The organism is Streptomyces sp. ISL-43, assembly GCF_018614195.1.
Taxonomy (GTDB): Bacteria; Actinomycetota; Actinomycetes; order Streptomycetales; family Streptomycetaceae; genus Streptomyces.
The window spans coordinates 1-56,153 of the sequence record NZ_JAGGOT010000091.1 but is presented as its reverse complement, the minus strand read 5'-3'; the positions used below and the strand labels follow the sequence as shown (position 1 = coordinate 56,153).

Genomic DNA, 56,153 nt, shown 5'->3' with positions numbered 1-56,153 from the left:
TGCCGTCCGCCCAGACCGACCTCGGCATCTCGGACGGCAACCGCCAGTGGGTCATCACCGCGTACGCGCTGGCCTTCGGCGGACTGCTCCTCTTCGGCGGCCGCATCGCCGACAAATGGGGCCGCAAGAACGCCTTCGTCGTCGGCCTCGCCGGCTTCGCCCTGGCCTCCGCGCTGGGCGGCGCCGCCCAGGGCGAGGCCATGATGCTGGGCGCCCGCGCCCTCCAGGGTGCCTTCGGAGCACTGCTCGCGCCCGCCGCGCTCTCGCTGCTGGCCGTCATGTTCACCGACGCCAAGGAGCGCGCCAAGGCCTTCGGCATCTACGGTGCGATCGCCGGTGGCGGTGGCGCCGTCGGCCTGATCCTCGGCGGCTTCCTCACCGAGTACCTCAACTGGCGCTGGACGTTCTTCGTCAACATCCCGTTCGCGATCGTCGCCGCCGTCGGCGCATGGATGATCATCCGCGAGCCGGCCGGCAGCCGTAACCGCGCGCCGCTCGACATCCCCGGCGTGCTCCTGTCCACGACCGGCCTGGTCGCGCTGGTCTACGGCTTCACCCGCGCCGAGTCGGCCGGCTGGTCGGACAGCCTGACCGTGGGCATGTTCGTCGCCTCCGTGGTGCTGCTCGCCTCGTTCGTCCTGGTCGAGTCCCGCACCGCCTCCCCGCTGCTGCCGCTGCGCGTCCTGCTGGAGCGCAACCGCGGCGGTGTCTACCTCTCGCTGGGCCTCGCCGTCATCTCGATGTTCGGCCTGTTCCTCTTCCTCACCTACTACCTGCAGGTCGTGAAGGGCTTCTCGCCCGTCAAGACCGGCTTCGCCTTCCTCCCGATGATCGTCGGCATGATCGCCGGCTCCACCCAGATCGGCGCCCGCCTGATGACGCGGGTCCCGCCGCGCCTGCTGATGGGCCCCGGCTTCATGGTCGCCGCGAGCGGCATGCTGCTGCTGACGCAGCTGGAGGTCGACTCCTCCTACCCGGCGCTGATCCTGCCGGCGCAGCTGCTGCTGGGCCTCGGCATGGGTACGGCGTTCATGCCCGCCATGTCCCTGGCCACGTACGGGGTGAACCCGGCCGACGCCGGCGTCGCCTCCGCCATGGTCAACACCTCGCAGCAGGTGGGCGGCGCGATCGGCACCGCCCTGCTGAACACGATCGCCGCCTCGGCGACGACCGCGTACCTGACCGACCATGCGGCCGAGGCCGCGGCGGGCGGCCCGGTGGCGCAGCTCGTGCAGGCCAAGGCCATGGTGGAGGGCTACTCCTCGGCGATCTGGTGGGCGGTCGGCATCCTGGTCGTCAGCTCGCTCATCGCCCTGACCCTGATCAACACGGGCCGTCCGGGCGCAGGCGGCCCGGTCGCCGAGGGCGAGGACGCCGACGCCGGCATGAAGGTCCCGGTGATCGCCCACTGACCCGGCCGGGCCCCGGCTCCGGGGTGCGGGAATGACTGATGACCCCGCATCGTTCAAATTTGAACGATGCGGGGTTAGTCTTTTCTTCAGCGGCCCGCCCGAACACCTCTGGAGTCCCGATGACGACCTCCGACCCGACGCGGATGCCGGCGCTGTACCTGAGCCACGGAGCCCCGCCCCTGGCCGACGACCCGCTCTGGCCGGGCGAACTGGCCGCCTGGTCCGCGGACCTGCCCCGCCCCCGGGCGATCCTGATGGTCTCCGCCCACTGGGAGGAGGCCCCGCTCGCCCTCGGCGCCACGGAGCCCGTCCCGCTCGTCTACGACTTCTGGGGCTTCCCCGAGCACTACTACCAGGTCCGCTACGAGGCTCCGGGCGCCCCCGAGCTGGCCGCGGCGGTCCGAAAGCTCCTGAAGGCCCCGGGCACCCCGGTCCAGGACATCCCCGACCGGGGCCTGGACCACGGCGCCTACGTCCCGCTCGTGGAGATGTACCCGCAGGCGGACATCCCGGTGCTCCAGATATCCATGCCGACCCTGGACCCGCGCCGCCTGATGGACATCGGCCGCAAGCTGGCCCCGCTGCGCGACGAAGGCGTCCTGATCGTGGGCAGCGGCTTCTTCACCCACAACCTCGCCGCCCTGCGGCACACCGGCCCGGGCGTCCCCGGCTGGTCCGCGGAGTTCGACGCGTGGGGTCACGAGGCACTGGCCGCCGGCGACGTCGACTCCCTGCTGGACTTCGAGGCCAAGTCCCCGGCCGGCCGCCTGGCCCATCCGCGCACGGAGCACTTCGCACCGCTGTTCGTCACCCTGGGCGCCGCCGAATCCGAGCTCTCCACGGCCTCCACCCCCGTCTCGGGCTTCTGGATGGGCCTCTCGAAGCGGTCCCTGCAGTTTGGCTAGCCACGACGAGGGCCCGGGCGGGCCGGGGCTCCTCTGGTGCCCCAGCGGCTCCGCGTACGCGGCGGAGTCGGTGGTCCTGGCGGTCCGCGACGGGCCCGACGGCCCCCCGGCCTACCTCCCCGCCCCGCGCCCGGCGGCCGAAGCCCTGGCCGGGCTCCCGCCCGGCACCGAGCCGCGCCGCCTGCTGCGCCTGGCCTCCCACTGCGTTCCGCACTGCCTCAACCGCGCGGGCGACACCTGCACCCTGGCCACCCGCCTGACGGCCGCCCCGCCGCCACCGGCCGTGACCCCCCTCCCCGGCTGCCACCTGCGCCCGTCCTGCAAGTGGTGGACCCAGTCGGGCCCCCCGGCCTGCCGCGCCTGCCCCTCGGTCGCCACCCGTCCCGCTCCGCCCCGGTGACCTCCGCTGCTTTGTGGTGGAACGTACTTCTTGTGGGGTATCCGGCGATTCGATCGCCAGTCCAGGCAACCAGAAGCCGCCGGGGACCGTCTGTCGGGGTGGGAGTGCAGCCATGGGCGGCGCTGTTCCGGAGTGGAAACGACCATGTCGAATGTGACGGCGGTCTCACGGGCGTAGTGGTCACGCGGATCCGTGAAGGCCTCCGGATCGGCCTCCATCCCGGGCCTGACCTGCACCTCTTCGAGCTCTGACGGCATCGCTGATCCACCCCGATCGGGGGATGGCGGGGCAGGATACTGCAAGATCTCGAAAAAGAGGGAGCGGCGTGGGAATTCTGTCCCGATTCCAGTCGTTGTTTCCTTCGGAAGCGGGCACTCGGGAGAGTGTCCAGGCAGCCGCACCGCCGCGACCGAATCATCGCAAGGGAGCACGCATGGCAACCCGCGCCGTCGCCCGTCGTCAGTCCACGAGCAGCGCTCGTGCTGGGAGCGGGGAGATCGCAGACCGCGACCTGGTCGGCATGTACCTGGACGAGATCGCGCGTACCCCGCTGCTCGACGCCGCCAAGGAAGTGGAGCTCTCGCAGATCATCGAGGCGGGCGTGTACGCCCAGCAGATCCTCGACGGTGCGATAGAGCGCAAGGGCGAGACGCCCTCCCAGGAGGAGCTGGAGGCCCTGGCCGCCGAAGGCGAGCGGGCCAAGGAAGTCTTCATCCGCTCCAACCTCCGCCTGGTCGTCGCCGTCGCCCGCCGCTACCCGCGCAGCGGTCTGCCGCTCCTCGACCTCATCCAGGAAGGCAATGCCGGCCTGGTGCGCGCGGTCGAGAAGTTCGACTACGCCAAGGGCTTCAAGTTCTCCACGTACGCCACGTGGTGGATCCGCCAGGCCATCACCCGTTCCATCGCCGACCAGTCCCGCACCATCCGCCTCCCCGTCCACCTCGTGGAGGAGCTCGGCCGGATCCGCCGGGTCCAGCGCGAGTTCAACCGGGAGAAGGGCCGCGACCCGGAGCACGCGGAGATCGCCGCCGAGCTGGAGACGACCGAGAAGCGCGTCGGCGACGTCCTGGACTGGGCGCGCGACCCGGTCAGCCTGAACATGGGCGTCGACGAGGACGGCGACACCCAGTTCGGCGACCTGCTGGAGGACACCTCGGCGATCTCTCCCGAGCAGTCCGTGCTCTCGCTGCTGCGCAGCGAGGAGCTGGATGACCTGCTGGGCAAGCTGGACCAGCGCACGGCCTCGATCATCAAGATGCGCTACGGCATCGACGACGGCCGTGAGCGTACGCTGACTGAGGTGGGCAAGCAGCACGGCCTGACCCGTGAGCGGATCCGCCAGATCGAGAAGCACGCCCTGCTGGAACTGAAGCGGATGGCGCGCGACACCGGCTTCGACGCGGTGGCCTGACCGGCCCCGCGAAGCCCCCATACGAGCCCCCGGTGCCTATCCCCCCCAGGCGCCGGGGGCTCCCCCTTGCGGCCCCGCCGCCTCCGTCAGCCGGGAGGCCAGCGCCCGCGCGGCGTCCGCCAGGAAGACCGGCCCGTTCACGGTGAACGCCACCCCCGTCAGCGCCAGCCGCGCCGCCAGCCACTCCGGTGCGTCCGAGGACTCGAACCGCACCCGGACCCCGGACCCGGGCCCCGCCCCCGGCGAAGGCTCCGCGTGCTCCCGCAACCACCCCGGCAACTCCCCGCAGGCCTCCGCGAAGGTGACGTCCACCGCGTACGTCTCCCCGCCCCGCAGCCCCCGCCGCACGAACTCCACCGCGTCCATGGGCAGTTCGCGCCCCGAGAACCGCGCCCCCGTCGCGCTCGGCTCGCTCACCCGGTCCACCCTGAAGGTCCGCCAGTCCTCGCGCTCCATGTCGTAGGCCACGAGGTACCACCGGCTCACGGTGCTGACCAGCCGGTACGGCTCCACCAGCCGCCGCGAGGCCGCCCCGTCCCGCGCGCGGTACGAGAACCGCAGCCGCTCCGGGCCCGCCACCGCCGACGCGATCACCGTCAGCGTCCGCGGGTCCACGCTCCCCCCGTCCCCCCGGGTCACCGCGACCGTCGCCGACTGCAGCGCGTTCACCCGGTGCCGCAGCCGCCCCGGCAGGACCTGCTCCAGCTTCGCGAGGGCTCGTACGGAGGCCTCCTCGACGCCCTCGATCGCGTGCCCGGCCCCCGCCCGCAGTCCCACCGCGATCGCGACGGCCTCCTCGTCGTCCAGAACGAGCGGGGGCATGGCCGCGCCCGCCACCAGCCGGTAGCCGCCCTCCGCGCCGAGCGTGGCCTCCACCGGGTACCCCAGCTCCCGCAACCGGTCGATATCGCGCCGGATGGTCCGGGCGCTCACCCGCAGCCGACCCGCCAGCTCGCTGCCCGGCCATTCGCGCGGGGTCTGGAGCAAAGAGAGCAGGGTGAGCAGCCGGGCCGGGGTGTCGGTCATGGTTTCAAGATTGCCAGCCAAATAGGACACCGCCTGACCTACATGCCGTCTAGGTTTCTCCTCATGAGCACCGAGACGACCCAGTCATCGCCCGAAGGAAAGAACGGGCCCGTACAAGAAGAGCGGACCGAGACCCCCGCAGAGACCAGCTCGACCAGCCCGGCCGATCCGGCCGGCGCCCACGTGGACCGCCGCCGTTGGCTGGCGCTCGCCATCGTGATGACCGCGGCCTTCATGGACCTGGTCGACGTCACGATCGTCAACATCGCGATACCCCGGATGCGCGAGGACCTCGGCGCCTCCACCAGCGCCATCCAGTGGATCACCGCCGGCTACGCCCTCGCCTTCGCCGCCGGCCTGATCACCGGCGGCCGTCTCGGTGACATCTACGGCCGCAAGCGCCTCTTCCTCATCGGCATCTCCGGCTTCACCGCCGCCTCGCTGCTCTGCGGCATCGCGCCCACCCCCGACGTGCTCGTCGCCGCCCGCATCCTCCAGGGCGCCATGGCGGCCATGATGGTCCCGCAGGTGCTCGCGATCATCCACGTCACCTTCCCGCCGCACGAGCGCGGCAAGGTCTTCGGCATGTTCGGCGCGGTCGTCGGCCTCGGCGCCGTCTCCGGTCCGATGCTGGGCGCGCTGCTCACCGAGTGGAACATCCTCGGCCTCGAATGGCGCCCGATCTTCCTGATCAATTTGCCCGTCGGCATCGCCGGCGTGCTCATGGGCCGCAAGTTCATCTCCGAGTCCAAGGCCCCCCGCGCGCTGCGCCTGGACCTGGTCGGCGTCGTGCTCGCCACCCTCGCCCTGGTCATGCTGATCTTCCCGCTCACCCACGGGCGTGAGAACGACTGGCCGCTCTGGGGCTCCGTCTGCATGATCGCCTCGCCCGTGGTCTTCGGCCTCTTCATCGGCTACGAGAAGTACAAGATCCGCAAGGACGGCTCCCCGCTGGTCGAGCTCTCCCTCTTCAAGGTCAAGAGCTTCGCGGGCGGCATCGCCGTCCAGCTGACCTTCGGCATCGCGACCGGCATCTTCTTCCTGGTGTGGACGCTCTACATGCAGATGGGCCTCGGCTGGAGCGCCCTGAAGGCCGGTTCCACCGGCATCCCGTTCTCACTGGCCGTCTCGGCCGCCGCGGGCATGTCCGTACAGAAGCTCGTACCGCGCTTCGGCCGCAAGGTGCTCCAGGGCGGCGCCCTGGTCATGGCCTCGGGCCTGCTCCTCTACATCTGGGAGTCGGACCGCTACGGCATGGAGATCGCCTCCTGGCAGATGGCCGCCCCGCTGATCGTCATGGGCCTGGGCATGGGCCTGATCATCGCGCCGCTGACCGACGTGGTGCTGTCCGAGGTGCCGCGCGAGCACGCCGGCTCGGCGTCGGGCCTGATCAACACCACCGGCCAGATGGGCAACGCGCTCGGTCTCGGTCTGACCTCCGTGGTCTTCTTCGGGGTGATCGACGACGACCTGGTCTTCGGCGCGCCGTACGTCGACGCCTTCCACCACGCGCTGTGGTGGGTCGTGGCCGTCCTGGTCGTGATCTTCGCCGTGATGTTCATGCTGCCGCGCAAGACGCTCCCGATGGAGCAGCGTGAAGGCGGTTCGGAGTACACCGGCGAGCCGGCCCCGGAGAAGGTTCCGGCCGGCTAACGCAGGGTCCTCTCCTCTGACGGGCATGTCCGCTTCTGTTGGCGGGCATGCCCGTTTGTTTTGGTTTCCCACTGGAACGGGCGTACGGTAGGAGAGAACCCACAGAGTCGGGCATCAGTCCGGCTCGAACGGACCTGAACGGACATGCCGAACCCATGTACGCACCGGAGCGCCAGCAGGAGATCATCCGCCTCGCCCGCGAGGCGGGCCGGGTCGACGTCCTGTCCCTCGCCGACCAGTTCCAGGTCACCGCCGAGACCGTGCGCCGCGACCTCAAGGCCCTGGACCGGGCCGGCCTCCTGCGCCGGGTGCACGGCGGTGCCATACCGGCCGGCCGCCTCGACTTCGAGCCCGACCTCACCGAGCGCGAGGCCACCGCCGCCGACGAGAAGGACCGCATCGCGGCCGCCGCCCTCGGCGAGCTCCCCGACGGCGGCAGCATCGTCCTCGACGCCGGCAGCACCGTGGCCCGCCTCGCGGCCGCCGTCCCCCTCGACATCGCGCTCACCGTCGTCACCCACGCGCTGCCCGTCGCCGCCCGGCTCGCCGACCACACCGGCATCGACCTCCACCTCGTCGGCGGCCGGGTCCGCCACCGCACCCGGGCCGCCGTCGACGCGTGGGCGCTGCGCGCGTACGCCGAGATCCGCGCCGACGTCGCCTTCGTCGCGACGAACGGGTTCAGCGCGGACGGCGGTCTGACCACCCCCGACCTCGCCGAGGCCGCCGTCAAACGGGCCGCGATGGCCGCCGCCCGCCGCGTCGTCCTCCTCGCCGACTCCGCGAAGGCGGGCCAGGAGCACTTCGCGTGCTTCGGCTCCTTCGCCGACGTCGACCTGCTCATCACGGACTCGGGGCTCGACCCCGCTCACAAGGCGGCGATCGAGGCCGCCGGTACGGAAGTTGTACTCGTATGATCCTCACGGTCACCCCCAACCCCTCCCTCGACCGGACGTACGAAGTCCCCTCGCTGGACCGCGGTGAGGTACTGCGCGCCACCGGCGACCGGGTAGACCCCGGGGGCAAGGGCGTGAACGTCTCCCGCGCGGTGGCCGCCGCGGGCTTCCGTACGACCGCGGTCCTTCCGCTCGGGGGCGCACCGGGCACGCTGATCGCCGAACTCCTCGGCGCCCAGGGCGTGGACGTCACGGTGGTGTCCATCGCCGGCCAGACCCGCTCCAACATCTCCCTCGCGGAACCGGACGGCACCCTCACCAAGATCAACGCGTCCGGCCCCGAACTGACCGACGGCGAATCGGCGCTCCTCCTGGAGACGGTCCGCACCTGCTCGGGCGGCGCCACCTGGATCGCCTGCTGCGGCAGCCTCCCGCGCGGCCTGCGGCCCGAGTGGTACGCCGAGATCGTCGCCCGCGCCCACGACGCGGGCGCCCGCATCGCCCTCGACACCTCCGGCCCGGCGCTGCTCGCCGCGCTCCCGGCCGGCCCGGACGTCATCAAGCCGAACGCCTCGGAGCTCGCGGCGGCGGTCGGCCGGCCGCTGTCCACCCTCGGCGACGTGGTCAAGGCGGCCGAGGAACTGCGCTCGCTGGGCGCGGGCGCGGTCCTGGCCTCCCTCGGCGCGGACGGCCAGCTCCTGGTCTCCGAAGAGGGCACCTACTACGGCACGGCCCCCGTCGCCACGGTCCGCAGCAACGTCGGCGCGGGCGACGCCTCCCTCGCCGGCTTCCTGATCGCGGGCGGTACGGGGCCTGCGGCCCTCGCCTCGGCCCTGGCCCACGGCGCGGCCGCGGTCCAGCTCCCCGGCAGCGCCATGCCGGCACCTTCCGACCTGCGCCCCGAAGCGGTCCACATCACCCAGGACCTGCCCCTGGACCTCCCCCTGTCCGAACCCGCCACGGTCTGATGCGCGCTTACTCGAGAGGGAGATGGGCGGGGTGTCTTCACCCACAGTCGGGGCCTCTCTGCGAGGCGGTTCACGTCTGATTCACGACGACTTCTTCAGTGAGCCGTCCGGAACACCGGCTCCAGAAGGTCGGGATCGAACTCCCCGCTCCGGGGTCGGCCCTTCGGGATCGGATGCACGATCACTGTGCGCAGCACCGTGGTTGCGGCCTTCCGTCTCTGCCGCATGTCGAAGCCGGCCCACTTCTCCTCGCTGAACCCGGCAAGGAAGTTCAGGGAGACCTGCTCGGCGTAGAAGTTGTTCCGGTCTTCCTGGGACTCGGTGATCTGCCGGTCGTTGTCGTCCTTGAAGTCCAGGTACTCGGCGAGATCAAACACGCCGGACTTGTAGTTCTGTTTGATCTCCGCCCGCTTGGCCAGGAGCCCCTTCAAGGTCTCCTCCCCATACCACTTCTTCTCGGCGGGCTGTATGGCCGCGAACTGGTCCTTGAGTACTTTCACGACAAGGGCCTCTATGGCCTTGTCTGTGAAGTCGGCTCGGCGGCTGACCTTGTTGCACCGGGGATCGCCGCACCGGTACCGGTCCTGCTTGTTCGAGCCGCTTGGGCCGTTGCCTTTCATCTTGGCCAGGCACATGTTGCCTGCCTCATCCACGTGCCCGCATCGGGCGATGTTGGCCAGGAAGAACCGGCGGGTGGCTTCAGCTATCTCCCGGAAGTCCTTCTTGCCCTCGCGCTGGACCTTCTCCCGGAAGCGGCTGGAAGCTGTCTCTCCTCCAGGGTTGAACCACACGCTGCAGCGGTTGACGAGCTTGAGCCACTCCTCGGGCGTGCAGACGGTTTCCCACTTCCCGACGACGGGCTCTCCGGTGTTCGGGTCGGTCACCAACTCGCCGTGGATCATTCGGTACCCGCATAGAGCCGGGTTCGTGAGCATGTACTGAACCGGAGTGGTTGCCCACTTGTTGCCTCTGAGGGTCAGGTATCCGCTGTCGTCCAGGAACGTGACGATGGTTGCCCAGTGCTTCCCGAGGAGTGCAAGCTCGACAGCGTCCCGAAGAACCTTGCACTCTTTGGGGTCCAGCTTTTCGTTGACCTTGCGGCCCGTACGAACGTCGGCACCGAGCCACCCGAACCGGCGCGGGCCTGTCGGCCTGCCCTCCAATGCCAGGTCCCGGACGTTGCGCTTCACACGCCGCTTGACCCGGACGACCTCACGCTCACCCATGGCGGAGGTGAGGAGGCCCCGAAGCGTCTCGGCGTCACTGTCCACGTTGAGAACGGTCTTCGTGTCGGCGACTGCGTAAAGCCCATGCTTGTCCACAGTGAGGGCCCGGTGCAGCTTCAGATAGTCCTCGGGTAGACGCACCACGCGCTCCTCTTCGACGACGAACACCCCTCGAATCGGGTGCCCCTCCTCGACGCGACGGGCCCGGAGATCCCGGACGAGACGCAGAAAGGCTGGTCGCTCGATGTCAGGGTCAGCCGCCGTGATGTGGTTGTCCGTGTACCGGTAGACGATGACGCATCCGATTTGGGCGGCGAACTCGTCGTTGTTGCGGTGCTGCCGGGCGACGCCTGCGGCATCGCGATTGTCGTTGGTGATGCGCGCGTACGAACAGCACGGCGTGCGGCCGTTCAGCCACTCCTCAAAGTTCCGACCGTCGGCGAGTGCCTGATGCAGGTCGGGATGAATGAACCACTTGGACGATGCCTTCACGACTACTAACCTCTCGGACAGGGCAAGTGTCTTGATGGCAATAGTTTTTCAGCTACATGGTCTCCTTGGTTGTCTTTCATCCGGACTGAGGTCGCCGGCTGGACGCCGCTCAGTCCAGATCGCGGGTTCGCTTTCGCCATCGGCGGTCTCGCCCCTCCCAACGAGGGCAGCCTGAAGGGCAAGGCCACCACGTCCCTCGGCGCCTCTTTCATCAGCGAGGGCGCCATCCCGTTCGCCGCGGCCGACCCTTCCCCTACCTTCGGCGGGGAGACCCCATTCGCGTGATCCCGGCCTCCATGGCCGGCGGCGCGGTCACCGGGGCGCTCTCCATGGCCTTCGAGTGCACCCTGCGGGCCCCGCACGGCGGCATCTTCGTGATCCCGCTGATCGGCAATCCGCTGCTCTACCTGATCGCCATCGCGGCCGGTACGGCCACCACCGCCGCTCTGGTCGTCCTCCTCAAGGGCATGCGCAAGCAGGACGAGACCCCGCGGTCCGCGCAGGCGCCGACGGCCGAGACCGCCGACGCCGCGCCCGCGAAGGTCACCGTCGCCGCCTGAGCGGCCCGCTCACCTCACCCGCGCGCGGAGCTCCATGGCTCCGCGCGCGGCTGTTTCGGTCTCGTACACCTCGCACATGTGCCGCCCGTCCGGCGTGGCCGTGTGCTCGACCTCCCACAGGCTGTACTCGCTCCCGTCCAGCAGGACGAAGGAGTGCTCGTACAGGCTGAATCCGGCGTCCCGCCCGTCCGACAGGCACTGCCGGGTGCCGAACGCCTGCGTGATCTGGTGCGCGTACGCCGAGCGCAGCAGCAACGCCACCCCCTCGCCCGGCCGGTCCTCGTTCTCCGCGCGGCGCAGCACCCGGCGGGCGTGGTCAGCGGACTCCTCCACCGTGTACTCGCGGTGCCGCTGGGCCGGGGTCGGGTTCGCGAACAGCGCGCTCAGCACCGCGATGTCGCTCGCCGGCTCCTCCTCGGCCATCGCCTCCGTCAGGTCCCGCGCCACTTCCGAGGGCGTCTCACCGGACAGCCGGGCCACCGCGAGGCAGATCTCCGCCCTGCCGGCGAAGACCTCGTACCGTATGGAGCGGTCGTCCTCCCGGCGGTGCGCCAGCTCCCACAGGGCCACCGAGCCGCCGTCGGCCAGCAGGTAGGTGTGCCGGCGGGTCTCCCGCCACATTCCCGCCGCCGGATTGTGGCGGGTGGTGTAGAGCGAAGAACTGTGGGCGAGCGCCGTACCCAGGCGCTCGACCAAACGGTCCGGCAGGTCGAAGGAGTTGAGGGCGCGGCCCAGGAGTCGCTCGAGGTGCGCCTCGGTTGTCTCGTACGGATCGCTCAAGGTGGGTCTCCAGGCCGTCGCAGCTTGTCACTTCGCGGAAGCTCAACGTAGCCCCTGGGTCTGACATCACGTCCGGGGTTCGGTAAAACGTCCGGGAACCATCGGGGGTTCCCGCCACCCCTTCAGGTCAACCTCCTTGCACATGCGCATGGTTGGATCGGGTATCGGCCACAGGGGCGGGACGATGAGCCGTATGGCAACGAATACCGTGGGCGTGCCCCGCCAGCAAGGGCATGCGCGCAACCACGACGAAGCAAGGCCGCCCGCCGCCCCCCGCGCGCTCGGCTGGCTGCTGGTGCTCACCGGGGCCGCGGGAGTGCTGGCCGCCTGGGTCATCACCCTCGACAAGTTCCTGCTGCTGGAGGATCCGGACTTCAAGCCCGCCTGCAGTCTCAACCCCGTCGTCTCCTGCGGCAGCGTGATGCAGAGCGAGCAGGCGGCGGCCTTCGGCTTCCCGAACCCGATGCTGGGGCTGGTCGCCTACGGGGCGGTCGTGTGCGTCGGCGCGGGCCTGCTGGCCGGCGCCCGCCACCGCGGCTGGTTCTGGCTCGGCCTGAACGCCGGCATGGTCTTCGGCGTCGGATTCTGCTCCTGGCTCATGGCCCAGTCGCTGTACGAGATCAACGCGCTCTGCCTGTGGTGCTGCCTGACCTGGGTGGCCACCCTCGTGATGTTCTGGGCGGTCACCGCGTACACGGTCCGTACGGGGGTCCTCCCCGCGCCCGCACCCGTGCGGGGCTTCTTCGCCGAGTTCGGCTGGGCCCCGCCCGTCCTGCACACCGGTGTGATCGGGATGCTGATCCTGACCCGCTGGTGGGACTTCTGGACCGGCTGAGGGTCCCGGACGGCACGCGAGGGCCCCGGCGGCTGGAAGCTGCCGGGGCCCTCGTTCGTCGCTCCACGGGCGCAAGGTGCCCGGACGGTATGGGGGGGGCGGAGATCAGCTGCCGACGGAGCCGTTGCCCGACAGGACCGGGATGTTGTCCAGGATGTGCGAGAGCGGCTCGTCGCCCTTGGCCTGGGTGGAGTTCTCGGTGCACTGCTGGTTCTGCGGGTTGGACAGGACGTTGATGTCCTGGACACCGATGTTGAGCAGCGCGACCAGCGACTGGGCGTTGACCTTGGCCGGCAGGCCGATGCAGGGCTTGTTCAGGGTGCCCTGGACGACGCTGAGCTGCGGGCTCATCGCACCGGTCGTCTTCTGGTTGCCGTAGATCTGCTGGGCACCGTTTCCGTTGACGGTGTTGATCCCGTTGTCGTTGCCGATGGCCATGGCCGGGGACGCAACAGCAGCGCCCGCGCCGACGGCGGCGGCGGTGACCGCGGCAGCAGTCATGATCTTCTTGAGCATTGTGATCCTTTTGTCGCACGAGTGCCCGCTAGTGGAGCGCCCTGATCAACTGCCCGCAAGGAGGGTTGGTTCTGCTGCTTCACTCAAACGGCCTGCCGGCGGGCGGGTTTTCCCCGGGTGGGGTGAGCCGCCCCCGGACGCGTGCGCGAAGCCCGTACGCAGCCCGTAGCGGGGGTGGGGGGCTCCAAGATCCTGTTGCGTTCCGTAGAACGTGTTCGCACGGTGGGTAAGGAGGCGGATCGCTCGGGTCCGTTTTCGTGCGCGACCACCAGAAGGAACACTCATGCACCGCACCAAGGCCTCCCGCGTCCGCGTCCTCGTCCCGTCGGCCCTGGCGGTCGCCATATTCGCCGGCGCGGTCGCCCCCGCGGGCGCCGCGGAAGGCGCCGCCGAAGGTGCCGGCCGCGCCGCGTCCCGCGTGGCGGCCGCCCAGGAGCAGATCGACGAGAGGGTGGCGGCGGCGGGCCCCGTCGAAGACATCCTCGCGCAGGTCTCCAAGATCCTGGCGGACCTGACCAAGAGCCTGGGCACCCTGCTGCCGGGGGTCACGATCCCCGAGATCAAGCTGCCGACGCTCCCGGCCCTGCCCGCGATCCCGGAGATCCCCAAACTGCCGCTCCCGGGCATTCCGGAGATCCCCGAGATCCCCGAGATCCCCGAGATCCCCGAGATCCCCGATCTCCCGGTCGGGATCCCGGGGCTCCCGGTCGGGATCCCCGATCTCCCGGTCGGGATCCCGGGGCTCCCCGTCTCCGTTCCTGCGGCCCCACCCGCGGGAGCGGTACCGGGCGTACCGGCGGTGCCGGCCGCGCCGGCGGTCCCGCTCCTGCCGCCGGCGGACATGGTCCCCGAGATCCCGGACCTCCTTCCGTAGCGGACCCGGATCCGCACGTGGTGACGACCATTGGGCCGAACAGGTCTGATCGCGTGCGGAACCGTGTCGTCTGGGAGGGTGGAGCGTTTCGCTCGATGTGAGCCTCGGAATCGGGGCAGAACGTCGAAGAGAAGGTGCACTTCCCATGAACACTGCCAAGAAGGCCGCCCTGGTCCTGGCCACCGCTGGTCTCGCCGCGGCCGGTGCCGTCGGCTCCGCCGCCGCCGACTCGACGGCAGAGGGCGCGGCCGTGGGTTCCCCCGGTGTCCTCTCGGGCAACCTGGCCCAGGTCCCGGTCCACATCCCGATCAACGTCTGCGGCAACTCCGTCAACGTGATCGGCGCCCTGAACCCGGCGTTCGGCAACACCTGCGTCAACGACTGACGTCGGACGCACCAACCGACTGTGGGCGCCCCGGCCTTGCCGGTGGCGCCCACAGTCATGTCGGCAGGAGTACGGGGCGTTCCCGTCAGTTGGCGCCGCCGTTGAGCTTCACTCCGCCGAGCAGCGGGGACGCCTGCGTGGCCCCGTTCGCCAGCTTCATTACCTCGCCCGGCGCATCGTTGCGGACCTCGTTGACCTTCCGGACGGTGGTCACGACCTTCTGGACGCTCTCGCCCTGCTCGGCCAGTCCGTTGCCCACCGTCTGCGGGAGCGCCTCCGAGACGGGGTTCACGGCGCCCAGGGTCTCGGTGAGCCCGCTCGTCAGGCTCATGGGGACGGCCGGCGCCTCGGCGGCGAACGCGGGAGTGGCGGCGCCGAGGGCGGCGACGGAGCCGACGACGACAGCGGCGACCTTCGAGAGCTTCATTATCAAGTCCTTTTCCAAGAGGTGGCCAGCAGCGACCGTCGCGCCGCTTTCGTCCTGGCTAACGATTCCCCGCCGCTACGGAAACGCGGAACCGAACACGGCAACGGCCGGAGAATCCGACAAGGGATTCTCCGGCCGATATTTCTTCCGATTACCGGTATTGCCGTCAGGCGATACGGGACCTGCGGTACAGAATTGCGCCGCCCAGGACCAGGGCCGAGGCGAGAGCCGCCGCGGCGCCGGGCGATCCGGCGCCGGTCGCCGCGAGCTGCGGCGCGGTCGCCTGCGCGGGGGCCGGAACCGGCGCCGCTACGGGAGCGGGAGCCGGGGCCGGGGCGGACGGCGGAGCCGGGGTCAGGTGGACCGGAAGGTCACCGGCCGGGGCCGCCGGGGGCTGGTCGGCCGGCGCGGGAGCGGGCGCCGCCGGGTGCTCCACGAACTGGCTGCCGCGCGGCGGCATCGGAGCGGGAGCCTCTTCCACCACGGGCGCCGGGGCGGGGAGCGTGTGCGGCGCCTCCTCCGGTACGGGGGCGGGCCCCGGGGCCGGGAGCGGCTCGGGTGCCTCCTCGACCGGAGCCGGCACGGGCTCCGGGGCCGGAACCGGTGCCGGGAGGGGCTCCGGCGCGGGCGCCTCCTGTACGGGGGCTTCGTGTACGGGTACGGGCTGCGGCTCCGGCGCCGGGTGCTCCGCCTCGGGCTGCGGCTGCGGCTCGGGCTCCGGGGCCGGGGGCGCGTGGTGCGGAGCCGGGGCCGGGGCCGGAGGATGCTCGGCGTGCGGCTCGGGCTGGTGCTGCGGCCTCGGCTCGGGCTTCTCCGGAGCCGGGTGGTCGTCGCACTCCTCCTCGCCGGAGTCGCCGGACTCCCCGAAACCGCCGTGGTGCGGGGCTTCCCCGTAACCGCCGTCGCCGTGCTCCTCGTGCCGCTCCTCGCGTCCGGCGCGCTCCTCACGTTCGGCGTGCTCGTTGAGGTAGCGCTCGAACTCCTCCGCGTGCTCGGGGCTCAGGTAGCGCTCGTAGTCGTACCCGGCGTCGGCGTGGGAGCCGGTCGTGGTGGCGCAGTTGTTGCCCATCGCGGGGTTGAGGGCCGCTCCGGCGTCCGCGGTGTTGCCGCACACGTTCGGGGCGAAGGTGATCGGTGCCGAGACGCTGTTGCCGGCCAGCACACCCGGTGAATGCGAGGCCTCGGCCATGGCCCCGGGGTGCGCGTAGGCCGCGCCCGCCGCGATCGACAGCAGGCTCGACGCCGCGGCCGCGGTGAGCACCCCCTTGCCCAGTACCTGTCGGCTCAGTACCTGTCGCATGGGTCCTTCCCTGTCTACCGGCGCTGCGGCCGGTGCTGAATCGAAGGTGGCCTCGGAGTGCACCGCCGTGCACTCCGAGGCCACCCCGAGGAGGTCTGCCCTTGCGGGCAAGAGCGCTTCGTCAGGCGTTGACGCAGGTGTTGCCGAACGCGGGGTTCAGCAGCGCGATCACGTTGACGGTGTTGCCGCAGACGTTGACCGGGATGTGCACCGGGACCTGGAGCACGTTGCCGGACAGGACGCCGGGCGAGCCCACGGCCTTGCCCTCGGCCACAGAGTCGGCCATGGCGGGGGAGGCGGCACCGGCGGCCATCAGAATGCCGGCGGCCAGCACCACTGCCTTCTTGTACGTCATTTTTCTTCGATTCCTTCCCGCAGAGGTCTATCCGCTGCAGAAATAACAACGAGCGGGTCGGGGAAAAGAAACCGGGGATTTTTCCGGGCCGCTCACCAATTCACTCAGATGCTCGTGCCGCCTGAATTCCGGCCGGATTTCGCCGGGTCTTTTCCGGGGCCCGACATGCGGCGAGGCCGCCGCGACCCGAAGGTGCGGCGGCCTCGTTGGCGCGGTGTGCGGGCTGCTGTCAGCTGCCGGAGGAGACGTTGCCCGACAGGACCGGGATGTTGCTGAGGATGTGCGAGAGAGCCTCGTCGCCCTTGGCCTGGGTGGAGTTCTCGGTGCACTGCTGGTTCTGCGGGCTGGACAGGACCGGGATGTCCTGGACGCCGACGTTGACCAGGGCCAGGATGGACTGGACGTTGGCCTTGGCCGGCAGGGCGATGCAGGGCTTGTTGAAGGAGCCCTGGATGAGCGCCATCTGCGGGCTCATGTTGCCGTAGGTGGCCTGGTTGCCATAGATCTGCGACGCCCCGTTGCCGTTCACGGTGTTGATGCCGTTGTCGTTGCCGATGGCCATGGCCTGCGGGGCCATGGCGGCACCGAGTCCGACGAACGAGGCGGCAACCGCTGCGCCGGCCGCAAACTTCTTGATCATGATGGTCCCTTTTTTGCAGGATTGCCCGGTACTCAAGCACCCGGATCAACGGCCCAACCGCGGTTTGGGTTGCGAGTCTTCACTCGGATGCCGAAGTTTCGGGCCGCACGGTTGACGTCAGGCGTTGACGCAGGTGTTGCCGAATGTCGGGTTCAGCAGGGCGATCACGTTCACGGTGTTGCCGCAGACGTTCACCGGGACGTCGACGGGGACCTGGAGCAGGTTGCCGCTCAGGACGCCGGGGGACTCGCCCGTGAAGCCGTTCGCCGTCGCGCCGTCGCCGCCGTGCGCGGAGGCGAGGCCCGCGCCGCCCATCAGCATCGCGGCGCTCGCGACCGCCATGGTGGTGCCGCGCACCAGCCTCTTCTTCATCTCCGTTTTTCCTTTCGGTTCGAACGATCTCGCAAGCCCATAACGACCCGCCCGGTCCGAGGGTGCGTGCTATCGCCCAAAAGGCCGTACGGGCGAGTCCGGCGTGATTTCCGGCCTGAGTTCTGACAAAGTTCACTCCTGTTTTATCCCCTTGATCGAAATTAGGAGACAGGGTCATGGGTTCCTCCCGCAGAATCCTCGGCACGCTCGGTCTGCTGTCCTGCCTCGCACTTTCGGCGAACGTGCCCGTGGCGGGCGCCGCGCCCCCCGCCGGCAAGGAGGCGCCGCGAGTTCCCTTCACTCAGCGTTACCAGGCCGTGCAGCACGGCGGCCTGGTCCGGGCCTCGAACTCTTCGATCGGCTGCCGCAAGGAGGAGTCCTCGCAGGCCGAGCCGTGCGCCGCCGTCAACAAGGGCGCCGCAGGGGCCAACAGCGACTACGAGATGTTCTACGACGAGGTCGACAAGGACCCGGACACCTACAACTCCACCCGGGCCGAGCTCAAGGTCCCGCAGGCGGCGAAGGTCTCGTACGCCCGGCTGTACTGGGGCGGGAACCTGCGGGTCGGCGAGCAGAAGCCGCCGGAGGACAACGGTCGGGTGCTGGTCGCCGAGCCGGGCGGCGCGTACAAGGAAGTGCTGGCCGACACGGTGATCGGGCATCGCAGTGACGCTGCCGGTGACGCCTACCAGGCCTCCGCCGACGTGACGCCGCTGGTCCGCAAGGGCGGCGCCGGGATGTGGACGGTGGCACAGCTGAACATCGCCATGGGGCACTCGGACATGGGTGCCTGGGGCGGCTGGACGCTGGTGGTGGCCTACGAGCACCCGCAGGAGCCGGTGCGCCGGGTCTCGATCTGGGACGGCTTCGAAGGGCTGGCCGAGGGGGCCGGCGAGGCGGCGGGCGAGACGGTGGAGATCACCGGTCTGGACGCGGGGCCGGGGGCGTCGGGGCGGGCCGGGTTCGTCGCCTACGACGGGGACCGCGGGACGCTCGGGGACTCACTCACGGTGACCGCCGACAGTGGTCGCCGGATCAGTCTCAGTGACGGAGAAAATCCTTTTAATGATGTTATGAATTCCACGATCACGGAATTCGGGCATCACTCGTTCGTGCGACAGCCCGAACATTTGAATAATCTCGGATATGACGCGGACGTGTTCGATCTGAGCCCCGCCCTGTCCGGTGGCGCCCGCAGCCTGACCTTCGGGTTCACGGGCGAAAGTCAGGGTCAATTCCTCGGTGTGCTCTTCGTTCAGACAGACGCGCGCCGCTGAACGCAGGAGACCGCTCCACGTGTCGACACAGCCTTCCTCCCCCACGCCCTCGCCCTCCTCGCCGTCCGCCTCCCCGCCCGGCCGGCCGCCGGCCGTCCTCCACCTCGTGCAGCCCGTCGACGGCGGTGTCGCGCGCGTCGTCGTCGACCTCGTCCGGGCCCAATCCGCCGCCGGACTGCGGACCGTCGTCGGCTGCCCGCGCGGCGGACAGCTCGCCGAAGCCGCCCGCGCCGCCGGGGCCGAGGTGCTCACCTGGCGTGCCGGACGGGCCCCCGGACCGGGGCTCGCCGCCGAAGTGCTGGGCGCGCGCCGCCTGATCGGCCGCGTCCGGCCCGACATCCTGCACGCCCACAGCGCCAAGGCGGGGCTGGCCGGGCGGCTCGCCGTGCGCGGCGCCGTCCCGACCGTCTTCCAGCCCCACGCCTGGTCCTTCGACGCCGTCGGCGGGGCCACCGCCGCGCTCGCGCTGCGCTGGGAGCGCTTCGGGGCCCGTTGGGCCGACCGGGTGCTCTGCGTCAGCGAGGCCGAACGCCGGACCGGCGAGTCCGAGGGGATCGCCGCCCGTTGGTCGGTCATCCGCAACGGCGTCGACCTCGACCACTTCCGCCCCGGCGACCCGGACCCCGCCATGGACAAGGCCCGGGCGCGCGCCGAACTGTCGCTGCCCGCCGCCTTCCTGGGCGACGGGCCGCTCGCCGTCTGCGTAGGCCGGATCTGCCAGCAGAAGGGGCAGGACATCCTGCTGCGGGCCTGGCCGGAGCTGCTCGGAGCCGTCCCCGGCGCCCGCCTCGCGCTGGTCGGCGACGGCCCCGACACGGAACGGCTGCGTCGTACGGCCCCGGCCGCGGTGCACTTCGCCGGGGCCGCCCGCGACATCCGACCGTGGCTTCGGGCCGCCGATCTCGTTGTACTGCCGTCGCGTTGGGAAGGCATGGCGCTCGCCCCGCTCGAAGCCATGGCCTGTGGCCGCCCGGTCCTGGTCTCCGACGTCAGCGGTGCCAGGGAGAGCCTGCCGCCCGGCCAGGGACGGCTGTGCCTGGTGGAGCCGGAGGACCCGAGGGCGCTGGCCAAGGCCCTGGGACGGCTGCTCGCCGAGCCGCGGCTGCTCGCCCAACTCGGTGAGCAGGCCCAGCGGCACGCGCGGATGGACTTCGACGTGCGGCGGACCACGGACGCGGTCACCGGTCTGTACCACGAACTGCTGGGCAGGCCCCGGCCCTTGAACCAGGAGCGCATCAGCCGATGACGATGGACAGCGCACCCGCCCGGCACACCGGGCAGGGCGGCACGGGGCCCGCCGGCGGCAGTACCGCCGCCACCGGCACGAGTACCGGCACGAGTACCGGCACCGCCACTACCGGCACCACCGCCGTCCGCCGTTCCGTGACCGCCATCCACCCGCCGCGCGGGCCCAAGGCCCAGGCCCGCCCGGCCGCCCGGCCGCGCCGGGTCCGCCGCCGGGACGGGGTCGCCCCGCTGCTGACCGCGGACGCCCTGGCCGTCGTGGTGACGACCGCGGCCCTGCCCGGACTGGAGCCGGCGGGCCAGGTGGCCGCGCCCCTGGCCGTACTCCTGGCCGGGCTGCACGCGCAGGCCGGGCTGTACCGGCCGCGGCTCGCCCCCTCCGCGCTCCTCGAACTGCCCGCACTGGCCGGGCGGGGCGCGGTCCTGTGGTGCGGGACCGCCGCCGTCACGGCCGCCGTCGCCCCGCGTGAGGCCCTGAGCTGGGGCGTCCTGCTGAGCGCCGTCTGCCTGCAGGTCGTACTGGCCTGCGCGGGCCGCGGGTTCGTCAACCAGCTCCGCCGCCGCACCCGCGCCCGCCGGCCCGCCTCCGCCCTCGTCGTCGGACCCGGCGCCGGGGCGAGCGCGGTCGCCGCCGCCCTGCACGGGCGTCCCGAGTACGGGCTGCGCCCCGTCGGGCTCGCCGACACCGGGTCCGGCGCGGACGGGTCCGCGGGGGTACCCGTACTCGCCACCCACGAGGACATCCGGCGGGCCGTCATCCAGAACTCGGTCCGGCACGCGGTCTTCACCCGCCCGCCCGAGGCCGACGAGCGCACCGCCTCCCTGGTGCGGCTCTTCCACGACCACGGCTGCCGGCTGTGGCTCGCAGACCCGGCGGGCACCGCCAAGGTCACCGGCATGCGCGTCGCCGAGCCCGCCGACCAGCTGTGGGGCTACGCCGTCCAGCCGCTGCTGCCGCGCCCGGCCCGCCCGCTGGAGCGGTACGCGAAGCGCGCCATCGACTCCCTGCTGGCCTCGCTCGCGCTGCTCGCGGCCGCGCCGGTGATGGGCGCCTGCGCGCTCGCCGTACGCGTCTCCGACGGGCCGGGGGTGATCTTCCGCCAGGAGCGGGTCGGCCTGTACGGGCGCCCCTTCACCCTGCTGAAGTTCCGCACCCTGCGCGCCGACGCCCACGAGTCCGCCACCCGGTGGACGGTGGCCGGCGACTGCCGGATGAGCCCGATCGGCTCCTTCCTGCGCAAGTCCTCGCTGGACGAGCTGCCGCAGCTGTGGAACGTAGTACGGGGTGACATGAGCCTGGTCGGTCCGCGCCCCGAACGGCCCTTCTTCGTCGCCAAGTTCAGCAGCGTCCACCCGGGCTACGAGGCCCGCCACCGGATGCCGGTCGGCATCACCGGCCTCGCACAGATCAACGGCCTGCGCGGGGACACCTCCATCGAGGACCGGGCCCGCTTCGACAACCACTACATCGACACCTGGTCGCTGTGGCAGGACCTGTGGATCCTGGCCCGCACCGCGGCCTCCTTCTTCCGCTTCCGGCTGGGGGGCAGCTGAGCATGAGCCTTGCCGCACCGACGTCCTGGGCCCGCCCGGACACCGCCGATCTGCTGCGCCGGCACTGGCCGATGCTGCCGCTCGCCGCGACCGTACTGGCCCTCCTCGCCCCGCTGCCGGCGGGTGACGCGACCGCCTCCGGGAAGGTCGGCCCCGCCGACGCAGCCTCGCTGCTGCTCGTCTTCGTCTGCGGGATCCAGGCCCTTCGGGGCCGGGTGCGGACCCTGACCCCGCTGGCGGTGCTCGTCCTCGGCCTGCCCGCCGTCGGGCTCGCCGTCTCGACCGTGACCGCGGGGGACCCGTACGCGGCCCTGCCCGGCTTCGTGCGCTACCTCCAGGTCTTCGTGCTGGTACCGGCGGCGATCGTGCTGCTGGTGCGCGACGCCGGGGAGTTCCGGCTGGCCGCCGGCTGCTTCGTGGTGCTGGCGCTGGTCCAAGGCGCGGTGGGCGTGGTGCAGTTCGCCACCCACACGGGGGCCTCCTACCAGGGCGAGGACATCCGCGCCGTGGGCACCTTCGGACCCGGCGACGTCATGGGCATGGCCACGGTCGTCGCCTACGGGCTGGTCGTCGCGACGGCCGCGGCGCTCGCGCCGGGACTGCCGGCGCGGGTCCGGCGGGCCTCGGGCGCGGCGGCGCTGGTCCTGATGGTCCCGCTGGTGCTGTCCTTCAGCCGGGGCGCGTGGATCGCGACCTTCGGCGCCGCCGGGCTGGTGATGGCGCTGGCCGGGATCCGGCGGGCCCTGAAGGTGCTGGTCGCCCTGGCCGCCGTGGGAGTGGTGCTCGTGGGCGGGTTCGGCGTCGGCTCCGCGATGGTGGCGGAGCGGCTGACCTCGATCACGCAGGTCTCGGACGCCCCCGACCAGTCGGTGACCGACCGCTACACGATGTGGGCCGCCGCCGGGTCGATGTGGCGCGAGCGGCCCGCGGTGGGCGTGGGGCTCAAGGGCTTCCCGGCCAACCGGGACTCGCACTCCGGGCTGGCCCTGTCCTCGGGCAGCGACACCGCCGGCGCGGGACAGGCGTACATCCGCCAGCCGTTGCTGTCCCCGCACAACATGTACCTGCTGGTGCTCAGCGAGCAGGGGCTGATCGGGCTGATCGCGCTGGCGGGCGGCTGGCTGGCGCTGCTGGTGGCGGGCCTGCGCAGGTGCCTCGTCGGGGGCGCCGCGCTGCGCGACTGCGGACTGGTCGCGATCGGGCTGCTCGTCTGGCAGCTGACCGACTTCCTCTACGCGGACATCGGCGGCCCTTCCACCGTCCTGACCGGGGTGATCATCGGCCTGGCCGGCTGGTGGGCGCTGCCCTCCGGCGGCCGGCCGGGGCCGGCGGCCGGGGCTGCGGCCCCTGAGGGTGCGGCCGGCCGGTGACGGATACCACGCCCTGGCGGCGGCCCGCAGTCGCGGCGACCGAGGTCGCCGCGACTGCGGGCCGTCCGCCACACCCGGCCGACGGCTCCGCCGCCGCCCCCGCCGTGCCTGCCGCGACGTCCGGCTCCGCCGCCGGCCGGGCGGCCGGACCCGGCAGGGGCAAGGCGCCGGGCCGGCGCCCCCCGCGAGCGCCGTCGGACGGGAGCGCCCGCCTGGCGAGCGGCAGCGCCGGGAGCGGCCTCGCCAAGGCCGCCGCCGTGACCGCCGGGCTGACCGCCGCCGGGGCGGTCTTCGGGCTGGTCCGGGACCAGACCATCGCGCACCTCTTCGGCGCGGGCCACGACAGCGACGCCTTCCTCATCTCCTGGACCGTCCCCGAGATGGCCTCGACGCTGCTGATCGAGGACGCCATGGCGCTGCTGATGGTGCCCGCGTTCAGCCACGCACTGGCCCGCCGGGCCGCCAGCAGGGCCGGGCTCACCCGCAAGGAGGCCCGCGCGCAGGATCCCGTACGGCTGCTGGTGGGGGCGACGCTGCCCCGGCTCGCGGTGTTCCTGGCCGCCGTCGCGTCCGTGCTCATCGTCGCCGCGCCGCTCGTCGTGGGCGTGCTCGCGCCCGGGCTGCCCGACCCCGGACTCGCCGTCGAATGCACCCGGCTGACCGCACTGACCGTGCTGTCCTTCGGGATCGCCGGCTACTTCAGCGCCGCGCTCAGAGCGCACCGCTCCTTCGTGCCGCCCGCCGCCATCTACGTCTCGTACAACGTGGGCATCATCGGGACCATGGTGGCCCTGCACGCCCTGTGGGGGGTGCGGGCCGCCGCCGCCGGGGTCGCCATCGGCGGAGTGCTGATGGCTCTGGTCCAACTGCCCGCCTTCATCCGCAACGTGGGCTTCGGCCCGACCCGCGCCAAGGGCGCCCCGCGCAGCCAGCGGGACCGGGACCGGCCGACGCTGATCGCCTTCGGGGTCATCGCGCCGGTCATCTTCTTCGCGGTCTTCCGCCAGTCGCAGGTCCTGGTCGAGCGGTTCCTCGCCGCATCCCTGCCTCCCGGCGCCATCTCGCACCTCAACTACGCGCAAAAAGTCGCCCAGATGCCGATGGTGCTGTCCCTGATGATCTGCACCGTCACCTTCCCCGTCGTCGCCCAGGCCATGGCCGGCGGCGAACGGGAGAAGGCCCGGCGGCGCGTCGAACAGGACCTCGCGCTCGCTTCCCTCGCCGTCCTCATGGGCACCGCACTCGTCATCGGGTACGCGCCCCAGATCATCCAAGTGCTCTTCGAACGCGGGGCGTTCACCCACCAGGACACCGAGGCCACCGCCTCCGTCATGCGGGTCTACGGCCTCGGCCTGCTCGGCCACTGCCTCGTCGGGGCGCTGTCCCGGCCCTTCTTCTCGACCGCCCGGCCCATCTGGTTCCCGGCGCTCGCGATGGGCGCCGGGCTCCTCGTCAACATCGTGGCCGGAGCCTTCGCCGTCGGCTGGTGGGGCACCTACGGGATCGCCGCGGCCAACGCCGCCGGCATCTCCACCACCGCCGGGCTGCTGCTCACCGGACTCGGCTCGCGGATCATCGCCATCCAGGTCCGGCGGGTCGCCGTCAGCATCGGCCGGCTCTCGGTCGCAGCCGTCGCTGCCTGCGCCACCGGCTGGATCGCCGGGCCGATGATCCCCGACCCGACGGTCAGCGCCGCACTCGGCTGCCTGCTCGTCCCGGCCATGTTCGGGGCAACCGGCATGGCCATACGGGCACTGGAGATCACCGCCCTGCCCGCCCAGATCGCCCAGCTCACCGCTCACCTCACCTCCCAGCTCACCCAGAGGTTCCGCAATGCCCGCTGACACCGACACGGCTCCCCCCGCCGCGGTGCTCCCCGCCCGCCGCACCACATCGCCGTGGGTCCTGATGTACCACTCCGTCGCCGAGTTCACCGATCCCGCCGAGGACCCGTACGGCATCACCGTCACCCCGAACGCGCTGGAGGCCCAGCTGCTGTGGCTGCGCTCCCGGCGCCTGCGCGGGGTGTCCGTCGGCGAGCTGCTGCGGGCCCGCGCCGCCGGGCAGGGCGCCGGGCTGGTCGGCCTGACCTTCGACGACGGGTACGCCGACTTCCTGACCCGCGCCCTGCCGCTGCTGCGCCGCTACGACTGCACCGCCACGCTCTTCGTGCTCCCCGGGCGGCTCGGCGTCGACAACGTCTGGGACCCGCTCGGCCCCCGCAAGGCCCTGCTCACCGCCGAGGGGATCCGCGAAGTCGCCGCCGCCGGCCAGGAGATCGGCTCGCACGGGCTGCTCCACCAGGACCTCACCGCGGCCCCCGACGACGTACTGCAGCAGGAGCTGCGGGGCAGCCGCGAGCTGATCCGGGAGCTGACCGGGTCGCTGCCCGCCGGGTTCTGCTACCCGTACGGGCACCTCGACGCCCGGGTCGTCGCCGCGACCCGGGACGCCGGGTACGGCTACGCCTGCGCCATCGACCCCGGGCACCTCGCCGGGCCGCACGCGATGCCCCGTACGCACATCAGCCAGGCCGACGGCGGGCCGCGACTGCGGATCAAGCAGCTGCGCCACCAGGTGCGGGAGCTGCGACGGGTGGTGCACTTGTGAGCGCGGACAAGGTGCTGCACATCATCACGGGCCTGGGCGTCGGCGGCGCCGAGCAGCAACTGCGACTGCTGCTACGGCACATGCCGATGCGGTGCGACGTGCTGACGCTGACCAACCCCGGGCCGGTGGCCGAGGGGCTGCGGGCGGACGGGGTCCGGGTCGTGCACCTCGGGATGCGCGGCAACCGGGACCTGGGTGCGCTGCCGAGGATGGTCAAGTTCATCCGGCGCGGCCGGTACGACCTGGTCCACACGCACCTGTACCGGGCCTGCGTGTACGGGCGCATCGCGGCCCGGATGGCGGGCGTGGGCGTGAGCGTGGCCACCGAACACTCCCTGGGAAACGGCGAGATCGAGGGCCGGCCGCTGTCCGGCGGAGTACGGGCGCTGTACCTGGCGAGCGAGCGGCTCGGCGCGGCGACGGTGGCGGTCTCGGACACGGTGGCGGCCCGGCTGGAGGCCTGGGGGGTGCCGGCCGGGCGGGTGCACGTGGTGCCGAACGGGATCGAAGCCGTGCGGTTCCGCTTCGACGAAGGCGTACGGCGGGTCACGCGGGCCCGGACCGGGCTGCCGGAGCGGGCCTTCGTGGTCGGCGGCGTCGGGCGGCTCGTACCGGGCAAGCGGTTCGACGCGCTGGTCCGGGCGGTGGCGGCCCTGCCCGGGGCGCACCTGCTGCTGGCCGGGGACGGCCCCGAGCGGGCGTCGCTGCGGCTGCTCGCCGCGGAGCTGGGGGCGCAGAGCCGGATCCACCTGCTGGGCGAGCGGGACTCGCTGGGCGACAGCACGGACGGCCGGACGCCCGGGATCCCGGCGCTGCTCGCCGCTATGGACGTCTTCGTGTCCCCGTCGCGAGAGGAGGCCTTCGGGCTGGCGGTGGTCGAGGCCCTCGCCGCCGGGCTGCCGGTGCTGCACGTGACGTGCCCGGCGATCGACGACCTGCCGGCGGCGCAGGCGCCGGGGGCGCGGCGGATCGGCACGGGCACGGAGGAACTGGTCGCCGCGCTGCGGGGGCACATGGAGGCGGGCGCCCGCCGGCTGCCGCCGCCCTCGGTGGTGCGGCGCTACGACATCGCGCGGAGCGCGGCGCAGCTGCGTGCCGTCTACGACCTGGCGATGACCACTTCGTCGGCCCGGGACCGCAGGGCGGGGGCGGTGCCGGACGCCGCGGCGCCGTTGCCGGGGGCCGGCCCCCGGACACCCGCGCCCCCGACTCCCCCGGCCACCGCCGGGAAGGGCCCCCGGGCGGGGCTGGACGCGGGCCCCGAGGCCTTCCCGGCTGCCGCCGGACGGGAGCCCGAAGGGGCCGCGCCGGCGACGAGCGCCGCGGGTCGGGCCGGCGACGGCCCGCCGGACGGCGAGACCGGCTGATCCGTCCCCCTGCAGGGGTCCTCGTACGGGGACCGCACCAACCACCCCTCCACCAGGAAAGAGGCACGCACATGGCTGACACCGCCGATCAGAAGAAGTCCACCCACCGGCGCCGGGTACGGCTGCTGCCGCCCCCCGTGTGGTGGCCGCTGCCCGCCGCCGCGCTGCTGGGGCTGGCCGCCGGCGGGGCGTACGGGGTGCTCAAGGCACCCGAGTACGCCGCCACCAGCTACGTCGTCGCGGTACCCGACGACACCACCGAGCCGGCCACCGCGCTGGGCTTCGCCCAGGCCTACGCCCGTATCGCCACCAGCAGCTCCACCCTCGCGTACGCCCAGCCCCGCGCGGGCGTCGGCGTACAGCAGCTGCGCACGCAGGTCCGCGCCGAGACCTCCCCCGAGTCCCCGATGATCGCCATCACCGGGACCGCGAAGAGCGCGGGCGAGGCCGCCGACATCGCGAACGCGGTCGCCGACGCCCTGTCGCTGAGCAGCAACCAGGCCGCCAAGAACACCGGCGTGCAGCTGCTCCTGTTCAACCAGGCCGTCGCACCCTCGGACCCCGCCTCGGCCTCGCCCAAGCTCAGCGGGGCCGTCGGCCTGTGCGCCGGCGGGCTGCTGGGCGGGCTGTGGATGCTGGCCCGGCCCGCGCGGCGCAAGAACGAGGGCGAGGGCGGCGGCGAGGACTCCGGCACCGTCGTCGTCGGCGAGTTCGCCTCGCTCCCCGCGCAGGGCGACCACAGCGAGACCAAGGAGAAGGAGTCCGTGCGATGACGTCGGGCTCCGCCGGGGCTGCCCTGTCGGTCACGCTGTGCCGCGACCCCCGGCAGTTCGCCGCGCTGGAGGAGCCGTGGAACCGGCTCGTCCGCGACTGTCCCACCGCCACCCCGTTCCAGAGCCACGCGTGGCTGCACTCCTGGTGGCTGTCCTACGGCAAGGAAGGCCGGCTGCGGATCGTCCTCGTGCGGCGCGGGGAGGAACTGGTCGGCGCCGCCGCGCTGATGCTCGTACACCGGCCGCTGCCGCTGCTCGTACCGCTCGGCGGGGGCATCACCGACTACTTCGACGTCCTGGTCGCGGCCGACCACGCCGCAGCGGTCGTCCCGGCGCTGGCCCGCGGCCTGCACCGGGCCGCCCGGGGCGCGGTCGTCGACCTGCGCGAGGTACGGCCCGGCGCCGCCGCCGAGGCGGTGTACGCGGCGTGGCCCGGGATCGGCAGCAAGCTGACCGACTCCACCTGCATGGAGCTGCCCGTCCTGCCGTTCGACGAGCTGGTCAAGCGGATGCCGGCCTCGGGCGGGCAGCGGGTGCGGGCCAAGCTCCGCAAGACCGACGCGGCCGGGATCGAGGAGCACGAGGTCACCGAGCAGGAAGTGCCGCGGGCGGTACGGACGCTGCTGCGGCTGCACGAGAAGCAGTGGCGCGGCCGCGGGGTGACCCCCGAGCACCTCAAGCCGCGCTTCGCAGAGCACCTGACGCGGGCCACCCGGCGGATGGTGCGGGCCGGGGAGGGGCGGCTGGCCGAGTTCCGGCTCGACGGGAAGGTGGTGGCCGCCAACCTCACGCTGCTGTCGGGCGCGCTCAGCGGCGGCTACCTCTACGGGGCCGACCCGGACCTGCGCGACCGCAAGGTCGACGTGGCGACACTGCTGCTGCGCTACGAGACCAGCCGCGCGCTCGCCGAAGGCCGCCCGGTGGTGAGCTTCCTGCGCGGCAACGAACCGTACAAGAACCACTGGCGGCCCGAGACGGTCGTCAACCAGCGGTTCCTGCTGGCCAGGAGCGCGCTCGCGCCCCTGCTGCGACTGCACGAGTCGCAGGTGACGGGGCGCGAGCGGGCGGTGGACGTACTGCGGGAGGCGTTGCCGGCCGCCAGGGACTGGCGGGCGCGGCTCAACGAACTGCGGGTCCGATGACCCGACCGCCCCGTCTAGAAGGGCCAGAAGCCGGAGTCCATGCCCCAGTCGATCTTGATGCAGACCGCCTGCTTGCCGACCAGCGTGGAGAGCCACTCGCCGAAGTTGAGCGGCACGCACCACTCGATGCTGTTGACGGGCGCCGGGGTCGGCTTGGGCGGCGGGGACGGCTCGGGCTTCGGCACGACCGGCGACGGTTCCGGGGACGGGACCACCGGGTCGGGCTTGGGAACCAGGGGACTCGGGCTCGGGCTCGCCGGGACCTCCGGGACGACCGGGCTGACCTCGGGGGCCGGGACCAGCGGGCTCGGCTCGACGGGGAGCGGGGCCTCGGGGCTCGGCACCAGCGGGCTGGGGCTCGGGACGACCGGGTCCGGGTCCGGGGCCTCCGGGCTGGGGACGGAGGGTGTCGGGACGTCGGGGCTCGGGACTTCCGGGCTCGGGACTTCCGGGCTCGGGACCAGCGGGCTCGGTGTGACGACCGGCGGCGGCGTGACGACCGGCGTCGGGATCTCCGGTGTGGGGATCTGCGGGGTCGGGACCACCGGCGTGGGCACCACCGGCGTGGGCACCACGGGCGTCGGGATCACCGGAGTCGGGATCACCGGAGTCGGGATCACCGGGCCGGGCTTCTGCGGCGTCAGCGCGTCGCGGAAGACCCTCGCCGACTCCGGGTTCTGCTTGCACTGCCACACGCCGTGCGGGCAGTAGTCGGTGATGGTGTGGTAGAGCGGCTTCTGCTGCTCGATCCACTTCAGCATGCGCCGCACGTACTCCGGGTTGTCCCCGTTGCGGAACAGGCCCCACTCCGGGTACGAGATCTCCTTGCCGTGTGCCTTCGCGAAGTCGACGTGCTGCTGGAGCCCGTACGGCTGGGAGATCTGGTCGTCGAAGGTCCGGCCGGGAGCCTGGTCGTACGAATCCATCCCGACGATGTCGACCACGTCGTCGCCCGGGTAGCACTTGGTCCAGCCGATCGCGTCCGTGCCGCGGTTCGGCGTGAAATCGAACTTGAACTCCTGGCCGGGGACGGAGCGCATCGTGTTGACGACGCGCCTCCAGTACACCTTCCAGTTCTCCGGGTCGGGCCCGCAGCGGTGGGTGTACGTGACGCCGTTCATCTCCCAGCCGAGCACGATCACCGTGTCCGGGACGCCCAGTGCCACGAGTCGCTCGGCGAGCTTCTTGAAGTGCCCGTCGTACTCGCCGTCCGCGCCCGCCCGGATGAGCCGGGCCACCTGGTAGTCGGGGACGCGGGCCTCGTTGCGCTCCTGCATGGGCACGTTGAGGACGAACAGCCGGTCGTCCCGCTCCTGGCGCCATTCGGCCCAGTCCTGCAGGAAGTCGACCTTGCCCTCGATGCCGGCCCACTGGTCACCCGGCAGATAGGTGTGCCCGACCCGGATCTCCTTGCCGCCCAGCCAGCGCGACAGGAACGGGATCCGGGCCACTCCCCGCGGCCCGTAGTCGAGATAGGCGCCCACGGCGATGTCGGCGGCCTCCTCCTCAGGGGCCGCGAGGGCGGCGCCGGTGGCGAGCAGTCCGGCCGTCACCGTGCCGATGCAGGTGCTCGCCAGTCGGCGGCGTGGTCTGGGCATGGCGTCTCCCGAGCTTTCCTGAATCGGTGTGCTTACCAAAGACGTTAGACATCAGATCTGACGAATGGCCTGTCCGGGGATCTCCTCCTAGGCCATTCGCAGGTGCGCACACTCCTTGCTTGGTCCGACTAGGTGAAAGACACCGCTTCCATGTACGCGCATCCCAGCCAAGTGCCCGCAGTTCTGCTCAGACTCGATCGGAATCCGTTCCACCACGGAACCCTCGGCGCCGTCAGATCCCTTGGGCGGGAGGGCGTGGAGGTCCATGCCGTCGTCGAGGCCGGGGGAGGTCCCATGGGGCGTTCGCGCTATTTGCGTGCCGTGCATCCCGGGCCGTCCGGCGGGCTCGACCCCGAGGCGCCCGAAGCGCTGCTGGAGTGCCTGACCGGGGTCTCCGAGCGGATCGGGCGCCCGGCGGTGCTCATCGCGATGGACGATCTGAGCGCGATCGCGGTGTCGCGGGTCGCGCCGATGCTGACGGACCGTTTCCGGATTCCCCATCAGCCCGACAACCTGCCCGCGCGGGTCGCGGACAAGGCCGAGCTGTCCCGGCTGTGCGCCCGGTGGGACGTCCCGCATCCGGAGACCGTGATCCCGGCGAGCGGGGCCGAGGCGGCGGAGGTCGCCTGGCGGCTGGGCCTGCCGGTGATCGCCAAGTGGAGCCGGCCGTGGCTGCTGCCTTCCGGCTCGGGCCTGCGCAGCACCACTCTGGTCCACGCGGCCACCGAAGCGCGGCGGCTGTACGAGCGCTCGGCGGAGGCGGGGAGCCGGCTGCTGCTCCAGCGGTTCCTGCCGGCCGGGCCGGACACCGACTGGTTCTTCCACGGAGCGTTCGCCCGGGGCGGTCACCCGCTGATCACCGGTTCGGGGCGCAAGGAGCTGTCCTGGCCGGTCCGGACGGGACTGACGGCGGTCGGGCGGTGGCTGCCGGACCCGGCGGTGGAGGAGGCCGGGCTGCGCCTCGCCGAACGGCTCGGCTACCAGGGGATCCTGGACCTGGACTTCCGCCGGGACGAGCGGGGCGTCTTCCGGCTGGTGGACTTCAACCCCCGGCCGGGGGCGCAGTTCCGGCTCTTCACGGACGCGGGCGGCCTGGACGTGGTCCGGGCGATGTACCTGGACCTGACGGGCCAACGGGTCCCGGAGCCGTCCGGCGGCCCGGGCCGGGTCTTCGTGGCGGAGAACTACGCCCTCCTCGCGGCGCTGCGCGGCGGATGGCGGCTTCGGCGGCGGTCCGCCGAGACCGCGCCGGCCGCGCCCACCGCCCCCACCGCCCCCACCGTGCCCCCGGCGCCTCGGGAGGCCGCCCGCCGGCAGGTCGGCGGCCCGGCGGCTGCAGGCCGGCCGGTGCTGCCGGCCGGACGCGGCGGCCCCGCCGGGGCCGCGCGGCCGGTCGTACCCGGGGGACGCAAGGCGGAAGCCGGGCCCGGGCCGGTGCGCGCCGAGGTCCCGGGGCCCGTACGGGTGGCACCGCGGGTGGAGCGGGGTCGCGTGGAGGCGGCCTGGTTCGCCGCCGACGACCCGCTGCCCTTCCTGGCGATGCTCGCCGCGTTCCTGGTCCGGGGAGCGGGGAAGGCCGGGCGGATGCTGCGCGGTGTCCCCGAACACGGCCGCCGCAGGGCGCGCGCGGTGGTCCGCGCCCCGCGCCAGCGCAGCCGCGACCTGCCCGCGGCGCCCGCCTCCCGGCCCGCCCCGCCGGAGGCGCCGGCCGAGCCGGACGAATTGGTGACCCGGTGAGCTCCTGACCCGGTGACGGGCCCGGGACGCGGGCGTTGGTGGACGAACCATGGGACTGGAAGGACAGCGTGACGCGGATGGACGATCTCGTGGTGGTCGGAGCGGGGCCGTACGGGCTCTCGATCGCCGCCCACGCGGCCGGTGCGGGACTCGGGGTACGGGTGCTCGGGCGGCCCATGGCCTCGTGGCGGGATCACATGCCCGACGGCATGTACCTGAAGTCGGAGCCGTGGTCCTCCAACCTGTCCGCGCCCGGCGGGCGGTACACGCTGGCCGAGTACTGCGCGGACCGCGGCATCGCCGCCGAACACGGAACTCCGCTGCCCATCGGGACGTTCAGCTCCTACGGGCTCTGGTTCGCCCGGCACGCCGCACCCCCCGTGGAGGAGGCGACCGTCACCGAAGTCACGCCGCAGGGCGAGGGATTCAGGATCCGCACAGCCGAGGGGCCACCCCTGCTCGCCCGGACCGTCGCGCTGGCCGTGGGCGTCATGCCGTTCGTCCGGTACCCCGACGCGCTTCGGGAGCTGCCCGCGGCCCACTACTCGCACAGCAGCGGCCACCGCGACCTGACCCGCTTCGCCGGCCGCGAGGTCGCCGTGCTCGGCGCCGGGCAGGCGGCCCTGGAGACCGCCGCCCTGCTCGCGGAGAACGGGGCCCGGCCCTGCCTCGTCGCCCGGCGCGCCCGGCTGAACTGGAACAGCGTGCCGCAGCCGCTGCGGCGGCCCCCGCTGCGGGCCCTGCGCGACCCGCACAGTGGCCTGGGTACCGGCTGGCGCAGCTGGGCCTGGTCGGAGCTGCCCTGGGCGGTGCGCCGGCTGCCCGCGCCGACTCGGGAGCGGATCGCGGCGACCGCGCTGGGCCCGGCCGGAGCCTGGTGGCTGCGGGAGCGCTTCGAGCGGCGGGTCCCGGTCCTGCTCGGGCACCGGCTGCACCGGGCGGCCGCGGCCGGTGAGCGGACCCGGCTCGGGCTGAGCACCGCCGCCGGGGAGTCCGTCGTACTGGACACCGCGCACGTGATCGCGGCGACCGGGTTCACCCCGGACCTGGCCCGGCTGGAGCTGCTCGACGCGGGGCTGCGGGCCGCGCTGGTCACCGTGGGAGAGGGCTCGACGCCGGAGCTGAGTTCCGGATTCGAGTCCTCGTGGCCCGGGCTGTTCTTCGCGGGGCTGTTGACGGCTCCCTCATTCGGCCCTTCCATGCGATTCGTACACGGCGCCGGCTTCACGGCGGGGAGACTGGTCTCAGGCGTCCGCAAGCGGCTGGGCGCCGCCGGCCCGCGGTCGGGTTCCCCCCGTGCGTCGCGGGCCGACCGGGCTCCGGCGGCCGGGCACAGAGCGTGAGAGGGGTCCGCGATGAGCGCTGAGCGAGCACAGGGCGGGCGCGGCTGGGTGAGGATTCCCGCCAGCCGTGCGGAACAGCCCGCCACGGCGAGGGCGGCGCCCGCGCATCCGAGCGCCCCGTACCCGCAGGACTCGTTCCCGCAGGGCTCGTTCCCGCAGGGCTCGTTCCCGCAGGCTCCGTACCCGCAGGCTCCGTACCCGCAGGACTCGTACCCGAACGCCCCGTACGACCCCTCGACGATCTACCTCTCGCTCGTCAAACGCTGGCGGGAGGCCGGTCGCACTCTTCCGGGGCATCCTGACGAGGAGTGGGAGCGGCTCATTTCCCAGCCGTGCTGGCCCGGCCGTTAGGTGGTGTGAGTCTCGTGGCAGCGGCGGAGCGACGCGACAAGAGGCCGGAGAGCCCCGCGAGCCCTCTCACCGGACCCGGTGAGCGGCTCGCGCTCAACGGCATGGGCAGCTTCGAGTGGGACCTCACCGCCGGGACGCTGGTGCTGGACGAGGCCGGGATGACGGTATTCGACCTGGATCCGGAAGGATTCGACCAGACCCCCGAGGGGCTGGGGCTGCGGATCCCGGCCGACGACAGCGCGCGGCTCGCGGACGCCGTCCTGGCGGCGCTGGAGGGCGGGCAGGAGACGTACGGCCAGTACTTCACGGTGCGGCGGCGCGACGGCCGCGACCAGTGGACGCACACCCAGGGCCGGGTGGTCCGGGACGGGGAGGGGCAGCCCGTACGGATCCTCGGCATCGTCCGGGACGCGACGGCCGAGCTCGCCCACCTCACGGTGCTGCGGAAGCTGGAGTCGGCGCGCGCCCAGCAGGCCACCATCGTCCAGCGGACCACCGAGGCCCTGTCGCGGGCGGTGACGGTCGACGACGTGACGGCCGCCCTGACGGGCGCGGGCGCGCTGGAGCGGCTCGGCGCGGAGGGCCTGGCCCTCGGCCTGGTCGAGGGCGGCACCATCAAGATCATCGCGCTGAGCGGGGAGTCCCTGGAGATACTCAGCGAGCGCAAGTTCACCCGGCTGGACGGCTCGCTGCCGCTGTCGCGTGCGGTGATCACCAGGAAGGCACGTTTCGTCACCTCGCTCGCCGAGCTCTCGGAGGAGTTCCCGCTCCTCTCCGACTACCTGAACCACATCCGCTATGACGCGGCCGCCTACCTGCCGCTGATCGCGCAGGCCAAGGCCATCGGCGGGCTCGTGCTGTTCTACCGGCGGCGCACCGAGTTCAGCCCCGAGGAGCAGAACCTGTGCCTCGGCCTGGCCGGCATCGTCGCCCAGTCGCTGCAGCGGGCGCTCCTCTTCGACCAGGAGCGGGAGTTCGCCACCGGCCTGCAGGCGATGATGCTGCCGCGCCGCATCCCCGAGATCACCGGCGGGGAGATCGCCGTGCGCTACCACTCCGCCTGGAGCGGGCGCGAGGTCGGCGGCGACTGGTACGACGTGATCGCGCTGCCCCGCGACCGCGTCGGCATCGTGGTGGGCGACGTACAGGGCCACGACACGCACGCGGCCGCCATCATGGGCCAGCTCCGCATCGCGCTGCGGGCGTACGCGGGCGAGGGACATTCGCCGTCGACCGTCCTGGCGCGCGCCTCGCGCTTCCTCGCCGAGCTGGACACCGAACGGTTCGCGACCTGCATGTACGCGCAAGTGGACCTGGAGACCGGCGGGGTACGGGCGGTCCGCGCGGGCCACCTCGGCCCGCTGATCCGGCACACGGACGGGCGAACGGGCTGGCCCAACGTGCGCGGCGGCCTGCCGCTCGGGCTGGCCACGCTCTTCGAGCGGGAGGAGTTCCCCGAGACCCGCCTCGACCTGGTCCCCGGGGAGACGCTCGTGCTGTGCACCGACGGCCTGGTGGAGGAGCCCGGCACCGCCATCACCCAGGGCATGGAGGCCCTCGCCCACGCGGTCCGCAGCGGCCCGCAGGAGGCCGGGGCGCTCGCCGACCACCTCTCCGACCGGCTGTGGGAGCGCTGGGGCTCCGGCGACGACGTGGCCCTGCTGGTCCTGCGCCGGGCCCCCGACCCGGGCACCCACCGGGCCCCGCGCATCCACCAGTACGTCCACCAGGCGGACCCCGAGGGGCTCTCGGAGGCCCGCTACGCCCTGCGGCAGGCGCTGCGCGACTGGGGCATGCCGGAGCTCGCCGACGACGTGGAGCTGGCGGCGGGAGAACTGCTGGTCAACGCCCTGCTGCACACGGACGGCGGGGCGGTGCTGACGATGGAGGTGCTGCCGGAGCCGGTCCGGCGGATCCGGCTCTGGGTCAAGGACCGCTCCAGCGTGTGGCCGCGCAGGCGCACCCCGGGGGAGTCGGCGACGACCGGGCGCGGCCTGCTGCTGGTGGACGCGCTGGCCACGCACTGGGGGGTGGAGTCCCGGGGCGACGGCAAGGCGGTGTGGTGCGAGTTCGACGCGGCGGGCAGCGCGGCACGGAACGCACCGTGACCGGTGCGTCACGTCGAGTTGTGGGACTCCCGGCACGGGGCGATGATGCGGCCATGAAACGGACTTCGCGGATTTCGCCGTGCGCCGCCTGAGCAAGCGTGCGGTGACGGGTGTCCTGGCGCTGCTGCTGTTCGCCGCCGGGGTGCCCAAGGCGGTGGACTGGACGACCGGGCGCCCCCACTCGGACCCGGGGTGCCGGACGGTGGCCTTCATGTCGATGACGGCCGTGGCACCCGAGTGCCGCTGACCGTGCTCCGGGTGCGGGTGCGGGTGCGGGTGCCGGCGTGCTGTCCGGCGCCGAGGCCCGGGCGGTGGCCGGCCCCGAGCGCCCGGTCCCGGTAGCGGCGGCTACCGGACGGGCGGGCGCGTGACACGGGACCGTTGTCGCTCAGCGCTCCCCGTGGACCTCGACGTCCTGCGTGTCCTGGGCGACGGTGTCCACCGACCGCGGCATCAGGTTCCCCGAGAGGTGAATCTCCTGGAGCTCCCCGGTGACCGTCGCGCGGCCCGGGTGCACGCCCGCGAGGAAGCCCGGCGCGTGGGCCACCCACCGGCGCTCCGTGCCGTCGCAGACGACCTCCTCCGCGCCGATGCTGAGGTGGGTGCCGTCCTGTACGACGGTCGCCTTGATCTGCATCGCCCCCATGGGTGACGCCTGCTCGCAGTGGTAGGTGCCGGAGAGGGTGACGGCGCCGTCCTCGGCGATGTGAGCGTCTTCATTCACGGAAATGCCTTGGTCGAAAACGGTGGCCCCGGCCGGGACGGTGAATACCGCGGTGGCGGCCAGTGCGGAGAGGATTGCCAGTGCCATTCGGCGGGCGGGCGTGCGCATTCTTCCTCCAGATGGATCCGGTTGGCGGGAACCGCCGGAACGCATTGTGCTGGCATATGGGGGGCAATGCGTTCCGTGCGCTCGTGTCGGTGTGTGCAATTGCCCGCTCGGGCGCGTGAGACTGGCCGGAATACGTCCCCGAAGATCCCCGAAGGGATCCCGCATGCGTCGCTCCGCACCCGCTTCCGCACTCGCCGCCGCCGTCGTCCTCCCGCTCCTGCTGTTCGGTGCCACGGCCTGTTCCGGCGCCCCTGAGGGGGCCGCGCTCGCCCCCGCCGCGGTGCCCGCCGTACCGGTGGACGACGGCGCGCCGGGCGCTGGGGACGATCCAGGGCCGGAGCGGGAGGGGGTGGGGCGGACGGCGTCGAAGGATGCCCATGTGGGTGACTCCGTACGGGTCAAGGGCCGGGAGTTCGGCCGCCACCTCCAGGTGGTCCTCAATGCCTACGTCGACCCCGCGGTCTCCGTGGAGAAGAACTTCGCCCCGGCGGCCGGCAAGCGCTGGGTGGCCGCCTCGATGTCGTTCGTCAACGTCGGCGGGGCCTCGTACGGGGCCCTCGGGCGCATGTGGGCGCTCGACGGCGCGGGGCAGCGCCACGCGGTGGTGCCCACCGGTGAGCTCACGACCGGCAAACCGCTCGTCTTCGATTCGCTCGCGGTCGGTGAGCGGGCCGAAGGATGGGTGGTGTTCGAAATTCCGGAAAACACCCGCATCGTGCGGCTCCAGTACCAGGACGCGAACATGCAGGCGAATTCCGGAGGTGGATTCTGGGCGGTCTAGCCCAGCTGGGTGAAACGCCGTCAAGGAGCCGGGGGTCGGACCACTAAGGTGCGGCGCATGACTTCTACCCAAGCCGAAATCGACCGCTCCAAGCTCGGTACCCTTTCGGTGCTCGCGTGGATCGGCGACCCCGAAGAGGCGCACGACATTCCCTACCTCCTCGCCTACATCCTCGGGGACGGCCCCGACGGACCGGCGGCGAGCGAGGCGGCGGCCCGCGGGCTGCTGGAGGAGATCGGGCTGCCCATCGGCGACGTGGTGATGGACGGCGTTCGCAACCCGGCCGCCTTCCCGGTGCAGATCCTCCTGGAGGGCAACCAGATCGCGCTGACCCTGCCGGGCATGAACGCGAAGTGCATCGCCCCGCCGGAGTGGGTCAAGGCGGCGGACGACAGCGGCCAGGCGTACTTCCTCTTCGCCACGCGCGCCTGGCCCGAGGCGGCCCCCGGCCTGCCCGTCGCGCCGGAGACGCTGCAGGCGTTCGCGGGCGACGAGTCGGTGCTCACCGGCAGCGCCCACGCCGTCCTCGCGGTGCGGCGCCTGCAGAAGTAGCGCCCGCGTCCGCGCCCCCCGTCCGCGTACAGGGGGCCCCGCGCCGGCCGCCGGGCTCCCAGCCTGCCCGGTGGCCGGTCCGCCTTCCGGCGCGGTCTTTCGGGACCGTGCCGGAAGACCGCGCCTGCGAGCCGTTCCGCGGCGCCGTCCTGCGGGCGGGCTACGCGGGCCGTTCGAAGGCGAAGCGCAGCGAGCGGACCCGGTTGTCGAAGCTGGACCCCGCGAGATCGGGCAGGCCGACCGCGCGCAGGCCGACCGGGCGGGTCAGCAGCTCGCGGAAGAGCGCCTTCATCTCCACCCGGGCCAGGTGCGCGCCCAGGCAGAAGTGCGGTCCGCCGCCGCCGAACCCTAGGTGGGGATTGGGGGAGCGGGTGATGTCGAAGGCGTCCGGGTCGGGGAAGAGCGCCTCGTCGCGGTTGGCGGAGGCGTAGTACAGCACCACCTTGTCGCCGGGGGTGAACAGGTGCCCGCCCAAGGTGTGTTCGGCGACGACCGTCCGGCGGAACTGGATGATCGGCGTGGAGTGGCGGATCATCTCGTCGACCGCCCCGTCCGCGTGCGCCTCGAAGTCCCCGAGCAGCAGGTCGCGTTGGTCGGGGTTGTCGGTGAGCAGGGTCAGGCCGTGCGTGATGGCGTTGCGGGTCGTCTCCACCCCCGCCACCATCAACAGGGAGAAGAAGGCGCCGAGTTGTCTGGCTCCGAGCGCCTGGCCGTCCACGTTCGCGCAGACCAGCGCCGAGATCAGGTCGTCGGTGGGGTTCTTGCGCCGCTCCCGTCCGATGCCCGCCACCATCCGCTGCATCCGGGCCAGGGCCCGCAGTCCGCGCCCGGGCATCCGCAGCCGGGCCGTCAGGCGCCGCTCCACGCCGATGTTCTCGGAGGCGTGGTTGACGCGGTCGGCGATCTCGGCGCGGTAGCGCTCCGGGATCCCCATCATGTTGCAGATGACCTCCAGGGGCAGCCGGGAGGCAACCGCCGAGACGAACTCGTCCGGCCGCTCCGCCAGTACGTCGTCCACGATGCGGGCCGCCACCGCGTGGATGTCCGCCTCCGCCGCCGCCAGCAGGCGGGGCGTGAAGGCCCGCTGCACGATCTTGCGCAGCTGGGCGTGGTCCGCCCCGTCCAGGTTGACCATCGAGTCCCCGAACAGCGCCCGCACCCACCCGGCCGGCTCGGGCGTGGTCACCCCGGGCGCGCTGGCGAACACCTTGGGGAGCCGGCTCGCCTCCTGCACGTCCGCGTGCCGTACGAGGGCCCAGTGCCCGGTCCCTTCGGGGACGAACACGGGGGAGTCGAGGGCCCGCAGGCGGGCGAACGCGGCCAGGCGGTGGGCGGGGGGCGCTTGCCAGAAGGCCGGGTCGGCGAGTTCCTTGCCGGGGTCGGCGCCCGTGCCGTGCCGTTGTGCCGGGAGTGTCATGGCCTGCCTCCAGTTGCGACGCGTCGTCCTGTGTTGGAGAACGGTGGGGGCGGCGCGGGAGTGACGGTTCGGCGCGGCGCCGTTGCCGGGGCTCCGCCCCGGACCCCGCGCCTCAAACGCCGGCGGGGTCGGAATGTGCGGCGGGCCGGGTCATTCGGCGGGGCGGCCGCGTACCGACAGGGTGATGCCGACCGCGACGGTCGCCGCCGCGAGCAGGCCCGCGTACAGGACGGCGTACGGGCCCGCCCAGGTGCAGGCGAGCACCGCGAGGGCGGAGACCGGCAGGGTCAGCTGCTGGGCGAGACCCCGCTTGAAGTGGCGGGAGTGCAGCAGCCAGACCATCAGCAGGAAGAGCGCGGCCGGGACGGTGACGGCGGCGTTCGCGGCGACCTGTGAGATGTGTGCCTTGCCGACCGCGTGCTCGACCGAGACCTCGATGCCCGCGCCGATCGCCGCCCCCGAGGCGAAGATCAGCAGGTGCCCGTAACCCCAGGGGATCGCCTCCCGGTTGGAGGTCAGCCGCTCGTGCATCGGCGCCGCGAAGTAGATCCACCACGCGGCGAAGACGATCAGCAGCCCGCCGGCGGCGATGGGCAGCAGCTCGCCCAGGGCCTCGTGCTCGTCGATCGCCGACTTCACGGCCACCGTGCTAGCCGCGATCGTCTCGCCCAGCACGATGATCGTGAACAGGCCGTACCGCTCCACGATGTGGTGGGCGTGCCACGGCGTCTGGTGCCCGCGCTCGGCCAGCACCGGGACCAGCAGTTCCGCCATGGCCACGAGCAGGAACAGCCAGCGCTTGGAGCCGTCCGGCGCGAACAGCAGCGCCACCCAGCCGGCCTGGCACAGGACCAGTCCCACCGCGTACTTCAGCGCCGCTGCGCGGGCCTCACCGCTCTCGCCGGCGGCCGCCCGCAGCCACTGGGCGGTGAGCGCCACGCGCATGATCAGGTAGCCGATGACGGCCACCGTCCAGTCGTTCTCGTCGAAGGCCTGGCTCACGCCCGCCGCGTAGACGAGTACGCCGGAGATCTGGATGAGCGTGGCGATCCGGTACGGCACGTCGTCGACGTCGTAGGCGGAGGCGAACCACGTGAAGTTCATCCACGCCCACCACACGCCGAAGAAGACGAAGAAGTAGCCGATCACACCCGTGAGGGGATGGCCCTCGGCGAGCGCGTGCACGAGGCGCGCCCCGGCCTGCGCCACCGCGACGACGAAGCAGAGGTCGAAGAAGAGCTCCAGCGGGGTCGCGGCGCGGTGGCCCTCGTCCCGGCTGCGGGCGGACATGGGTACGTAAGCCAGAGCCATGCCGTCCAGGACAGCAGTCCTACGGGCTTCAACAGGCGAGGCGCGCGGCCCTCAGTGCCCGTGTGCCCCGGGCGGACTCGTACCGCCGAAGGACGAGCCGGGCCAGGAGCGGATGGTCGGCCAGCGGCTCCGAGACCGTCCAGGCGGCCGAACCGTTCAGGGCGTGCGTGAAGCGTCCCGGGGCCAGCAGGTGCGCGGCCACCGCGATCCGGCGGTACCCGGCGGCCCGGAGGGAGGCCAGCGCCTCGGGGACGGTCGGACCGGCCGAGGTGAGGTAGGCGGGGACCACCGGGACGGGGTCGGGGCCGTCGTACTCCAGCAGGGCGGCCAGCTGGGAGGCGCAGGCCCGGGTGCCGGCGTTCCCGCCGGGGCGGGAGGAGCCCGCGCCGGCCACGATCACCGCGTCGGCCCGGGTGTGGGGGCCGCGGCTGCGCTCGGCCTCGCGCAGGCGGCCGAGCAGGGCGAGCGCGACGTCGCGCTCGCCGCTGAGGCCTTCGGTGAGCACGCAGCCGGTGCCCTCCAGGACGGCGGGGATGTCGACGCGGCGGTGGTAGCCGTCGCCCAGGAGCAGCGGGACGACCACCGAACGAGGGTGTTCCCGTACGGCCTCGGCCAGCGAGGGGCGCTGCACGTCGAGGTGGCCGACGAGCGCGTGCACCCCGCTGAGGGCCTCGATCGCGGCGGTCAGGCGGTCGGTGGTCGCGGCGGCGGCCGGTGCGGCGCTTCCGTGGACGGCGAGTACGAGCATGTGGCCTGCCTCCCTGATCCCACCCGGGTGCCCCCTCCCACGCTAGGCGCGGCGGTGGCCGCGCGGACCCCGGCAAGGGCCTGCGCCGCAGGTCGGAGGTCCTGTGGCGAAGAGGTCGCCGTCCCCGTCCCCAGGGGGACCCGACTTCGAGGGCCAGCAGTTGAAACCCCTTCGTGCCGCGGTGCTCGACGCCGAACTGGCCGCGGCGGGCATCGAGAAGCCGCGCGGGCTGTGCGAGCACTTCGCCCTGACCCGGGCGGAGATCTACGAGAAGATCCGCACCGAGCGCATCCGCGGCTTCAGCGAGCTGCTGGAGGCTTACGGCGAGGGCGGCGAGGGCTGCGCCGTCTGCAGGCCCGTCGTCGCGAACGTGCTCGGCACCCTCGCCCCCGACCTCGGCATCGGGCACATCCTGGCCGGCGAGCAGGCGGCCCTGCAGGACTCCAACGACCTCTTCCTCGCCAACCTCCAGAAGGACGGCACCTATTCGGTCGTCCCGCGCGTCGCGGGCGGCGAGATCACGGCCGAGCAGGTCATCGCGCTCGGCGAGGCGGCCCGGGACTACGGCCTCTACACGAAGATCACCGGTGCGCAGCGGATCGGGCTCTTCGGCGTCCGCAAGGAACAGCTGCCCGACATCTGGCGGCGGCTCGGCGGCGCCGGATTCGAGTCCGGGCAGGCGTACGGGAAGTCCCTGCGCGCGGTGAAGTCCTGTGTGGGCGCCCGCTTCTGCCGCTTCGGCCAGGGCGACTCGATCCAGCTCGCCATGGACCTGGAGCTGCGCTACCGGGGTCTGCGCACCCCGCACAAGTTCAAGGGTGGGGTCTCCGGGTGCCTGCGCGAGTGCGCGGAGGCGCGGGGCAAGGACATCGGCGTCATCGCCACCGCCAACGGCTGGACTCTGTACGTCAGCGGCAACGGCGGCGCGACCCCGCGCCACGCCGACCTGCTGGCCTCGGACCTGAGCACGGCCGAACTCTTCGCGCTGACCGACCGGTTCCTCATGTACTACATCCGCACCGGTGAGCGCCTGGAGCGCACGTCGGCCTGGATGGAGCGGCTCGGCGGGAGCACGGCCGGGCCGGAGCACCTCAGGGAGGTCCTGATCGAGGACTCGCTCGGCATCTGCGCGGAGCTGGAGGCGCAGATGGAACGCCACGTGAGCGCCTACGAGGACGAGTGGGCCGCGGTCCTGGAGGACCCGGTGGCGCTGGAACGCTTCGGGACCGTGGACTTCGGGACCGTGGACTTCGGCACCGTGGACCTCGGGACGGCGTCGCGGGCGGCGGCGGACGCGCTGGAGCCGGGCCGCGGGCGTACGGCGGTGCTCGCGGACGGCACGCGGGCCGCGGTCTTCAAGGACCGCGCGGGCGAGGTCTACGCCGTCGGCAACCGGGATCCCTTCTCGGGCGCCGACGTCATCGCCAACGGCATCATGGGCTCGCGCGCCGGGGTGCCCGTCGTGGCCTCGCCGATGCACAAGCAGGAGTTCGACCTGCGCACCGGCGTCTGCCTGGACGACCCCGAGGTGTCCCTGCCGCTGGTGGAGCTCCGGCCGTAGGGCCCTCCGGGCGCATTTCCAACGCACTGTGGGCGACGGGACCTTGTCCCGTCGCCCACAGTGCGTTGGCCTCTGACCTGCGGGGCGACGGAAGCGGAACCTGAAGAGGTCAGGAGCATCAGCAGAAGATCCCAACGTTCAGGACACGCCATGAGTTCCGCCAAGCAGGACGTGCGCCCGCCAAGCGGGCGCGTACAGGCGCCCGATCCGGCGCAATACCGCCCGGGCCGCACGATCACGGAGTGGACGCCGGAGGACCCGTCCTTCTGGCAGTCCACCGGCAAGAAGGTCGCCACCCGCAACCTGTGGATCGCGGTGCCGGCCCTGCTGGTGGCCTTCGTGGTCTGGCAGGTCTGGAGCATCACGGCGACCAACCTCAAGGACGTCGGTTTCGACTTCTCCCAGTCGCAGCTGTTCTGGCTGACGGCCGTCCCCGGCATCACGGGCGGCACAGCCCGCATCCTCTACACCTTCATCGGCCCGATGATCGGCCAGCGCCGCTTCACGGCGATCTCCACCGTCGTGCTGATCGTGCCGCTGCTGTGGCTGGGCTTCGCGGTGCAGAACCCGGACACCCCCTACGGCACGATGATCGCCATCGCCGCGCTCTGTGGCATCGGCGGCGCGAACTTCTCCTCCTCGCTGGCCAACATCGGCTTCTTCTACCCGAAGCAGGAGAAGGGCTCCGCGACCGGCATCAACGGCGGCCTGGGCAACCTGGGCGTCTCGGTGGTCCAGCTCCTCACGCCGATCCTGATCACCTCCTCGGTCCTGGCGATCGGCGCGGGCCGGCAGAAGGCGAACGGCTCGGAGATCTACCTCCAGAACGCCGCCTTCGTCTGGGTCCCGGTCCTGATCGTGCTCGCGGCCGTCGCCTGGTTCGGCCAGAACGACCTGAAGGTCGCCTCCACCCCCTTCAGCCAGCAGAAGGTCATCTTCAAGCGCAAGCACAACTGGGTGATGACCTGGCTCTACGTCGGCACCTTCGGCTCCTTCATCGGCTTCGCCGCGGCGCTGCCGCTGCTGATCAAGACCACCTTTCCGGCGTACTCCGTGGCCACCTACGCCTGGATGGGCCCGGCGCTCGGCGCGCTGGCCCGCTGGGCCGGCGGCTGGATCGCCGACAAGTTCGGCGGTGCGCGGGTGACGATCCTGTCCTTCGTGGGCATGGGCGCGTCGATCATCGGCGTGATCACCTTCCTGCCGGCCGGCTCCGACACCGGCTCCTTCTACGGCTTCTTCTTCTGCTTCCTGTCGGCGTTCTTCTTCTCGGGCATCGGCAACGGCTCGACCTTCCGCCAGATCCCGGTCATCTTCCGCGGCCGGCACCTCACGGGCCTGACGGAGGGCACCCCGCAGTACGCGAAGGCGCTCAAGCAGGCCGAGATCGAGTCGGGCGCGGTGACCGGCTTCACCGCGGCCATCGCCGCCTACGGCTTCTTCTTCATCCCGGCGATGTTCGCCAACTTCGCCGTGACCAGCGCGATGTGGGGCTTCGTCGCCTTCTACGCCAGCTGCGTCGTCGTGGCCTGGTGGTTCTACGCCCGCCCCGGCGCCGAGGCGCCCAGCTAGCCGGTAGCTCCGGGCGAATCTTGTGAATGTCTTCACAAGCGCACGATGGACCTCTGACCTGCTCGAAATACCAAGTCAGTGGGGGTGGGTGACCCTTGGGGCCGGCGGCCATGGGACTTTCGGGCCCCAGCTCAGGACCAACGCGGCGCCAAATGATCGATCAAAAGGCGTGCAATGGATACAAGCAATGAGGCGACTCGGAAGGTGCGGGCGATGACTGCCACCCCTGCGGAAACCACGAAGAACGGCGAGGCCCGGAAGGGCTTCAAGGGCGGTCTGTGGCGTGATGCCATCGACGTCCGCGACTTCATCCAGCAGAACTACACGCCGTACGAGGGTGACGACGCCTTCCTCGCCGGTCCCACCGAGCGCACCACGGCCGTGTGGAAGGCGATCACGGACAAGTTCCCCGAGGAGCGCGAGAAGGGTGTCTACGACGTCGCGTACGACATCCCGTCGTCGATCACCGCCCACGCCCCCGGTTACATCGACCGCGACAAGGACCTGATCGTCGGCCTCCAGACGGACGCCCCGCTCAAGCGCGCGATCATGCCCTACGGCGGCTGGCGCATGGTCGCCGGCGCCCTGGAGACCTACGGCTACCCGGTCTCCGACGACCTGGAGAAGGTCTTCACGGAGTACCGCAAGACCCACAACGCCGGTGTCTTCGACGCCTACACCCCCGACATCCGCGCCGCCCGCAAGGCCGGCATCGTGACCGGCCTGCCCGACGCGTACGGCCGCGGCCGCATCATCGGCGACTACCGCCGCGTGGCTCTCTACGGCGTCGACCGCCTCATCGCCTTCAAGAAGGAGGAGAAGGAGGAGATCAACTCCCTGCCCGCGGGAAGGCGTTCACTGGAGGAGACGATCCGCCTGCGCGAGGAGCTCTCCGAGCAGATCCGCGCCCTCGCCGAGCTCAAGGCGATGGCCGCCTCCTACGGGCACGACATCTCCGGCCCGGCCGAGACTGGGCGGGAGGCCATCCAGTGGCTGTACTTCGCGTACCTGGCCGCCGTGAAGGAGCAGAACGGCGCGGCCATGTCGCTCGGCCGCACCTCCACCTTCATCGACGTCTACCTCCAGCGCGACATCGAGGCCGGCCTCCTCACCGAGGAGCAGGCTCAGGAGCTGGTCGACGACTTCATCATCAAGCTCCGCATCGTCCGCTTCCTGCGCACCCCGGAGTACGACGAGCTCTTCTCGGGCGACCCCACCTGGGTCACCGAGTCGATCGCGGGCATGGGCGAGGACGGCCGTCCGCTGGTCACCAAGACCTCCTTCCGCTACCTCCACACCCTCTACAACCTCGGCCCCGCCCCCGAGCCGAACATGACGGTCTTCTGGTCGCCGCAGCTGCCGCAGGGCTTCAAGGAGTTCTGTGCCCGGGTCTCGATCGACACCTCCTCCGTGCAGTACGAGTCGGACGAGCTGATGCGCCCGCGCTTCGGCGACGACACCGCCATCGCCTGCTGCGTCTCGGCGATGCCGGTCGGCAAGCAGATGCAGTACTTCGGCGCCCGGGTGAACGTCGCCAAGACCCTGCTCTACGGGATCAACGGCGGCCGTGATGAGAAGTCCGGCGCCCAGGTCGGCCCGTCCACCGGTGCGATCACCTCCGAGGTGCTCGACTACGACGAGGTCATGGCCAAGTTCGACGAGCAGATGGAGTGGCTCGCCGACACCTACGTCCACGCCCTGAACGTCATCCACTACATGCACGACAAGTACGCCTACGAGCGCATCGAGATGGCGCTCCACGACCGCGACGTGCGCCGCACCATGGCCTGCGGCATCGCCGGCCTCTCGGTCGCAGCCGACTCGCTGTCCGCCATCAAGTACGCCAAGGTCACCGCCGTGCGCGACGAGACCGGCCTCGTCACCGACTACACCATCGAGGGCGACTACCCGGCCTTCGGCAACAACGACGACCGGGTCGACTCGATCGCCGTCTGGCTCGTCGAGGAGTTCATGAGGAAGGTGCGCAAGCACCCGACCTACCGCGACGCCGAGCACACCCAGTCGGTGCTGACCATCACCTCCAACGTCGTCTACGGCAAGAAGACCGGCAACACGCCGGACGGCCGCCGCGCCGGCGAGCCGTTCTCCCCGGGCGCCAACCCGATGAACGGCCGCGACACCCACGGCTACGTCACCTCGGCGCTGTCGGTCGCGAAGCTCCCGTACGAGGACGCCGAGGACGGCATCTCGCTGACCAACACCGTCACCCCCGACGGCCTGGGCCGCACCTCCGAGGAGCGGATCAAGAACCTGGCGGGCGTCCTCGACGGCTACATGGCGGTCGACGGCTTCCACATGAACGTGAACGTGCTCAACCGCGACACGCTCATGGACGCCATGGAGCACCCGGAGAAGTACCCGCAGCTGACCATCCGCGTCAGCGGTTACGCGGTGAACTTCGTCCGCCTCACGCGCGCCCAACAGCTCGACGTGCTGAACCGCACCTTCCACGGCTCTCTCTGACCCCTTCGGAGAGACCCACGAACCGCGCGGCCCGGGGCCGGCCCTCACCCGGCCCCGGGACCGCGCGTCACCAGATCAGCCCGCGGAATCCGGAAGCTGGAGCGCCCGCCATGACCGTCCTCTTCGGTACGAGCCTTCCCGTCGGCCACGCCAACGCGATCAGCGTCAGCGCCGGCCGGACGCCCGCCGCCGCCGCGACCCAGCGGCCGAGCGAGGGCACGGTGCATTCCTGGGACCTGTCCACCGGGGTCGACGGCCCCGGGACCCGGTTCGTCACCTTCCTGTCCGGCTGCCCGCTGACCTGCCTCTACTGCCACAACCCCGACACCATGCGGATGCGCAACGGCAAGCGCACCTCGGCGGACGACGTCATCGCCGAGGCCCGCAAGTACACCAAGTTCATCTCCGCCTCCGGGGGCGGGGCCACCATCTCCGGAGGCGAGCCGCTGCTCCAGCCCGTCTTCGCGGGCGAGCTGCTGCACCGGATGAAGAACGACCTCGGGCTGCACACCGCCCTGGACACCTCCGGCTTCCTCGGGGCCCGCGCCACCGACGCGCTGCTGCGCGATGTGGACCTGGTGCTGCTGGACATCAAGTCCTGGGACCGCGATACGTACAAGAAGGTGACCGGCCGCCCGCTCCAGCCGACCCTGGACTTCGCCCGCCGCCTCGCCGGCCTCGGCAAGGAGGTGCACCTGCGCTTCGTGCTGGTGCCCGGGCTGACCGACGCCAGGGAGAACGTCGAGGGCGTCGCCGCCTTCGCGGGAACCCTCGGCAACGTCTCGCGGGTCGACGTACTGCCCTTCCACAAGCTGGGTGAGAGCAAGTGGGAGGCGCTCGACATGAAGTTCACCCTCCACGACACGCCGTCGCCGACCGCCGCGCAGGTCGAGGAGGCGAAGGCGGTGTTCGCCGCGCAGGGGCTGAACGCGGTCTGAGCCGCCGGGGCTGCCGGCGCCGGTTGAGCCGTCGGGGCCGCTCGGGGCCGCTCGGGGCCGCTCGGGCCGTCACCCGTACGGCGCACCGATGAACTAGGCGTAACGGGCCGAATCGGTACAGACCACCTAGCGTGGTGCTGTGTCCGAGCCCTCAGATGTCATCGACGCCGCGCCGCCTCCACCGGCGCCCGAGACCTCGCCGCCGGCCGGGCGGTCCGTCACCGCACGGGCCACCCTGGCCGGCACCGTCGTCTCGCTCCTCCTCATCATCGCGATCGTGCTCGGCAGCCGGCTGCTGCGGGACTTCGACTCCGCCCTGCTGCCGTACGCCGTCGCCACCGTCTTCCTGGCGTTCGGCGTGGCCTACCGCTACACGGTGTGGGTCTCGGCCCCCGGCGCGCGCCGCCTCTTCAAGAAGGGCTTCGGCAGCTTCTTCTCGGCCGACAACTTCCGCAAGGCACCCACCGCCCTGCCGAAGATGATCGCCACCTACCTCGGCTTCCAGAAGTTCCTCGGCGCCCGCTCCCGCTCCCGCTGGATCGCCCACCAGCTCATCTTCTGGGGCTGCATCCTCGCCGCGGCGATCACCTTCCCGCTGACCTGGGGCTGGTTCACCTTCACCGGGGACAGTGCGACCGGGCCCGGATACGAGATGCGGATCTGGGGCATCAAGGTCCTCGGCTTCGACTCCCTCAACATCCTGGGCTGGCTGATGTTCCACGGCCTGGACATCGCCGCCGTGCTCGTCATCCCAGGCGCCTCGTACTTCCTGTGGCGGCGGATGAAGGACCGCGGGGCCATGACCGGCCAGCGCTTCGCCTACGATCTGCTGCCGCTGATCTGCCTGATCGTGATCTCGGTGACCGGTCTGCTGCTGACCTTCTCCTCGATCTTCCTGCACGGCGGCGGATACGAGTTCCTCGCGATCCTGCACATGGTGTCGGTGGTGTTCACCCTCATCTACATCCCGTTCGGGAAGTTCTTCCACATCGTCCAGCGCCCGGCCGCCGTCGGCATGCAGCTCTTCAAGTACACGGCCCGCCAGGACGACCAGATCTTCGTCTGCAAGCGCTGCGCCGAACCCATCGACACCGCCCCCTACGTGGAGAACCTGCGCGGCACGATGAAGGACCTGAAGCTCGACTTCGACGCCTGGGCCGAGTACTGCCCGCGCTGCAAGCGCGTCCTGCGAGGCAGCGCCTACCTGACCCACGTCAAGAAGGGCTTCAAGTGACCGCGACGGACCCCGCCAAGGCCGCGTCGCGGCCCGTAGCCGTATCCATCGACCCCTCCATCGCCCCGCCCGGCACCCGCAACTTCCGCGACGCCGGCGGCATCCCCGCCGACAAATGGCACGCCGACCAGAACGGCGAGACCCTCGTCCCCACCCACTGCTGCTTCTGCGGCGTGCAGTGCGGGATGTACCTGCGCGTCGACAAGGGCGGCAAGGTCTTCGGCGTCGAGCCGCGCAACCACGACATCAACCGGATGCGGCTGTGCCCCAAGGGCATCAACGCCTACCAGCAGGTCAACCACCCCGACCGGCTGACCGCGCCGCTGATGCGGCGCTCGCGCGACGAGGAGTTCAAGGAGGTCTCCTGGGACGAGGCCCTCGACCACACCGTCGCCGAGGTACGCCGCATCCAGGATGCCCACGGCAACGACGCCTTCGGGCTGCTCGGCGGGGCCAGCCTCTACTCCGAGAAGACCTACCTGGTGGGCAAGTTCGGCCGGGTCGCCCTCAAGACCCGGCACGTCGACTACAACGGCCGCCTGTGCATGGTCAGCGCCGCCGGCGCCAACAAGCTCGCCTTCGGCATCGACCGGGCCGCCAACCCCTTCTCCGACATCCTCCTCACCGACTGCCTGCTGATCGCCGGGTCGAACGTGGGGGAGTGCTTCCCCGTGATGACCCAGTACGTCTGGGGCGCCCGGGACCGGGGGGCCTCGCTGATCGTGATCGACCCGCGCGAGACAGCCATCGCGCGCACCGCCGACGTCCACGTCGCCCTCAAGCCGGGCACCGACTCCGCCTTCTTCAACGCCGTGCTCCACGTGATCGTCGACGAGGGCCTGACCGACGAGGCGTACCTCGCCGCCCACACCACCGGCTGGGACGAGGTCAAGAAGACCGTCAAGGACTATCCGCCCGCCCGGTCCGCGGAGATCTGCGGCGTCCCCGCCTCGCAGATCGTCCAGGTCGCCCGGATGTTCGCCGGCGCGGACAAGGCCATGGCCTTCCACGCGCGCGGGGTCGAGCACCACTCGCAGGGCGTCGAGAACTGCCTGTCCATCATCAACATGTGCGTGGCCACCGGAAATCTCGGCAAGCCCGGCGCCGGCTACGGCACCATCACCGGCCAGGGCAACGGGCAGGGCGGCCGCGAGCACGGTCAGAAGGCCGACCTCCTGCCCGGTGGCCGCTCCATCATGAACGAGGAGCACCGCCGCCAGATCTGCCGGATCTGGGGTATCGAGGAGTCCGAACTCCCGCCCGCCGGCACCTCCATGATGGAGATGGTCTGGCAGATGCAGCGCAGTGAGATCCGCGGCCTGATCGGCATCTGCAACAACCCCTTCGTCTCGCTCCCCAACTACGGGGCGGTCAAAGAGGGCTACGACACCCTAGAGTTCCACGCGCAGTTCGACTTCTTCCTCTCCGAGACCGCGAACAACGCGCACGTGGTCTTCCCCGTCACCGTCTGGGCCGAGGACGAGGGCGTCATGGCCAACACGGAGGCCCGCGTCGTCAAGCACAACAAGGCGCAGGAGCCGCCCGCCGGGGTCCGCACCGACACCTGGGTGATGTGCGAGCTCGCCCGCCGCCTCGGCGTCGGCGACAAGTTCGACTTCGCCGGCTCCCGGGAGGTGTTCGAGGAACTGCGCGTCGCCTCCGCCGGCACGGTCAACGACTACTACGGCATCACCTACGAACGCCTGGAGGAGACCGGCGGCATCATGTGGCCGTGCCCCTCCACCGACCACCCGGGCACACCCCGCCTGTTCGAGGGCGGCCGGACCTTCCACCCCGACGGGAAGGTCCACATGCAGGTCGTCGAGTGGCACGCGCCGATGGACCCGTACTCCGAGGAGTACCCCCTCTCCCTCACCACCGGCCGCACCGTCGCGCACTTCCTCTCCGGCAACCAGACCCGCCGTCTGGGCGCGCTCGTCGAGCAGACCCCCCGGCCCTGGGTGGAGGTCCACCCCTCGCACGGCTTCCGCAACGGTGATCCGGTGCGGGTGGTCACCCGCCGGGGCAGCGAGGTGTTCCCGGCGTTGGTCACCGAGGCCATCCGCCCGGACACCGTCTTCATCCCGTACCACTGGCCCGTCCCGACGGCTGCGAACGCCCTGACCATCGACGCGCTCGACCCCCGCTCGAAGATCCCCGAGTACAAGGTCTGCGCGGCCCGGATCGAGGCCGCCGAGCGGGTCGACGAGGTCCCGGCGCCGCCCACCGCACCGGGCCGCGAGGCCTATCCGGAGACCCAGGTCTCCCGCACCGACCCCCTGCCCCCCACGTCCCCGCAGGGCCGTGGCACGTCGGAGAGGAGCTGACCCGCCATGATGGGCCGCACGATCTTCATCGACCCGGGTCGCTGCATCGGCTGCCAGGCCTGTGTCTCGGCCTGCCGCGAGTGCGACTCGCACCGCGGCAAATCGATGATCCACCTGGACTACACCGACCCCGGCATGTCCGTCGCCTCCCTGCCGAGCGTCTGCATGCACTGCGAGGACCCGGTCGCGCCCTGCGCCGAGGTCTGTCCCGCCGACGCGATCCTGGTGACCGCCGACGGAGTGGTCCAGCAGGCCGACACCACCCGCTGCATCGGGTGTTCCAACTGCGTCAACGCCTGCCCCTTCGGCGTCCCGAAGATCGACCTCCAGGCGAAGCTGCAGATGAAGTGCAACCTCTGCTACGACCGCACCGCCTATGGCCTCGCCCCCATGTGCGCGACCGTCTGCCCGACCGGCGCCCTCTTCTACGGAACCCTCGAAGAGCTCCAGGCGGAGCGCCCCGGAGTTCAGGTCGCCGACTCCTTCGTCTTCGGCGACGTCGTCGTCCAGACCGGCGTGGCCATGGTCGTCCCCGCCGACAAGGTCCAGTGGCCCGTCCCGGGCGGCCTGCCCGTCGTCGAGATCAACGGAGTGGATGTCCGATGAGCGTCACCGAACAGCCTCCTCCGCACCCGGGCCCGGGCCCGGACGACGGCGCGGCCGACGACGCCGCCGTCGAGCAGCTGCGCGACCGGATCAGCGCCGACTCCCTCACCACCCGGCGCGACTACCTCCGGATCGTCGCCACCGTCTCCGGCGGCCTGGCCATCGGCGGTGTCGGAGTCGCCGCCGGCATCCTGCACCGGCACGGCGACAGCGAGGCCCTGCCGGCGCCCAAGAAGGTCGCCGACGAGCTCGTACCCGGCCGGTCCGTCGCCTTCCGCTTCCCCGGCGAGGACGACCGGGCCCTGGCCGTGCGGCTCGCGGACGGCTCCCTCGTGGGCTACTCCGCCGTCTGCACCCACCTGGCCTGCGGTGTCCTGTGGCGCGAGGACCGGGGGGCCGACGGCGAGCTGTACTGCCCCTGCCACGAGGGGGTCTTCGACGCCCGCACCGGCGAGGTGACGGCCGGCCCCCCGCCGCGCCCGCTGCCCAGGATCTTCCTGACCGAGCAGGCCGACGGCAGCGTCTGGGCCGTCGCCACCGCCCGGTCGGGAGAGCCGGCCAAGGAAGCGCTCTGCCGGCAGTTCAGCGACACCCACCCGGAGGAGGCCGCCAGCGTGGGCTGCCCCGGTACGGGCCGCCCCGCAGCCCCCGAACGGAGGCCCACGTGAGTGAGACGCCGCTGCCCCCCCGCCCGGAGTACCACCCGGGCAGTGCCGAGCCCCGGCTCAACCGCCCGGTGCGCGAGCGGTACCCCCAGATCCGCTCCACCAGCGGGTACGGGGACCCCCGGATCCGGCACACGGGCCCGGGTCCCGGAGCCGGCACCGAGCAGGAGCCCGAGCGCTCCTCGAGGCTCAACGCGCGGCTGGCCCTGGCGCTCACGGTCGTGATCGGCCAGCTCTGGGCGCTCACCGTGACCGTCAACGAGTGGATGAAGGGAAACACCGGCACGGCCTGGTGGGGAGCGGGATTCCTGATCCTCTCCTTCCTCGCCGTGATCGGACTGTGGCTCCTCGACCCGAAGGACCGATGACCATGTCGATACCCACGCCGACTCCGTCGGTGCCCCGCAGTCACCGGGCGGAGACCTACAAGCCCGGCGCCACCATCGCCGACTGGCGGCCCGAGGACGAGAGTTTCTGGCAGGCCACCGGCCGCCGTGTCGCCCAGCGCAACCTCTGGGTCTCGATCCCCGCCCTGATGCTCGGCTTCGTGGTCTGGCAGGTCTGGTCGGTGACCGTGGTCAAGCTCAACGACGTCGGCTTCGGCTTCTCGAAGTCGCAGCTGTTCTGGCTGACCGCCATCCCTGGGATCACCGGCGGCACCTTCCGGATCCTGTACACCTTCATCGGGCCGATCTTCGGCGAGCGGAAGTTCACCGCTTTCAGCACGATCATCCTGATCGCGCCGATGCTGTGGCTGGGCTTCGCGCTCCAGGACACCGGCACCCCGTACTGGGAGCTGGCGCTGATCGCGGCCGTCTGCGGCATCGGCGGCGCGAACTTCGCCTCCTCCATGGCCAACATCGGCTTCTTCTTCCCGAAGCGGGAGAAGGGCAGTGCCAACGGCCTCAACGGCGGCCTCGGCAACCTCGGCGTGAGCGTGGTCCAGCTGATCGCCCCGCTGGTCGTCACGGCGGCCGTGCTGGGCGCTCCGGCGGGCGGCCCGCAGCACGACGCGAAGGAGAACACCGACATCTGGCTGCAGAACGGCGCCTTCCTGTGGGTGCCGCTGCTGGTCATCATGGCCCTGCTCGCGTGGTTCTTGATGAACGACCTCAAGGTGGCCGCGGCCCCCTTCAGTCAGCAGAAGATCATCTTCAAGCGCAAGCACAACTGGCTGATGACCTGGCTCTACGTCGGCACCTTCGGGTCCTTCATCGGGTTCGCCGCCGGCCTGCCGCTGCTGATCAAGAACAACTTCGAGGCGCAGGGCTACCAGGCCACCACCTATGCCTGGATGGGCCCCTTCGTCGGCGCGATCATGCGCTGGGGAGGCGGCTGGCTCTCCGACAAGATCGGCGGGGCCAGGGTCACGATGCTGTCCTTCGTCGGCATGGCCGCCGCCCTGGTCGTGGTGATCTTCGCGCTGCCCCACAGCGGCGACAGCGGCAGCTTCTGGGCCTTCTTCATCGGCTTCCTGGTCGCCTTCGCCTTCTCCGGCCTGGGCAACGGCTCGACCTTCCGGCAGATTCCGGTGATCTTCCGGGACCAGCACATGAAGGAGGCCGAGGGCAGGGGTCCCGAGGCGCAGGCCGCGGCGCTGAAGCAGTCGGAGATGGAGGCGGGAGCCGTCACCGGCTTCTCCTCGGCCATCGCGGCCTACGGCTTCTTCTTCATCCCCGCGATGTTCGCGGCCATGGCCGTCACCAACGCGCTGTGGATGTTCATCGGCTTCTACGCCACCTGCCTGGTGGTGTGCTGGTGGTTCTACGCCCGCAAGGGCGCCGAGGCTCCCAGCTGATCGGGGCCGGTGGCGGGGGCGGCCGTACCCTGGAGGCATGAGCGACGCCCCCGCCACCGATCCGCAGGACCCGAAGGACGCACAGGACCCGCGGGGTCCGCAGGCCGCGAAGCCCGCCGCGCGGCCCAGGCCGAAGCCGCGGCTGGTCTTCGACGACCCGCTGGACCAGCAGTCCTCGGACGACACCGACCGGGGCTGGGGCGAACGGCCGCCCGCCGGCGGAAGCGCGGCCGACCTGGCCCGCTTCCTCGACGAGAAGCCGCCGCACCACGTCTGAGCCGGGGGACCGGCTAGAGCCGGGGCCCTGAGGCGCCGGAGTTCACGCCGTTGCCTCCCGCGCCGCGCTGGGCGATCAGCTCGTCGCGGATCTCCTTGAGGACTACCAGCTCGGTGATCTCCATGGTCTCCTGGACGCCTTCCTTCGCCCTGCGGCGCTGCTCCATCTTGGCCAGGTACTTGGCCATCGGCAGGACCATCAGGAAGTAGACGACCGCGGCGGTGATCAGGAAGCTGAGCGTCGCGTTCAACACCGAGCCCCACATGATGTTGACGCCGGTGGGCTCGCCCTTCGCGTCGATGCCGCAAGGGTCCTTCAGGCACGAGGAGTAGACGTCCAGGTTCTTCGTCCCGATGGCGCCGACCAGCGGGCCGATGATGCCCTTCACCACGGAGTTCACGATGTTCGTGAACGCGGCACCGATCACCACGGCGACCGCCAGGTCGACCACGTTGCCGCGCATCAGGAAGGCCTTGAAGCCCGCCAGAACGCTCTCCTTCTTCTGCTTGCTCACTACCGAGCCTTTCTTCGTATCTACCGAACATGGAGCCAACGGTTCCGAAAGCTACGGCAGTCCGGGCCAGGAGTGTCCAATCGCCCCCCACCTCGCGGTGACTTGACTGCGCGTCTCTGCGATTCAACACAACGTCACCGCCAGTCGGGATACCGTGCCCGCCCCCACGAGAGACCGCGCGGTTTCCCGGGGCACGGACAGGACCACCAGGGCCCCGCCGTCCCCGACACCCTTCTCCGGCTCCGGCACTTCGGCAACCAGGGCCCCCGCCGCCACCACCCGGGGCGGCCCGCCGCGCTCCGCCGCGACCACGTCCACCCGGTCGCCGGGCCGCAGCAGGCGCACCGTCGCCGCGTCCGCAATGCGCACCGGCGCCGACACCAGCCGCACCGCCGCCGGGGGCGCCGCTCCCCGCGAGTCCCGCGTCTCGGGCGGCGCGGAGCCCCGCGAGGCCTGTGCCTCGGTCCCGCCCACCGCCAGTACGGCCGCCGCGACGGCCAGCCCGGCCGCGGCGCCGCGCCGCCGGCGCCGCACGGCCCTGCGCAGGCGGTCCCCGCCCCGCCCCACGCGCAGCGGGGGAAAGTGGGGAACGGGGCGCGCGGGGGGACACGTAGCGGAGGGGGAGCGG

Annotated in this window: 52 protein-coding genes and 2 pseudogenes (1 of these 54 running past the window's edge); 38 read left to right on the top strand and 16 right to left on the bottom strand. The window is 71.8% G+C overall.

Features of this window, described 5'->3' with window-relative positions; all coding sequences use genetic code 11:
• The 4 genes from J7F03_RS37660 to J7F03_RS37645 form a co-directional block, all read left to right on the top strand.
• Positions 1 to 1,412: the 3' portion of an MFS transporter gene (locus J7F03_RS37660; protein WP_214957617.1), read on the top strand. The gene continues 127 nt to the left of window position 1, outside the view; only the last 1,412 of its 1,539 coding nucleotides appear in the window; its start codon lies beyond the left edge, outside the window; it ends in the stop codon at positions 1,410 to 1,412.
• Between the two features lie 119 nt (positions 1,413 to 1,531).
• Entirely contained in the window at positions 1,532 to 2,317 is a 786-nt protein-coding gene (locus J7F03_RS37655) for a dioxygenase (protein ID WP_214957615.1), read from the top strand.
• Positions 2,310 to 2,717 (top strand): hypothetical protein, encoded by a 408-nt coding sequence (locus J7F03_RS37650; RefSeq protein ID WP_214957613.1) that lies wholly within the window; start codon positions 2,310 to 2,312, stop codon positions 2,715 to 2,717. The genes J7F03_RS37655 and J7F03_RS37650 overlap by 8 nt, the downstream gene beginning before the upstream one ends.
• Before the next feature lie 433 nt (positions 2,718 to 3,150).
• The gene (locus tag J7F03_RS37645; protein ID WP_214957610.1) at positions 3,151 to 4,128 is read left to right on the top strand and encodes an RNA polymerase sigma factor RpoD/SigA; all 978 of its coding nucleotides are present in this window, start codon (positions 3,151 to 3,153) and stop codon (positions 4,126 to 4,128) included.
• A gap of 36 nt (positions 4,129 to 4,164) precedes the next feature.
• Here the strand turns inward: J7F03_RS37645 and J7F03_RS37640 are convergent, their stop codons facing one another.
• Entirely contained in the window at positions 4,165 to 5,154 is a 990-nt protein-coding gene (locus J7F03_RS37640) for a YafY family protein (protein ID WP_214957608.1), read from the bottom strand.
• Between the two features lie 63 nt (positions 5,155 to 5,217).
• Here J7F03_RS37640 and J7F03_RS37635 point away from each other — a divergent pair, with 63 nt between their 5' ends.
• The 3 genes from J7F03_RS37635 (at position 5,218) to pfkB (ending at position 8,671) form a co-directional block, all read left to right on the top strand.
• Positions 5,218 to 6,807 carry an MFS transporter gene (locus J7F03_RS37635; protein WP_214957605.1) on the top strand — a complete coding sequence of 530 codons (1,590 nt, stop codon included), beginning with the start codon at positions 5,218 to 5,220 and terminating at the stop codon, positions 6,805 to 6,807.
• 155 nt (positions 6,808 to 6,962) lie between these two features.
• Entirely contained in the window at positions 6,963 to 7,724 is a 762-nt protein-coding gene (locus J7F03_RS37630; RefSeq protein WP_214957603.1) for a DeoR/GlpR family DNA-binding transcription regulator, read from the top strand.
• A complete protein-coding gene (gene pfkB / locus J7F03_RS37625; RefSeq protein WP_214957601.1) occupies positions 7,721 to 8,671 on the top strand; it encodes a 1-phosphofructokinase in 951 nt (316 codons plus the stop codon). The genes J7F03_RS37630 and pfkB overlap by 4 nt, the downstream gene beginning before the upstream one ends.
• Positions 8,672 to 8,766: 95 nt before the next feature.
• On the opposite strand, the gene J7F03_RS37620 is transcribed toward pfkB, so the two are convergent.
• On the bottom strand, positions 8,767 to 10,389 hold the full coding sequence (locus J7F03_RS37620; RefSeq protein ID WP_214957599.1) for a recombinase family protein: 1,623 nt from the start codon (positions 10,387 to 10,389) through the stop codon (positions 8,767 to 8,769).
• 126 nt (positions 10,390 to 10,515) lie between these two features.
• Here J7F03_RS37620 and J7F03_RS37615 point away from each other — a divergent pair.
• A pseudogene (locus J7F03_RS37615) lies at positions 10,516 to 10,949 on the top strand (PTS lactose transporter subunit IIC); the annotation flags it as partial.
• A gap of 9 nt (positions 10,950 to 10,958) precedes the next feature.
• On the opposite strand, the gene J7F03_RS37610 reads toward J7F03_RS37615, so the two are convergent.
• Positions 10,959 to 11,729, bottom strand: coding sequence for a DUF6227 family protein (locus J7F03_RS37610; RefSeq protein ID WP_214957597.1), 771 nt, complete (start codon positions 11,727 to 11,729; stop codon positions 10,959 to 10,961).
• Positions 11,730 to 11,922: 193 nt separating this feature from the next.
• Between J7F03_RS37610 and J7F03_RS37605 the strand changes: the two genes are divergently transcribed.
• Positions 11,923 to 12,564, top strand: coding sequence for a vitamin K epoxide reductase family protein (locus tag J7F03_RS37605; protein ID WP_214957594.1), 642 nt, complete (start codon positions 11,923 to 11,925; stop codon positions 12,562 to 12,564).
• 105 nt (positions 12,565 to 12,669) lie between these two features.
• Here J7F03_RS37605 and J7F03_RS37600 read toward each other — a convergent pair whose 3' ends face one another.
• Entirely contained in the window at positions 12,670 to 13,080 is a 411-nt protein-coding gene (locus J7F03_RS37600; RefSeq protein ID WP_214957592.1) for a rodlin, read from the bottom strand.
• Between the two features lie 283 nt (positions 13,081 to 13,363).
• Here J7F03_RS37600 and J7F03_RS37595 point away from each other — a divergent pair, with 283 nt between their 5' ends.
• Both J7F03_RS37595 and J7F03_RS37590 read left to right on the top strand, forming a co-directional pair.
• Positions 13,364 to 13,954 (top strand): hypothetical protein, encoded by a 591-nt coding sequence (locus tag J7F03_RS37595; RefSeq protein ID WP_214957590.1) that lies wholly within the window; start codon positions 13,364 to 13,366, stop codon positions 13,952 to 13,954.
• A gap of 145 nt (positions 13,955 to 14,099) precedes the next feature.
• The gene (locus tag J7F03_RS37590; RefSeq protein ID WP_214957588.1) at positions 14,100 to 14,339 is read left to right on the top strand and encodes a chaplin; all 240 of its coding nucleotides are present in this window, start codon (positions 14,100 to 14,102) and stop codon (positions 14,337 to 14,339) included.
• An 85-nt stretch (positions 14,340 to 14,424) separates the two neighbouring features.
• Here J7F03_RS37590 and J7F03_RS37585 read toward each other — a convergent pair whose 3' ends face one another.
• The 5 genes from J7F03_RS37585 to J7F03_RS37565 all read right to left on the bottom strand — a co-directional run bounded on the left by J7F03_RS37585 (position 14,425) and on the right by J7F03_RS37565 (position 17,433).
• On the bottom strand, positions 14,425 to 14,766 hold the full coding sequence (locus tag J7F03_RS37585) for a hypothetical protein (protein WP_214957585.1): 342 nt from the start codon (positions 14,764 to 14,766) through the stop codon (positions 14,425 to 14,427).
• Between the two features lie 166 nt (positions 14,767 to 14,932).
• On the bottom strand, positions 14,933 to 16,066 hold the full coding sequence (locus J7F03_RS37580) for a chaplin family protein (RefSeq protein WP_214957583.1): 1,134 nt from the start codon (positions 16,064 to 16,066) through the stop codon (positions 14,933 to 14,935).
• Positions 16,067 to 16,187: 121 nt separating this feature from the next.
• A complete protein-coding gene (locus tag J7F03_RS37575) occupies positions 16,188 to 16,421 on the bottom strand; it encodes a chaplin (protein WP_214957580.1) in 234 nt (77 codons plus the stop codon).
• A 229-nt stretch (positions 16,422 to 16,650) separates the two neighbouring features.
• Entirely contained in the window at positions 16,651 to 17,061 is a 411-nt protein-coding gene (locus J7F03_RS37570) for a rodlin (protein WP_214957578.1), read from the bottom strand.
• A gap of 117 nt (positions 17,062 to 17,178) precedes the next feature.
• The gene (locus tag J7F03_RS37565) at positions 17,179 to 17,433 is read right to left on the bottom strand and encodes a chaplin (RefSeq protein WP_214957576.1); all 255 of its coding nucleotides are present in this window, start codon (positions 17,431 to 17,433) and stop codon (positions 17,179 to 17,181) included.
• Between the two features lie 176 nt (positions 17,434 to 17,609).
• On the opposite strand from J7F03_RS37565, the gene J7F03_RS37560 reads away from it, so the two are divergent.
• The 9 genes from J7F03_RS37560 to J7F03_RS37520 all read left to right on the top strand — a co-directional run bounded on the left by J7F03_RS37560 (position 17,610) and on the right by J7F03_RS37520 (position 28,771).
• Entirely contained in the window at positions 17,610 to 18,710 is a 1,101-nt protein-coding gene (locus J7F03_RS37560; RefSeq protein WP_251073079.1) for a DUF3344 domain-containing protein, read from the top strand.
• Positions 18,711 to 18,729: 19 nt separating this feature from the next.
• Positions 18,730 to 19,956: a glycosyltransferase gene (locus J7F03_RS37555; protein ID WP_308380125.1), complete on the top strand. Its 1,227-nt coding sequence runs from the start codon at positions 18,730 to 18,732 to the stop codon at positions 19,954 to 19,956.
• Between the two features lie 2 nt (positions 19,957 to 19,958).
• A complete protein-coding gene (locus tag J7F03_RS37550; protein WP_251073086.1) occupies positions 19,959 to 21,509 on the top strand; it encodes an exopolysaccharide biosynthesis polyprenyl glycosylphosphotransferase in 1,551 nt (516 codons plus the stop codon).
• Between the two features lie 2 nt (positions 21,510 to 21,511).
• The gene (locus J7F03_RS37545) at positions 21,512 to 22,879 is read left to right on the top strand and encodes an O-antigen ligase (protein WP_251073078.1); all 1,368 of its coding nucleotides are present in this window, start codon (positions 21,512 to 21,514) and stop codon (positions 22,877 to 22,879) included.
• A complete protein-coding gene (gene murJ, locus J7F03_RS37540; RefSeq protein ID WP_308380124.1) occupies positions 22,876 to 24,723 on the top strand; it encodes a lipid II flippase MurJ in 1,848 nt (615 codons plus the stop codon). The genes J7F03_RS37545 and murJ overlap by 4 nt, the downstream gene beginning before the upstream one ends.
• Positions 24,713 to 25,489 (top strand): polysaccharide deacetylase family protein, encoded by a 777-nt coding sequence (locus J7F03_RS37535; protein ID WP_214957572.1) that lies wholly within the window; start codon positions 24,713 to 24,715, stop codon positions 25,487 to 25,489. Before murJ ends, J7F03_RS37535 begins: the two co-directional genes overlap by 11 nt.
• On the top strand, positions 25,486 to 26,856 hold the full coding sequence (locus J7F03_RS37530) for a glycosyltransferase (protein WP_308380122.1): 1,371 nt from the start codon (positions 25,486 to 25,488) through the stop codon (positions 26,854 to 26,856). Before J7F03_RS37535 ends, J7F03_RS37530 begins: the two co-directional genes overlap by 4 nt.
• Positions 26,857 to 26,927: 71 nt before the next feature.
• Positions 26,928 to 27,629 carry a lipopolysaccharide biosynthesis protein gene (locus J7F03_RS37525; RefSeq protein ID WP_214957570.1) on the top strand — a complete coding sequence of 234 codons (702 nt, stop codon included), beginning with the start codon at positions 26,928 to 26,930 and terminating at the stop codon, positions 27,627 to 27,629.
• Positions 27,626 to 28,771, top strand: a complete 1,146-nt coding sequence (locus J7F03_RS37520) for a GNAT family N-acetyltransferase (RefSeq protein WP_214957569.1) — start codon at positions 27,626 to 27,628, stop codon at positions 28,769 to 28,771. Before J7F03_RS37525 ends, J7F03_RS37520 begins: the two co-directional genes overlap by 4 nt.
• A gap of 14 nt (positions 28,772 to 28,785) precedes the next feature.
• Here J7F03_RS37520 and J7F03_RS37515 read toward each other — a convergent pair whose 3' ends face one another.
• The gene (locus J7F03_RS37515) at positions 28,786 to 30,369 is read right to left on the bottom strand and encodes a glycoside hydrolase family 26 protein (RefSeq protein WP_214957568.1); all 1,584 of its coding nucleotides are present in this window, start codon (positions 30,367 to 30,369) and stop codon (positions 28,786 to 28,788) included.
• 294 nt (positions 30,370 to 30,663) lie between these two features.
• Between J7F03_RS37515 and J7F03_RS37510 the strand changes: the two genes are divergently transcribed.
• The 5 genes from J7F03_RS37510 to J7F03_RS37490 all read left to right on the top strand — a co-directional run bounded on the left by J7F03_RS37510 (position 30,664) and on the right by J7F03_RS37490 (position 36,155).
• Complete coding sequence (locus J7F03_RS37510) at positions 30,664 to 32,106, top strand: ATP-grasp domain-containing protein (RefSeq protein WP_308380121.1); 1,443 nt, start codon at positions 30,664 to 30,666, stop codon at positions 32,104 to 32,106.
• Between the two features lie 77 nt (positions 32,107 to 32,183).
• Positions 32,184 to 33,449 (top strand): NAD(P)-binding domain-containing protein, encoded by a 1,266-nt coding sequence (locus J7F03_RS37505; protein WP_214957566.1) that lies wholly within the window; start codon positions 32,184 to 32,186, stop codon positions 33,447 to 33,449.
• Between the two features lie 12 nt (positions 33,450 to 33,461).
• Positions 33,462 to 33,800, top strand: coding sequence for a hypothetical protein (locus tag J7F03_RS37500; RefSeq protein ID WP_214957565.1), 339 nt, complete (start codon positions 33,462 to 33,464; stop codon positions 33,798 to 33,800).
• 14 nt (positions 33,801 to 33,814) lie between these two features.
• Positions 33,815 to 35,908: a SpoIIE family protein phosphatase gene (locus J7F03_RS37495; protein ID WP_214957636.1), complete on the top strand. Its 2,094-nt coding sequence runs from the start codon at positions 33,815 to 33,817 to the stop codon at positions 35,906 to 35,908.
• 79 nt (positions 35,909 to 35,987) lie between these two features.
• A complete protein-coding gene (locus tag J7F03_RS37490) occupies positions 35,988 to 36,155 on the top strand; it encodes a hypothetical protein (RefSeq protein ID WP_214957563.1) in 168 nt (55 codons plus the stop codon).
• A 141-nt stretch (positions 36,156 to 36,296) separates the two neighbouring features.
• Here the strand turns inward: J7F03_RS37490 and J7F03_RS37485 are convergent, their stop codons facing one another.
• Positions 36,297 to 36,632: a DUF6299 family protein gene (locus J7F03_RS37485; protein ID WP_214957561.1), complete on the bottom strand. Its 336-nt coding sequence runs from the start codon at positions 36,630 to 36,632 to the stop codon at positions 36,297 to 36,299.
• A gap of 271 nt (positions 36,633 to 36,903) precedes the next feature.
• On the opposite strand from J7F03_RS37485, the gene J7F03_RS37480 reads away from it, so the two are divergent.
• Positions 36,904 to 37,521, top strand: coding sequence for a DUF4352 domain-containing protein (locus J7F03_RS37480; RefSeq protein ID WP_214957559.1), 618 nt, complete (start codon positions 36,904 to 36,906; stop codon positions 37,519 to 37,521).
• A 57-nt stretch (positions 37,522 to 37,578) separates the two neighbouring features.
• Complete coding sequence (locus J7F03_RS37475) at positions 37,579 to 38,073, top strand: DUF5949 family protein (protein ID WP_214957557.1); 495 nt, start codon at positions 37,579 to 37,581, stop codon at positions 38,071 to 38,073.
• A gap of 160 nt (positions 38,074 to 38,233) precedes the next feature.
• On the opposite strand, the gene J7F03_RS37470 is transcribed toward J7F03_RS37475, so the two are convergent.
• The 3 genes from J7F03_RS37470 to J7F03_RS37460 form a co-directional block, all read right to left on the bottom strand.
• Positions 38,234 to 39,490: a cytochrome P450 gene (locus tag J7F03_RS37470; protein WP_214957554.1), complete on the bottom strand. Its 1,257-nt coding sequence runs from the start codon at positions 39,488 to 39,490 to the stop codon at positions 38,234 to 38,236.
• A 150-nt stretch (positions 39,491 to 39,640) separates the two neighbouring features.
• Positions 39,641 to 40,801, bottom strand: coding sequence for a low temperature requirement protein A (locus J7F03_RS37465; protein ID WP_214957552.1), 1,161 nt, complete (start codon positions 40,799 to 40,801; stop codon positions 39,641 to 39,643).
• A gap of 28 nt (positions 40,802 to 40,829) precedes the next feature.
• The gene (locus J7F03_RS37460; RefSeq protein ID WP_214957551.1) at positions 40,830 to 41,549 is read right to left on the bottom strand and encodes a sirohydrochlorin chelatase; all 720 of its coding nucleotides are present in this window, start codon (positions 41,547 to 41,549) and stop codon (positions 40,830 to 40,832) included.
• Between the two features lie 181 nt (positions 41,550 to 41,730).
• Here J7F03_RS37460 and J7F03_RS37455 point away from each other — a divergent pair.
• From J7F03_RS37455 to J7F03_RS37405, 11 genes and pseudogenes are all read left to right on the top strand, one after another.
• Positions 41,731 to 43,110 (top strand): annotated as a pseudogene (locus J7F03_RS37455) (nitrite reductase (NAD(P)H) small subunit); the annotation flags it as partial.
• Between the two features lie 150 nt (positions 43,111 to 43,260).
• Entirely contained in the window at positions 43,261 to 44,682 is a 1,422-nt protein-coding gene (locus tag J7F03_RS37450; protein WP_251073076.1) for an MFS transporter, read from the top strand.
• Between the two features lie 213 nt (positions 44,683 to 44,895).
• Positions 44,896 to 47,166: a formate C-acetyltransferase gene (gene pflB / locus J7F03_RS37445; protein WP_214957546.1), complete on the top strand. Its 2,271-nt coding sequence runs from the start codon at positions 44,896 to 44,898 to the stop codon at positions 47,164 to 47,166.
• Positions 47,167 to 47,276: 110 nt separating this feature from the next.
• Positions 47,277 to 48,104 carry a pyruvate formate-lyase-activating protein gene (gene pflA, locus J7F03_RS37440; protein ID WP_214957544.1) on the top strand — a complete coding sequence of 276 codons (828 nt, stop codon included), beginning with the start codon at positions 47,277 to 47,279 and terminating at the stop codon, positions 48,102 to 48,104.
• A 139-nt stretch (positions 48,105 to 48,243) separates the two neighbouring features.
• Positions 48,244 to 49,338, top strand: coding sequence for an MFS transporter (locus J7F03_RS37435; protein ID WP_214957542.1), 1,095 nt, complete (start codon positions 48,244 to 48,246; stop codon positions 49,336 to 49,338).
• The gene (locus J7F03_RS37430; protein ID WP_214957540.1) at positions 49,335 to 51,665 is read left to right on the top strand and encodes a molybdopterin oxidoreductase family protein; all 2,331 of its coding nucleotides are present in this window, start codon (positions 49,335 to 49,337) and stop codon (positions 51,663 to 51,665) included. Before J7F03_RS37435 ends, J7F03_RS37430 begins: the two co-directional genes overlap by 4 nt.
• Before the next feature lie 6 nt (positions 51,666 to 51,671).
• Complete coding sequence (locus J7F03_RS37425; protein WP_214957538.1) at positions 51,672 to 52,271, top strand: 4Fe-4S dicluster domain-containing protein; 600 nt, start codon at positions 51,672 to 51,674, stop codon at positions 52,269 to 52,271.
• Positions 52,268 to 52,939: a ubiquinol-cytochrome c reductase iron-sulfur subunit gene (locus tag J7F03_RS37420; RefSeq protein WP_214957535.1), complete on the top strand. Its 672-nt coding sequence runs from the start codon at positions 52,268 to 52,270 to the stop codon at positions 52,937 to 52,939. The genes J7F03_RS37425 and J7F03_RS37420 overlap by 4 nt, the downstream gene beginning before the upstream one ends.
• Positions 52,936 to 53,304 (top strand): DUF6755 family protein, encoded by a 369-nt coding sequence (locus J7F03_RS37415; protein ID WP_214957533.1) that lies wholly within the window; start codon positions 52,936 to 52,938, stop codon positions 53,302 to 53,304. Before J7F03_RS37420 ends, J7F03_RS37415 begins: the two co-directional genes overlap by 4 nt.
• Positions 53,305 to 53,306: 2 nt before the next feature.
• Positions 53,307 to 54,734: a NarK family nitrate/nitrite MFS transporter gene (locus J7F03_RS37410; RefSeq protein WP_251073075.1), complete on the top strand. Its 1,428-nt coding sequence runs from the start codon at positions 53,307 to 53,309 to the stop codon at positions 54,732 to 54,734.
• Between the two features lie 37 nt (positions 54,735 to 54,771).
• A complete protein-coding gene (locus tag J7F03_RS37405) occupies positions 54,772 to 55,011 on the top strand; it encodes a hypothetical protein (protein ID WP_214957531.1) in 240 nt (79 codons plus the stop codon).
• A 13-nt stretch (positions 55,012 to 55,024) separates the two neighbouring features.
• Here the strand turns inward: J7F03_RS37405 and mscL are convergent, their stop codons facing one another.
• Both mscL and J7F03_RS37395 read right to left on the bottom strand, forming a co-directional pair.
• Positions 55,025 to 55,525, bottom strand: coding sequence for a large conductance mechanosensitive channel protein MscL (gene mscL, locus J7F03_RS37400; protein ID WP_214957529.1), 501 nt, complete (start codon positions 55,523 to 55,525; stop codon positions 55,025 to 55,027).
• Between the two features lie 123 nt (positions 55,526 to 55,648).
• Positions 55,649 to 56,153: hypothetical protein (locus J7F03_RS37395; protein WP_308380120.1), on the bottom strand; the 505-nt coding region annotated here is incomplete at its 5' end.

What these genes read in the sequence shown, in the direction of transcription:
- J7F03_RS37645 (WP_214957610.1), top strand. Translation starts at nt 3,151, where the DNA reads ATGGCAACCCGCGCCGTCGCCCGTCGTCAGTCCACGAGCAGCGCTCGT.
- pflA (WP_214957544.1), top strand. Translation starts at nt 47,277, where the DNA reads ATGACCGTCCTCTTCGGTACGAGCCTTCCCGTCGGCCACGCCAACGCG.
- J7F03_RS37410 (WP_251073075.1), top strand. Translation starts at nt 53,307, where the DNA reads ATGTCGATACCCACGCCGACTCCGTCGGTGCCCCGCAGTCACCGGGCG.
- J7F03_RS37510 (WP_308380121.1), top strand. Translation starts at nt 30,664, where the DNA reads ATGGGGCGTTCGCGCTATTTGCGTGCCGTGCATCCCGGGCCGTCCGGC.
- J7F03_RS37575 (WP_214957580.1), bottom strand. Translation starts at nt 16,421, where the DNA reads ATGACGTACAAGAAGGCAGTGGTGCTGGCCGCCGGCATTCTGATGGCC.
- J7F03_RS37465 (WP_214957552.1), bottom strand. Translation starts at nt 40,801, where the DNA reads ATGGCTCTGGCTTACGTACCCATGTCCGCCCGCAGCCGGGACGAGGGC.
- J7F03_RS37520 (WP_214957569.1), top strand. Translation starts at nt 27,626, where the DNA reads ATGACGTCGGGCTCCGCCGGGGCTGCCCTGTCGGTCACGCTGTGCCGC.
- J7F03_RS37545 (WP_251073078.1), top strand. Translation starts at nt 21,512, where the DNA reads ATGAGCCTTGCCGCACCGACGTCCTGGGCCCGCCCGGACACCGCCGAT.
- J7F03_RS37515 (WP_214957568.1), bottom strand. Translation starts at nt 30,369, where the DNA reads ATGCCCAGACCACGCCGCCGACTGGCGAGCACCTGCATCGGCACGGTG.
- J7F03_RS37475 (WP_214957557.1), top strand. Translation starts at nt 37,579, where the DNA reads ATGACTTCTACCCAAGCCGAAATCGACCGCTCCAAGCTCGGTACCCTT.
- J7F03_RS37470 (WP_214957554.1), bottom strand. Translation starts at nt 39,490, where the DNA reads ATGACACTCCCGGCACAACGGCACGGCACGGGCGCCGACCCCGGCAAG.
- J7F03_RS37570 (WP_214957578.1), bottom strand. Translation starts at nt 17,061, where the DNA reads ATGATCAAGAAGTTTGCGGCCGGCGCAGCGGTTGCCGCCTCGTTCGTC.
- J7F03_RS37560 (WP_251073079.1), top strand. Translation starts at nt 17,610, where the DNA reads ATGGGTTCCTCCCGCAGAATCCTCGGCACGCTCGGTCTGCTGTCCTGC.
- pflB (WP_214957546.1), top strand. Translation starts at nt 44,896, where the DNA reads ATGACTGCCACCCCTGCGGAAACCACGAAGAACGGCGAGGCCCGGAAG.
- J7F03_RS37480 (WP_214957559.1), top strand. Translation starts at nt 36,904, where the DNA reads ATGCGTCGCTCCGCACCCGCTTCCGCACTCGCCGCCGCCGTCGTCCTC.
- J7F03_RS37460 (WP_214957551.1), bottom strand. Translation starts at nt 41,549, where the DNA reads ATGCTCGTACTCGCCGTCCACGGAAGCGCCGCACCGGCCGCCGCCGCG.
- J7F03_RS37630 (WP_214957603.1), top strand. Translation starts at nt 6,963, where the DNA reads ATGTACGCACCGGAGCGCCAGCAGGAGATCATCCGCCTCGCCCGCGAG.
- J7F03_RS37590 (WP_214957588.1), top strand. Translation starts at nt 14,100, where the DNA reads ATGAACACTGCCAAGAAGGCCGCCCTGGTCCTGGCCACCGCTGGTCTC.
- J7F03_RS37405 (WP_214957531.1), top strand. Translation starts at nt 54,772, where the DNA reads ATGAGCGACGCCCCCGCCACCGATCCGCAGGACCCGAAGGACGCACAG.
- J7F03_RS37655 (WP_214957615.1), top strand. Translation starts at nt 1,532, where the DNA reads ATGACGACCTCCGACCCGACGCGGATGCCGGCGCTGTACCTGAGCCAC.
- J7F03_RS37580 (WP_214957583.1), bottom strand. Translation starts at nt 16,066, where the DNA reads ATGCGACAGGTACTGAGCCGACAGGTACTGGGCAAGGGGGTGCTCACC.
- J7F03_RS37450 (WP_251073076.1), top strand. Translation starts at nt 43,261, where the DNA reads ATGAGTTCCGCCAAGCAGGACGTGCGCCCGCCAAGCGGGCGCGTACAG.
- J7F03_RS37595 (WP_214957590.1), top strand. Translation starts at nt 13,364, where the DNA reads ATGCACCGCACCAAGGCCTCCCGCGTCCGCGTCCTCGTCCCGTCGGCC.
- J7F03_RS37550 (WP_251073086.1), top strand. Translation starts at nt 19,959, where the DNA reads ATGGACAGCGCACCCGCCCGGCACACCGGGCAGGGCGGCACGGGGCCC.
- J7F03_RS37565 (WP_214957576.1), bottom strand. Translation starts at nt 17,433, where the DNA reads ATGAAGAAGAGGCTGGTGCGCGGCACCACCATGGCGGTCGCGAGCGCC.
- J7F03_RS37600 (WP_214957592.1), bottom strand. Translation starts at nt 13,080, where the DNA reads ATGCTCAAGAAGATCATGACTGCTGCCGCGGTCACCGCCGCCGCCGTC.
- J7F03_RS37535 (WP_214957572.1), top strand. Translation starts at nt 24,713, where the DNA reads ATGCCCGCTGACACCGACACGGCTCCCCCCGCCGCGGTGCTCCCCGCC.
- J7F03_RS37635 (WP_214957605.1), top strand. Translation starts at nt 5,218, where the DNA reads ATGAGCACCGAGACGACCCAGTCATCGCCCGAAGGAAAGAACGGGCCC.
- J7F03_RS37505 (WP_214957566.1), top strand. Translation starts at nt 32,184, where the DNA reads ATGGACGATCTCGTGGTGGTCGGAGCGGGGCCGTACGGGCTCTCGATC.
- pfkB (WP_214957601.1), top strand. Translation starts at nt 7,721, where the DNA reads ATGATCCTCACGGTCACCCCCAACCCCTCCCTCGACCGGACGTACGAA.
- J7F03_RS37640 (WP_214957608.1), bottom strand. Translation starts at nt 5,154, where the DNA reads ATGACCGACACCCCGGCCCGGCTGCTCACCCTGCTCTCTTTGCTCCAG.
- J7F03_RS37605 (WP_214957594.1), top strand. Translation starts at nt 11,923, where the DNA reads ATGGCAACGAATACCGTGGGCGTGCCCCGCCAGCAAGGGCATGCGCGC.
- J7F03_RS37585 (WP_214957585.1), bottom strand. Translation starts at nt 14,766, where the DNA reads ATGAAGCTCTCGAAGGTCGCCGCTGTCGTCGTCGGCTCCGTCGCCGCC.
- J7F03_RS37525 (WP_214957570.1), top strand. Translation starts at nt 26,928, where the DNA reads ATGGCTGACACCGCCGATCAGAAGAAGTCCACCCACCGGCGCCGGGTA.
- J7F03_RS37500 (WP_214957565.1), top strand. Translation starts at nt 33,462, where the DNA reads ATGAGCGCTGAGCGAGCACAGGGCGGGCGCGGCTGGGTGAGGATTCCC.
- J7F03_RS37425 (WP_214957538.1), top strand. Translation starts at nt 51,672, where the DNA reads ATGATGGGCCGCACGATCTTCATCGACCCGGGTCGCTGCATCGGCTGC.
- J7F03_RS37420 (WP_214957535.1), top strand. Translation starts at nt 52,268, where the DNA reads ATGAGCGTCACCGAACAGCCTCCTCCGCACCCGGGCCCGGGCCCGGAC.